The organism is Chitinophaga niastensis, assembly GCF_003014755.1.
In the GTDB taxonomy this organism is placed as follows: domain Bacteria; phylum Bacteroidota; class Bacteroidia; order Chitinophagales; family Chitinophagaceae; genus Chitinophaga; species Chitinophaga niastensis.
Window position 1 is genome coordinate 57,672 of sequence record NZ_PYAW01000008.1, and the last position, 57,671, is coordinate 115,342.

52 protein-coding genes and 1 riboswitch (2 of these 53 cut by a window edge) are annotated in these 57,671 nt (G+C 43.3%); of the genes, 21 read left to right on the forward strand and 31 right to left on the reverse strand.

From position 1 onward, the window contains the following. Together CLV51_RS25680 and CLV51_RS25685 are read left to right on the forward strand one after the other, a co-directional pair. Nucleotides 1-1,077: the 3' portion of an efflux RND transporter periplasmic adaptor subunit gene (locus CLV51_RS25680; protein WP_106530975.1), read on the forward strand. Its footprint begins 102 nt before the window's first position; 1,077 of the gene's 1,179 nt are visible here — the last part of the coding sequence; its start codon lies beyond the left edge, outside the window; the stop codon is at nucleotides 1,075-1,077. A gap of 186 nt (nucleotides 1,078-1,263) precedes the next feature. After that, complete coding sequence (locus CLV51_RS25685; protein ID WP_106530976.1) at nucleotides 1,264-2,892, forward strand: hypothetical protein; 1,629 nt, start codon at nucleotides 1,264-1,266, stop codon at nucleotides 2,890-2,892. 28 nt (nucleotides 2,893-2,920) lie between these two features. Here the strand turns inward: CLV51_RS25685 and nfi are convergent, their stop codons facing one another. The 3 genes from nfi to CLV51_RS25700 are packed head-to-tail and all read right to left on the reverse strand — an operon-like array spanning nucleotide 2,921 to nucleotide 5,502. After that, entirely contained in the window at nucleotides 2,921-3,613 is a 693-nt protein-coding gene (nfi, locus tag CLV51_RS25690; RefSeq protein ID WP_211302125.1) for a deoxyribonuclease V, read from the reverse strand. A gap of 11 nt (nucleotides 3,614-3,624) precedes the next feature. Next, complete coding sequence (locus tag CLV51_RS25695) at nucleotides 3,625-4,833, reverse strand: DUF763 domain-containing protein (protein WP_106530977.1); 1,209 nt, start codon at nucleotides 4,831-4,833, stop codon at nucleotides 3,625-3,627. 3 nt (nucleotides 4,834-4,836) lie between these two features. After that, nucleotides 4,837-5,502 (reverse strand): MgtC/SapB family protein, encoded by a 666-nt coding sequence (locus tag CLV51_RS25700; RefSeq protein ID WP_106530978.1) that lies wholly within the window; start codon nucleotides 5,500-5,502, stop codon nucleotides 4,837-4,839. A gap of 522 nt (nucleotides 5,503-6,024) precedes the next feature. On the opposite strand from CLV51_RS25700, the gene CLV51_RS25705 reads away from it, so the two are divergent. Then, nucleotides 6,025-7,803 (forward strand): ABC transporter ATP-binding protein, encoded by a 1,779-nt coding sequence (locus CLV51_RS25705; RefSeq protein WP_106530979.1) that lies wholly within the window; start codon nucleotides 6,025-6,027, stop codon nucleotides 7,801-7,803. Between the two features lie 330 nt (nucleotides 7,804-8,133). Here CLV51_RS25705 and CLV51_RS25710 read toward each other — a convergent pair whose 3' ends face one another. Together CLV51_RS25710 and CLV51_RS25715 are read right to left on the reverse strand one after the other, a co-directional pair. Continuing rightward, nucleotides 8,134-8,607: an acyl-CoA thioesterase gene (locus CLV51_RS25710; RefSeq protein ID WP_245898954.1), complete on the reverse strand. Its 474-nt coding sequence runs from the start codon at nucleotides 8,605-8,607 to the stop codon at nucleotides 8,134-8,136. 30 nt (nucleotides 8,608-8,637) lie between these two features. After that, complete coding sequence (locus tag CLV51_RS25715; protein ID WP_106530981.1) at nucleotides 8,638-11,133, reverse strand: TonB-dependent receptor; 2,496 nt, start codon at nucleotides 11,131-11,133, stop codon at nucleotides 8,638-8,640. A 350-nt stretch (nucleotides 11,134-11,483) separates the two neighbouring features. Between CLV51_RS25715 and CLV51_RS25720 the strand changes: the two genes are divergently transcribed. Beyond that, nucleotides 11,484-12,242 carry a DUF695 domain-containing protein gene (locus tag CLV51_RS25720; protein WP_106530982.1) on the forward strand — a complete coding sequence of 253 codons (759 nt, stop codon included), beginning with the start codon at nucleotides 11,484-11,486 and terminating at the stop codon, nucleotides 12,240-12,242. Nucleotides 12,243-12,284: 42 nt separating this feature from the next. Here the strand turns inward: CLV51_RS25720 and CLV51_RS25725 are convergent, their stop codons facing one another. Next, entirely contained in the window at nucleotides 12,285-12,449 is a 165-nt protein-coding gene (locus CLV51_RS25725) for a DUF1328 domain-containing protein (RefSeq protein WP_106530983.1), read from the reverse strand. A gap of 308 nt (nucleotides 12,450-12,757) precedes the next feature. Here CLV51_RS25725 and CLV51_RS25730 point away from each other — a divergent pair, with 308 nt between their 5' ends. Both CLV51_RS25730 and CLV51_RS25735 read left to right on the forward strand, forming a co-directional pair. Beyond that, nucleotides 12,758-14,512 carry a BamA/TamA family outer membrane protein gene (locus tag CLV51_RS25730; protein ID WP_106530984.1) on the forward strand — a complete coding sequence of 585 codons (1,755 nt, stop codon included), beginning with the start codon at nucleotides 12,758-12,760 and terminating at the stop codon, nucleotides 14,510-14,512. 45 nt (nucleotides 14,513-14,557) lie between these two features. Beyond that, nucleotides 14,558-15,622, forward strand: coding sequence for an NAD(P)H-dependent flavin oxidoreductase (locus CLV51_RS25735; protein ID WP_106530985.1), 1,065 nt, complete (start codon nucleotides 14,558-14,560; stop codon nucleotides 15,620-15,622). Here CLV51_RS25735 and CLV51_RS25740 read toward each other — a convergent pair. The 4 genes from CLV51_RS25740 to CLV51_RS25755 are packed head-to-tail and all read right to left on the reverse strand — an operon-like array spanning nucleotide 15,619 to nucleotide 20,331. Continuing rightward, entirely contained in the window at nucleotides 15,619-16,170 is a 552-nt protein-coding gene (locus tag CLV51_RS25740) for a putative glycolipid-binding domain-containing protein (protein ID WP_106530986.1), read from the reverse strand. The genes CLV51_RS25735 and CLV51_RS25740 overlap by 4 nt on opposite strands. A 3-nt stretch (nucleotides 16,171-16,173) precedes the next feature. Beyond that, nucleotides 16,174-18,468, reverse strand: coding sequence for an FdhF/YdeP family oxidoreductase (locus CLV51_RS25745; RefSeq protein ID WP_106530987.1), 2,295 nt, complete (start codon nucleotides 18,466-18,468; stop codon nucleotides 16,174-16,176). Next, on the reverse strand, nucleotides 18,461-19,312 hold the full coding sequence (gene fdhD / locus CLV51_RS25750) for a formate dehydrogenase accessory sulfurtransferase FdhD (protein ID WP_106530988.1): 852 nt from the start codon (nucleotides 19,310-19,312) through the stop codon (nucleotides 18,461-18,463). Before fdhD ends, CLV51_RS25745 begins: the two co-directional genes overlap by 8 nt. A gap of 8 nt (nucleotides 19,313-19,320) precedes the next feature. After that, on the reverse strand, nucleotides 19,321-20,331 hold the full coding sequence (locus CLV51_RS25755) for an NADP-dependent oxidoreductase (RefSeq protein ID WP_106530989.1): 1,011 nt from the start codon (nucleotides 20,329-20,331) through the stop codon (nucleotides 19,321-19,323). A gap of 170 nt (nucleotides 20,332-20,501) precedes the next feature. Here CLV51_RS25755 and ypfJ point away from each other — a divergent pair, with 170 nt between their 5' ends. Beyond that, nucleotides 20,502-21,371, forward strand: a complete 870-nt coding sequence (gene ypfJ / locus CLV51_RS25760; protein ID WP_106530990.1) for a KPN_02809 family neutral zinc metallopeptidase — start codon at nucleotides 20,502-20,504, stop codon at nucleotides 21,369-21,371. A gap of 117 nt (nucleotides 21,372-21,488) precedes the next feature. On the opposite strand, the gene pncB is transcribed toward ypfJ, so the two are convergent. Further along, nucleotides 21,489-22,658 (reverse strand): nicotinate phosphoribosyltransferase, encoded by a 1,170-nt coding sequence (gene pncB / locus CLV51_RS25765; RefSeq protein ID WP_106530991.1) that lies wholly within the window; start codon nucleotides 22,656-22,658, stop codon nucleotides 21,489-21,491. 62 nt (nucleotides 22,659-22,720) lie between these two features. On the opposite strand from pncB, the gene CLV51_RS25770 reads away from it, so the two are divergent. The 4 genes from CLV51_RS25770 to CLV51_RS25785 all read left to right on the forward strand — a co-directional run bounded on the left by CLV51_RS25770 (nucleotide 22,721) and on the right by CLV51_RS25785 (nucleotide 25,036). Then, nucleotides 22,721-23,116 (forward strand): hypothetical protein, encoded by a 396-nt coding sequence (locus CLV51_RS25770; RefSeq protein WP_106530992.1) that lies wholly within the window; start codon nucleotides 22,721-22,723, stop codon nucleotides 23,114-23,116. 323 nt (nucleotides 23,117-23,439) lie between these two features. Next, nucleotides 23,440-23,892: a MarR family winged helix-turn-helix transcriptional regulator gene (locus CLV51_RS25775; protein WP_106530993.1), complete on the forward strand. Its 453-nt coding sequence runs from the start codon at nucleotides 23,440-23,442 to the stop codon at nucleotides 23,890-23,892. 42 nt (nucleotides 23,893-23,934) lie between these two features. Beyond that, nucleotides 23,935-24,378, forward strand: coding sequence for a DinB family protein (locus CLV51_RS25780; RefSeq protein ID WP_106530994.1), 444 nt, complete (start codon nucleotides 23,935-23,937; stop codon nucleotides 24,376-24,378). A 7-nt stretch (nucleotides 24,379-24,385) separates the two neighbouring features. Continuing rightward, nucleotides 24,386-25,036 (forward strand): phosphatase PAP2 family protein, encoded by a 651-nt coding sequence (locus CLV51_RS25785; RefSeq protein WP_106530995.1) that lies wholly within the window; start codon nucleotides 24,386-24,388, stop codon nucleotides 25,034-25,036. On the opposite strand, the gene CLV51_RS25790 is transcribed toward CLV51_RS25785, so the two are convergent. From CLV51_RS25790 to CLV51_RS25800, 3 genes are all read right to left on the reverse strand, one after another. After that, a complete protein-coding gene (locus tag CLV51_RS25790; protein WP_158267157.1) occupies nucleotides 25,025-25,513 on the reverse strand; it encodes a hypothetical protein in 489 nt (162 codons plus the stop codon). The two genes, CLV51_RS25785 and CLV51_RS25790, sit on opposite strands and share 12 nt — an antisense overlap. A gap of 506 nt (nucleotides 25,514-26,019) precedes the next feature. After that, nucleotides 26,020-26,883 carry a phosphatase PAP2 family protein gene (locus tag CLV51_RS25795; protein ID WP_245898957.1) on the reverse strand — a complete coding sequence of 288 codons (864 nt, stop codon included), beginning with the start codon at nucleotides 26,881-26,883 and terminating at the stop codon, nucleotides 26,020-26,022. 53 nt (nucleotides 26,884-26,936) lie between these two features. After that, nucleotides 26,937-27,452, reverse strand: coding sequence for an FUSC family protein (locus CLV51_RS25800; protein WP_106530997.1), 516 nt, complete (start codon nucleotides 27,450-27,452; stop codon nucleotides 26,937-26,939). 107 nt (nucleotides 27,453-27,559) lie between these two features. Here CLV51_RS25800 and CLV51_RS25805 point away from each other — a divergent pair, with 107 nt between their 5' ends. Then, nucleotides 27,560-28,633: a PCMD domain-containing protein gene (locus CLV51_RS25805; RefSeq protein WP_106530998.1), complete on the forward strand. Its 1,074-nt coding sequence runs from the start codon at nucleotides 27,560-27,562 to the stop codon at nucleotides 28,631-28,633. A 20-nt stretch (nucleotides 28,634-28,653) separates the two neighbouring features. Beyond that, nucleotides 28,654-29,424, forward strand: a complete 771-nt coding sequence (locus CLV51_RS25810; RefSeq protein ID WP_106530999.1) for an outer membrane beta-barrel protein — start codon at nucleotides 28,654-28,656, stop codon at nucleotides 29,422-29,424. 94 nt (nucleotides 29,425-29,518) lie between these two features. Here CLV51_RS25810 and CLV51_RS25815 read toward each other — a convergent pair whose 3' ends face one another. Next, nucleotides 29,519-31,075 (reverse strand): S10 family peptidase, encoded by a 1,557-nt coding sequence (locus tag CLV51_RS25815; protein WP_245898959.1) that lies wholly within the window; start codon nucleotides 31,073-31,075, stop codon nucleotides 29,519-29,521. Nucleotides 31,076-31,374: 299 nt separating this feature from the next. Next, complete coding sequence (locus tag CLV51_RS25820) at nucleotides 31,375-32,166, reverse strand: helix-turn-helix transcriptional regulator (RefSeq protein ID WP_106531001.1); 792 nt, start codon at nucleotides 32,164-32,166, stop codon at nucleotides 31,375-31,377. An 86-nt stretch (nucleotides 32,167-32,252) separates the two neighbouring features. On the opposite strand from CLV51_RS25820, the gene CLV51_RS25825 reads away from it, so the two are divergent. From CLV51_RS25825 to CLV51_RS25855, 7 genes are all read left to right on the forward strand, one after another. Beyond that, nucleotides 32,253-33,590, forward strand: a complete 1,338-nt coding sequence (locus CLV51_RS25825; protein WP_106531002.1) for a TolC family protein — start codon at nucleotides 32,253-32,255, stop codon at nucleotides 33,588-33,590. A 3-nt stretch (nucleotides 33,591-33,593) separates the two neighbouring features. Then, nucleotides 33,594-34,667, forward strand: coding sequence for an HlyD family secretion protein (locus CLV51_RS25830; RefSeq protein ID WP_106531003.1), 1,074 nt, complete (start codon nucleotides 33,594-33,596; stop codon nucleotides 34,665-34,667). Nucleotides 34,668-34,669: 2 nt separating this feature from the next. Then, entirely contained in the window at nucleotides 34,670-36,265 is a 1,596-nt protein-coding gene (locus CLV51_RS25835) for an MFS transporter (protein ID WP_106531004.1), read from the forward strand. A 174-nt stretch (nucleotides 36,266-36,439) separates the two neighbouring features. Then, nucleotides 36,440-36,967: a hypothetical protein gene (locus CLV51_RS25840; RefSeq protein WP_106531005.1), complete on the forward strand. Its 528-nt coding sequence runs from the start codon at nucleotides 36,440-36,442 to the stop codon at nucleotides 36,965-36,967. A 139-nt stretch (nucleotides 36,968-37,106) separates the two neighbouring features. Then, nucleotides 37,107-39,944, forward strand: coding sequence for a S8 family serine peptidase (locus tag CLV51_RS25845; RefSeq protein WP_106531006.1), 2,838 nt, complete (start codon nucleotides 37,107-37,109; stop codon nucleotides 39,942-39,944). Nucleotides 39,945-39,953: 9 nt separating this feature from the next. Continuing rightward, complete coding sequence (locus tag CLV51_RS25850) at nucleotides 39,954-41,630, forward strand: amidohydrolase family protein (protein WP_106531007.1); 1,677 nt, start codon at nucleotides 39,954-39,956, stop codon at nucleotides 41,628-41,630. 225 nt (nucleotides 41,631-41,855) lie between these two features. Next, on the forward strand, nucleotides 41,856-43,301 hold the full coding sequence (locus tag CLV51_RS25855) for a hypothetical protein (protein ID WP_106531008.1): 1,446 nt from the start codon (nucleotides 41,856-41,858) through the stop codon (nucleotides 43,299-43,301). 656 nt (nucleotides 43,302-43,957) lie between these two features. On the opposite strand, the gene CLV51_RS25860 is transcribed toward CLV51_RS25855, so the two are convergent. The 14 genes from CLV51_RS25860 to glk form a co-directional block, all read right to left on the reverse strand. Continuing rightward, the gene (locus tag CLV51_RS25860) at nucleotides 43,958-44,236 is read right to left on the reverse strand and encodes a hypothetical protein (RefSeq protein WP_106531009.1); all 279 of its coding nucleotides are present in this window, start codon (nucleotides 44,234-44,236) and stop codon (nucleotides 43,958-43,960) included. A 190-nt stretch (nucleotides 44,237-44,426) separates the two neighbouring features. Continuing rightward, nucleotides 44,427-44,891, reverse strand: coding sequence for a hypothetical protein (locus tag CLV51_RS25865; RefSeq protein ID WP_106531010.1), 465 nt, complete (start codon nucleotides 44,889-44,891; stop codon nucleotides 44,427-44,429). A gap of 714 nt (nucleotides 44,892-45,605) precedes the next feature. After that, the gene (locus tag CLV51_RS25875) at nucleotides 45,606-46,337 is read right to left on the reverse strand and encodes a hypothetical protein (RefSeq protein ID WP_106531012.1); all 732 of its coding nucleotides are present in this window, start codon (nucleotides 46,335-46,337) and stop codon (nucleotides 45,606-45,608) included. Beyond that, the gene (locus CLV51_RS25880) at nucleotides 46,337-46,777 is read right to left on the reverse strand and encodes a hypothetical protein (RefSeq protein ID WP_106531013.1); all 441 of its coding nucleotides are present in this window, start codon (nucleotides 46,775-46,777) and stop codon (nucleotides 46,337-46,339) included. Before CLV51_RS25880 ends, CLV51_RS25875 begins: the two co-directional genes overlap by 1 nt. Next, the gene (locus tag CLV51_RS25885; protein WP_146151384.1) at nucleotides 46,774-47,325 is read right to left on the reverse strand and encodes a hypothetical protein; all 552 of its coding nucleotides are present in this window, start codon (nucleotides 47,323-47,325) and stop codon (nucleotides 46,774-46,776) included. The genes CLV51_RS25880 and CLV51_RS25885 overlap by 4 nt, the downstream gene beginning before the upstream one ends. A gap of 13 nt (nucleotides 47,326-47,338) precedes the next feature. Beyond that, nucleotides 47,339-47,482 carry a hypothetical protein gene (locus CLV51_RS29255; RefSeq protein ID WP_158267158.1) on the reverse strand — a complete coding sequence of 48 codons (144 nt, stop codon included), beginning with the start codon at nucleotides 47,480-47,482 and terminating at the stop codon, nucleotides 47,339-47,341. 11 nt (nucleotides 47,483-47,493) lie between these two features. Then, entirely contained in the window at nucleotides 47,494-47,934 is a 441-nt protein-coding gene (locus tag CLV51_RS25890; RefSeq protein ID WP_106531015.1) for a hypothetical protein, read from the reverse strand. 109 nt (nucleotides 47,935-48,043) lie between these two features. After that, nucleotides 48,044-48,484 (reverse strand): hypothetical protein, encoded by a 441-nt coding sequence (locus CLV51_RS25895; RefSeq protein WP_106531016.1) that lies wholly within the window; start codon nucleotides 48,482-48,484, stop codon nucleotides 48,044-48,046. Between the two features lies 1 nt (nucleotide 48,485). Beyond that, entirely contained in the window at nucleotides 48,486-49,196 is a 711-nt protein-coding gene (locus CLV51_RS25900; RefSeq protein WP_106531017.1) for a hypothetical protein, read from the reverse strand. A gap of 65 nt (nucleotides 49,197-49,261) precedes the next feature. Continuing rightward, a complete protein-coding gene (locus CLV51_RS25905; RefSeq protein ID WP_106531018.1) occupies nucleotides 49,262-49,462 on the reverse strand; it encodes a hypothetical protein in 201 nt (66 codons plus the stop codon). Nucleotides 49,463-49,481: 19 nt separating this feature from the next. After that, nucleotides 49,482-50,588 (reverse strand): hypothetical protein, encoded by a 1,107-nt coding sequence (locus tag CLV51_RS25910; protein ID WP_106531019.1) that lies wholly within the window; start codon nucleotides 50,586-50,588, stop codon nucleotides 49,482-49,484. Nucleotides 50,589-51,827: 1,239 nt separating this feature from the next. Then, nucleotides 51,828-52,103: a VOC family protein gene (locus tag CLV51_RS25915; protein WP_106531020.1), complete on the reverse strand. Its 276-nt coding sequence runs from the start codon at nucleotides 52,101-52,103 to the stop codon at nucleotides 51,828-51,830. Between the two features lie 58 nt (nucleotides 52,104-52,161). Beyond that, on the reverse strand, nucleotides 52,162-53,460 hold the full coding sequence (locus CLV51_RS25920) for a voltage-gated chloride channel family protein (protein WP_106531021.1): 1,299 nt from the start codon (nucleotides 53,458-53,460) through the stop codon (nucleotides 52,162-52,164). 41 nt (nucleotides 53,461-53,501) lie between these two features. Then, a riboswitch (Fluoride riboswitch) is annotated at nucleotides 53,502-53,573 on the reverse strand. 12 nt (nucleotides 53,574-53,585) lie between these two features. Continuing rightward, the gene (glk, locus tag CLV51_RS25925) at nucleotides 53,586-54,641 is read right to left on the reverse strand and encodes a glucokinase (protein ID WP_106531022.1); all 1,056 of its coding nucleotides are present in this window, start codon (nucleotides 54,639-54,641) and stop codon (nucleotides 53,586-53,588) included. 170 nt (nucleotides 54,642-54,811) lie between these two features. Between glk and CLV51_RS25930 the strand changes: the two genes are divergently transcribed. Then, entirely contained in the window at nucleotides 54,812-56,593 is a 1,782-nt protein-coding gene (locus CLV51_RS25930) for a glycoside hydrolase family 15 protein (RefSeq protein WP_211302126.1), read from the forward strand. 212 nt (nucleotides 56,594-56,805) lie between these two features. On the opposite strand, the gene CLV51_RS25935 is transcribed toward CLV51_RS25930, so the two are convergent. Beyond that, nucleotides 56,806-57,671 carry the 3' portion of a bifunctional alpha,alpha-trehalose-phosphate synthase (UDP-forming)/trehalose-phosphatase gene (locus CLV51_RS25935; RefSeq protein ID WP_106531024.1) on the reverse strand. 1,312 nt of this gene lie beyond the right edge of the window, so the window shows 866 of its 2,178 coding nt (coding positions 1,313-2,178); the start codon falls outside the window, past its right edge; the stop codon is at nucleotides 56,806-56,808.

Consider the following 57,671-nt stretch of genomic DNA (forward strand, 5'->3'; position numbering starts at 1 on the left):
GATACACATGACCACGGGGAAGCGGCCAGCACAGTAGAACTGACTGCTGCACAATTTAAAACAGCAGGCATTATTTATGGTATGCCGGAAAACAGGCAGATCAGCGGTGCCGTGAAAGTGAATGGTTTCCTGGATGTACCACCGCAACAGGCGGTGAGTGTATCTGTACCGATGGGTGGTTTTGTAAAACAAACCAGCCTGTTGCAGGGTATGCCTGTTAAACAAGGACAGGTGATTGCTGTGTTGGAGAACCTTGATTACATTCAACTGCAGCAGGATTACCTGGAGGTGAAAAGTCAGCTGGAATACGCTACTGTAGAGTATCAACGGCAGCAGGAGCTGGCCAGAGAAAATGTGAATGCACTGAAAACACTGCAACAATCGAAGGCGGCGTTTCAAACATTACAGGCAAAAGAGAATGGCTTAAAACAAAAATTGTCGGTGCTGAACATTAACATGTCCTCGCTGGAAAAAGGTAATATACAACGCAGCGTCAATGTGTATGCACCTATCAGTGGTTATGTAACGCAGGTAAATGTGAACCTGGGACAGTTTGTGAATCCGGCAGACATCCTCTTCCGGATTGTGAATACAGCGCATCTGCATGCAGAGCTCACGGTGTTTGAAAAAGACATTCCTAAATTAAAAATAGGGCAGCAGGTGCGGTTCACACTGGCCAATGAATCAGCACAACGTACTGCTACTGTGCATCTCATAGGACGTGAAATCAGTGCTGAGCGCACCGTGCGGGTGCACTGCCACCTCGAAAAAGAAGATACACAGTTGCTTCCCGGTACTTATTTGCAGGCTATGATTGAAACCGGTACCGCCGGTGTGAAAGCGTTGCCCGAAGCTGCTATCGTAAATTTTGAAAACAAGGCCTATATATTTCTGAAAAAAGCAACCACAGACAGTACCTATCATTTTGCTATGCAGGAAGTACAGAAAGGAAATAGTGAGCAAGGTTATACAGAGGTGTCATTTCCAAAAGATACGCCTGGCAATGAAGTGGTGGTAAAAGGGGCCTACGATTTGCTGGCTAAACTGAAGAACAGCGGGGACGAAGAAGGACATTAGAAGGAGGATTTAGCAGTTAGCTTTTAGCTTTTAGCAAAATGCAGCGAAGATTAAAATATAATAATCCTCGCTGCATTTTGCTAAAAGCTAAAAGCTAACTGCTAGAAGCTAAAAGCACTCGCTTCACCTATTCTTGTTAGAAATTTAATTTATTTCATATATTTGAAATTATTAATTAATAAAGAGATGAATTATTTAAGATTGCCGGCATTACTAGGGATTTTGCTATGGGGTGCAGCTGCTTTTGCCCAGGTACCGATTGTAACATTGGGGCCTGCTTTTGAAGAGCCGGGAGACGGCTGGGATAAGCTAATGCAACTGAAAAACGGTAATACCATCTATCTGCATTTTTCAAAAAAGGATGGGTTGCAGGTGTCTGTATACAATGTACAGCGGGAGCTGGCAGTGGCAGACACGGTACGGGGGCAGCTCTGGAATGCCGGCGATATGGAATCAACGGAAATTGATGGTATCTATGAGATAAACGGGCAGCCGGTCATCTTCTTACAACAACTGGTAAAATATATTCCGGTGCTATACAGGTTAGTACTGGATGGGCAAACAGGTAAACTTATACGGGAAGATAAACTGGGTGAATTGCCTACCATACAGCATCGTAGCGTATTTGTGCAGGATAACCTGGCCTCGCACGATTGTTATGTGGAGAAAGATCCCAACAGCGATTATTATGCAGTAGCACTGTTTGCGGGAGGTGCTATTCAAAAGAATGATAGCATCCACGAGCGTATACAGGTGATACACTTTTCACCGGCACATGAAATAATTAATAAAGGCTGGTTCTATTTACAGGATACTTCGTATAACTATTTCAGTTATATCAATATGACGGTACAAGGGCCGGGGAAAGTATACCTGGGAACCGTGGGATTCAATGCCAGGCGTAAAGACAGCGAGCCATGGTCTAAAGTTATTTTTTCTGTGTTATCGCCGGACTCTGCTACGTTTGCGCATCACGTGCTCGACTATACGGCGGATTTTGGTAATGTGAGCGGCTGTATACAGGTGGCCTCTGCAGCGGAACAGGTACGTATGTTGTTACATGTACCTGCTCAACAAACTGATGGTAGCTCCGGCATATTTATGAATACTTTTAATGCCTCTTCAGGCAAACTGCGCAAGCATTTGCAGCTATCATTCCCGGAGCTGTCGAAAAATGTACAACTTAATCTTGGTTACAAGAATGACTACCAGGGTACACCACAACGGTTACTACTAAACGAAGATGGCAGCAGTACATTGCTGATGGAAAACCTCACACATTTTAAACAAGGCAATACACAAATCAACAAACTACATACCAACCTGGGAGATATAGGTATTTCATTGCTGGATACTGCCGGCCGGGAAAGCATGACCCTGGCGGTTTCCAAATACCAGGTGATAACAGGCATATGTGAACCTTTTCAGCTGCAACGCCGCAATAAAAGTGAGTGGATTTTCCGTAACAAAATTGCTGCACTGAATACCAATACCTATCTCTCGTATGATTATATTTCTGTTCGGGAAGCAACTTTTGTACTCTTCAACGACTATTTGCAATACCTCGATACCGGTGGACAGGATAAGGTGCGCAAACCGCTGAAATACGCTGCAGACGCGAATTTTGTTTGCTATCGTTTTTACAATGGTAAGATGGAAAGATTGTATTTATTTGGAGTGCCGGAAGTAACAAAAGGATACGCCTGTATGATGGGTGCATCAGATTATAATCAGCATAGTCGTGTATACGCTACCATTATGATTGCCAGAAAAGGTACAGAAAAGAAAGCATGTATAGCGTGGGTGAAGTTTTAGTTTGTAGCTAAACGCTAAAAGCTAAGCGCTAAAAGCTTTCCGACCAGCCTTCCGGTAATGTGCCCAGCCGGAACTGGTTCACCGCATTATGAGCCAGCCGCGTAGGTTCCGGTAAACGATAGCGCCCTACGCATTGCATCAGGGTATGAAGGCTCCCCGCTACATCCGTCAAGTGCCCCGGAGAAACAAAAATAGGTTTTACCTTATCTTTACTGCGTAGTACGTTCCCCATTATTTCGCCTTGTTTATCGGTTAGTGGCGTATAGTCGCCACGGTTAGGACCAGGTTCTTCATAGTTGCCAAATAGTTTTTTCTTCGCGCTGCCAATAGTTGGTTGATTAGTCAGTACACCAAAGTGGCTGGCAATACCCATCCGGCGGGGATGTGCAATACCATGGCCATCTACTATCAATACATCCGGCTTTATGGGTAATTGTTCCCAGGCATTTAGCAGGGCGGGTACTTCCCTGAAAGCGAGGAAACCCGGTACATAGGGGAAAAGTACTTCCTTTTTAACCAAACTGTAACCAACGGGTGTAAGCTCAGGAAATCGCAGCAGCACAATACCGGCGTATACAGTCGTACTGAATTTATTGAAAGAGATGTCTGCGCCTGCAATGTAATGTATAGCCCCTTTAAACGGTGTGATCAATACCTGGCTGCGTAGTTCTTTCTGTATCAGTGTTGCTTCAGGTACTGTTAATTCGTTGTAGTTGATCATGATCTCCGTTGTTAGAAAAGTTTCAATTGGTCGCCACCCTTAGGTGTTGCAGGTTTCACGGCTTTGCCGAAAACTGTTCTGCCACCATATTGCCAGGAGTCACGACGTTCCTGTGCTATTACGTTATCAAAGTTGGTGTTGGGCTCAAAGTCTTTTTCTATTTGCTGAGACAGGACAGATAACTTCTTTATCGCATCCTGTTTATCGGACTGTCCTATTTTTGCCTTGTTCAGCGCGTCTTTGAGCGTAGCAATGGTTTCATCATAAATACGGGTAGGTACCGGAAAGGGGTGACCATCCTTACCGCCATGGGCAAACGAAAACCGGGCCGGGTCTTCAAACCGGGAGGCAGTACCATGTATCACTTCACTTACCAGTGTTAATGACTGTAATGTTCTGGGGCCTAATCCTTCCAGCATCAGTAAGGATTCGAAGTTGGCGGGGTTGGTATTATGTGCCAATGCCAGTACGCTTCCCAGCCTTTTCAGGTTCACGTTTTCCGCACGTAGTTCATGGTGTGAAGGCATGACCAGGTTACGTATTTCCGGCAACAGGTGAGCGGGCTTCTCTTTTGTTAGTTGTAAAATGCCTTGCCTGGTGTCGCCGGCCTTTATATCAGTCAGATTCAGGATCATGCCCTGATTTCGGCCATAGATAAAGGTATGCGGTGCTTCTGTAAATGATGTAAAAGCGGAAGAATGCCAGTGATAGCGTCTTGCCATGCTGCTGGCGTCATTCATCCCCTGTTGCACTACCGCCCATTCTCCTTCATCAGATAAAATGAAAGAGTGCAGATACAGCTGAAAGCCGTCCTGGATGGCTGTATTATCGACCTTTGCTGTTAGTTTGCTGCTATATACCAGCTGATCACCGGGAAGCCCGGTTTTGTTGGCAATGGCCATTAGTTCAGCAGGTGTTTCTTTGCTGTGCCGTCCTTTACCGCCACAGATATAGATCCCCAGTTCTTTTGAGCGGGGATTGATGGCTTTTTTTAATGCACCCATAACACTGGTGGTGATACCGGAAGAGTGCCAATCCATGCCCAATACACATCCTAGTGCCTGAAACCAACAGGGGTCACTGAGTTTTCTAACAACTTCACCTTTACCGTAATCGGTAATGATAGCTTCCACGATAGCACCGCCCAATAAGCTCATACGCTTTGCGAGCCAGGGAGGTACCTGGCCGTAATGTAAAGGCAGATCAGCGTATGAAGGCATTTATTATAATGGATTTGTTTGTACCTGGTATTGAAATATGTTGTTGTTCTGTAGCAGGAAATCATCTAATTGTTCCATTTTGCGATGGTGCCCGCGCACAGCATAATTTACTTCTATCATATTCTCTTTTCTCACAATCAGCATCCGCTTGTATTTCAGCCCAAAACGCTGTAGCGTAAGTTCAACATCAAGATGTGGAAATTTCTCTTCATAAAAATAAATGGTATAAAGGCGCTTATCATTTATAAACGCTATTTTTCTTTCAACATATTCCAGGGTAATCAACACAAATAACGAGCTTGCAAGGGCTCCCGCAGCTATCCAATACTGACTCATACCTACAGCCATGCCTACTGCAGCGGCTATCCATATAGCGGCAGCAGTGGTGATGCCATCAATGGTATAGTCCCCTTTAAATATTACGCCTGCACCAATAAACCCCACGCCCGTAAGGATGTTGGAGGCCACACGATCAGGTGAGCCGGGAAATCCCAACTCGGCGGAGAGAATCGTAAATACGGTGCTGCTCATACATATCAATGTCATGGTACGCATACCGGCAGCTTTCCGTTTGTATTCTCTTTCGAGCCCCAGTAAAGCGCCCATCAGCAAAGCTATCAGCACTTTCAGCAACTGGTCTTCTTCTATGATTTGCAATACTTGTTTCATTGGTCTGAAATATATTGTTACAAATGTACGTGTTGGCACAATTCTTTCCTGTAGTAAAAAAGTGAACAATAATTAAACCTTTTACTAAAACCAGTGTTATGAATAAGTTCCCATCTAATTATAATCTTAATTCCCTCATGAAACCCTTCTTGTACAAATTTTGTATGGCACTTTGTGTTGCAGGTATCCTTAGTCTGTTTCTTTTTGCATGAAATAGTTCCAAAGAAACCAGCAGCGAAGCTGATGCTGCAGTGGCGATGCCCAAAGTAAAAAGTAAATAGTACCAGCGTAGTGCCGGTAGATAAAAGCCGGATTCAACGCATATGTAATAAATATATGCGTTTCAGGGTGGCTTGTTAACTACAATAACCTGATTCTGGCAGATTCGTCCTGGTTGAGCGCAGGAGGCCTTCGATGTTCGTCTGTTAAAGACAAACATCGAAGGCCTTTCTCATTATTTATAATGCTTTTTACAATATATTTGGATGTACTTCGTCTCCCTGTAATAAAGACTATATCTTAATGCAAAACGACCCAAACATTACCCCGGCGCCAAAAGGAAAGATTAAAATGGCGTCACTGAAAAAAACATTACGTCTGTTCCGTTATGTAAAACCATATTGGCCGGAATTCTCATTAGGCCTATTTTTTCTGCTTGTTTCCAGTCTGGCTGGCCTGGCGTTTCCTAAATTAATTGGTGACCTCGTAGATCCTAAAAATGCTGTCAACCTCATTAAAGGGATGAACAAAGCAGGATTGTTGCTGGTGGGGGTGCTGATAGGGCAATCGATTTTCTCCTTTTTTCGTATAGTATTATTTGTAAATGTAACAGAGAAGACGCTGGCAGCCCTCCGGCAAACGATTTACAGTCACCTGATCAAACTGCCCATGAAATTTTTTCTGGAAAGAAGGGTAGGAGAATTGAGCAGTCGTATTTCATCAGATATCTCCCTGTTACAGGAAACTTTTACTACTACACTTGCGGAATTTATCAGGCAGATGATCATCATTGTAGGTGGTGTAACCATCCTGCTAATTACTTCCTGGCAGCTGACAGCCTTTATGCTGGCCATTTTGCCCGTTATGATGATAGCAGCTATCATTTTCGGAAAATTTATCCGCCGCTTTTCCAAACAGGTACAGGAACAAGTGGCCGCTTCCAATACAGTGGTAGAAGAAACGCTGCAGGGTATCCTCAATGTAAAAGCATTTGCCAATGAGTTTTTTGAAATAGCGCGCTACCGTCAACGTACCAACGAAGCGGCACGTATTGGCATGAAAGGAGGCAAATTCCGTGGTGCCTTCTCTTCCTTTATTATCATGGGTATTTTTGGTGCACTGGTGGCAGTGATCTGGAGAGGTGTATCTATAGGCCTTTCTACGCCACAGCTGTTATCATTTGTATTATACTCTGTATTCATTGGAGGTTCTATTGCCGGCCTGGCAGAGGTATACACCAATCTGCAAAAGAGCATCGGAGCAACTGAGCATTTGCTGGAAATACTGGATGAGCAAACAGAAGATATTTCACCCGTAGAAGAGATTCCGCTGAAAAATCAACTGGATGGACAAATCAGCTTTCGTAATATATCGTTTCATTACCCTACACGCCCGGATCTGAATATCATGAACGACGTATCGTTTGATGTATATGCAGATCAGAAAGTGGCGCTGGTAGGGCCTAGCGGTGCCGGTAAGAGTACAATTGTATCCTTACTGTTACGGCTATACGATCCGGTAAACGGACAAATTCTTTTTGATGGGAGGGAAAGCCACACGATCCCGCTGTCGCAACTTCGTGCACAGATGGCCGTAGTACCGCAGGATGTATTCCTTTTTGGAGGCACTATTGCTGAAAATATAGCTTATGGCAAGCCCAATGCAACAATAGCAGAAATGGAGGAAGCAGCCAAAAAGGCCAATGCCTGGGAATTCATACAGCGGTTCCCGTTAGGCCTCGATACAATTGTTGGTGAGCGTGGTATTCAGCTCTCCGGTGGACAACGCCAACGTATCGCCATTGCACGCGCAGTACTGAAAAACCCCCGTATACTGATTCTCGATGAAGCTACTTCTGCACTGGATTCTGAATCAGAAAGGCTTGTACAGGACGCGCTGGATAAACTTATGGAAGGTCGTACCTCCATTGTAATTGCGCACCGACTGGCTACCATAAGACAAGCAGATAAAATTATTGTATTAGATAAAGGTCATATTGTGGAAGAAGGTACACACACCGAGTTGATAGGCCTTGATGGTGGGTTGTACAGGACACTGAGTGATATGCAGTTTGCTTCGTAAATTGTCTTTCCCAGGATTAGACTGATTGTGCTGATTACCCTGATTTTTATTTTTAGGATTTTAAAAAGATTAGCGAAGATTTTAGCGGGTGTTGTCTGAACCAGGATTTTTAGGATTGAATGGATTACCATGATGGATGCCGAAGATCGTAGCGAAGATATTCGCTTATATCTTCTGTGTAAGACAACATAACACCCATCATGGTAATCCATTCAATCCTAAAAATCCTGGTTCAGACAACACCCGCTAAAATCTTCGCTAATCTTTTTAAAATCCTAAAAATAAAATCAGGGTAATCAGTACAATCAGTCTAATCCTGGGAAAGACAACCTACATATATGGTTTCATCTCTTCATCAATATCCTTCCGTAAATCCATCAGCTTTTTTGCATAGGCCTCCATGCTGATTTCATTAGCTGTACGCGGTGTCCATTTAGGAACGGTCACTGTTTTCCCATTATCATCTACTGCTGCAAAAACCATTACGCAGTGGGTGGTCTTGGCTTTCTGCTGCTGACGCGGGTTTCCGGCAAATACATCCAGAGAGATGTGCATGCTGGTATTACCGGTATAAATTATTTTGGCATTAATTTCTACGAGATCTCCGATAGCAATGGGCTTAAAAAAGCGGATGCCCCCTACATACACTGTTACGGCGTATTGTCCGCTCCAGTTGGCTGCACAGGTATAGCCTGCCTGGTCAATCCATTTCATAACAGAGCCGCCATGTACCTTGCCACCAAAATTAACATCGGAAGGCTCAGCCAGAAAACGCAGGGTGATGGTATGATAAATCGAATCCATAATTGATATTTTCGAATCACAAATTACGAATTAATAACCATCTCCTCCACCCATATCTCCGCCACCGTTATCTTTCGATTTATTGCTTTTACGTTTGAAGAGATTAGTATCCATCTTCCCGAAACGCCAGGTAGCATTGAGTCGCAGCTCACGGGTAAGACGTTTGCGGTAACTTTCCTGCTCAGAGAAATTGGTAGAAGTATAACTGAGATTACGATCAGTATTGAAAATATCGTTGATACCAAGAGATATAGACAGTGCTTTATTTTTCAGCATATCTTTTTTAATCGCTGCATCAAGAGACCATTTAGGTTCCCTTTCACCTTGTGGCATTATTTGTTTGGATTCATATTCTCCGCTTATCTGTAACGTGAGATTCCATGGCAGTTTGGTGTTGCTGTTCAGTTTACCAAACCAGGTAAAGCCCTGGTTAGATAAGTTGTTGCCATTGCTGCTGGTAGCATTGATCTTTGTTTGTGCAAGGTTAACGTTGGTAGTCAGGTCCCATATTCTGGTCAGCTGGCTTCTCACTGTAAACTCTGCGCCGTAGGAATTACGGGTGTTGGCATTAATAGGGTAGGAAAGCAATACATGCTGTACCTGTCCGTTTAAAGTCAGGGTGGTATCTACATAAAAATCTGTAATCGCATTATTGGTATTGCGGTAGTATAATGACACCAGCAAATTATGCTTATGTGCAATATCCTTCAGATAGGATAACTCAAAAGAGTTAGTGAATTCCGGCTTCAGGTCAGGGTTTCCGGTGCTGGCACTTTGACCGCTGTAATCAATAGTAGGCAGCAGGTCTCTGAACCAGGGACGGCGAATACGACGGCTATAGTTCAGTTGCAGTTCGTGATCTCCTTTAAATTTCTGAGATAAAAATACGCTTGGAAACAGACTGATAGGATAGTCTATTTTATAAGATGATTTTTGGCCCAGTTTTGTTTCACCGCTGTAGTTAGACTGTTCAGCCCTTAAACCTACCTGGTATCCGAAACTGTTTTTTGCGCCTGTATAACTAATGTAGCCTGCATTAATCTGCTCCTGGTAATGATAATTATTGGAGAGGGCGGTGTCCATACTGATAATGCCGGATGGATAATCCTGTCCGAAAGTATTGGTATAGTTATCGAATTTGCGGGTGTTGGTGCGCAAGCCCATTTCAATTTTAGAAGTTTCCGTCAGCGGATTTACATAATCGATCTGGCCGGTGATGTAAGTAGTCTTTCCTGCTCCGCTACCATTACGCATTTCAGGCTTCTTAGGATCGTAGATAGGTTTGCCTGCCAGGTCGTAGTATTGCAAAGAATAGCCGGAGCTGTTATCACCCGTAGCATAGTTGTAGGTGAAATCTGCTGTCAGTTCAGCCCCTTCTTTTGCAAAAGTATGTTTATATCCGAGCTGGGTGGTATAATTACGGAAACCGTTGAGGGTATTGTCAATACCGGTACCATAGCGTACTTTCTCTTGTTTGATATCCAGCTCATTTACTGTTTGATCAAAGTATTTATTGAAGTTGCCACCTGTCAGTGATTCAGAAAGACTAATAGTGTTGCGGTTGTCCAGGAACCAGTCGAAGCCGATGCGACCTGTCTGGAATCTGCGGTAAAAGTTACCGCTCTCCAGTTGTTCTGTGTAGGTAGTCGTATCGCTGCCGATATTTTTTCTATAAAGACGGCTGTTCATAGGCGATACGCGGTTACGGACGTTATAGTTTACGAAGAAATTAAATTTTTCCTGACGCAAATTAAAATCAATGCCAGCGTTGGTACTGCCCTGTGAGCTGCCTCCGGCGCTGAGTACACCGTTGATGCCTGCTTTCTTATTTTTTTTAAGTACAATATTCAGGATGCCACTCATGCCTTCTGCGTCGTATTTTGCAGATGGGTTGGTAATTACTTCAACATTCTGAATAGCATCTGCAGGTATCTGATCCAGTGTAAGGGTAGAAGGACGGCCATCTATAAAGATAGTAGGGGTACCATTACGTACAGTTACATTACCATCTATATCCACGTTTACAGAAGGCACCTGTTTAAGTACGTCTGTAGCCGTACCACCAATGCTGGCCAGGTTCTTCTCTACATTAAATACACGTTTATCAATGGCCATTGTAAAGGCAGGTTTTTCACCTACAACATTTACTGCCGCCAGTGATTTTACATTTGCATGCAGTTTCACATTGCCGATATCAATGCTGTTGGTTTTAGCAGAGAGGGTAGCCGTTTTATAAACGGTAGTATATCCTATAAAATTTATTTTAAGAAGATATTTACTGAGCGTGATATTTTCGAAATTAAAATCTCCGTTTGTTTTAGAGAGCATGCCCGTCATCACAGATGAGTCAGCGCGTAACAATGCAACAGAGGCGTATTCAATAGGTTTACCGGTTTGTGCATCCAATAGTTTACCATAAATAGTACCAGCGCTGGCAGCACCGCCTTTTCCTCCGGGTTGCTGTGCCATGGCTGTAAAGCAAAACAACATCATCCAACCTGTAAATAACAATACAATTTTTCTCATAATAGCGTACAACAATTTTATAGCAGTCGTAAAAGTAGTTTTTATGCAGGAAGAAATACCTGTTTTTTGGATGAAAGGTTCGATGGAACCCTTTGCAGTGGATGGTTTCAACTACAGAATTGAGCAGGATTCTTACTGCTGGCCTGTTGTAGGAATATGCTGAAAAAATGCCACAACTGTTAATTAGTGTTAAGCCTGGGTGGTAACCGGTGCAAAAGTGTGGTGCTCAATGTAAAGCATACGTTAAATTTTGTGGATAAAAAAGCGCTCATAACAAGTTTATCTTTTCAATAGTAACGCAGAGCTACGTATCTTTACAGCCAGCTGTTGCGTTATTTTAATTTTTTTATATGCATAAGGATTACCGACCGGACTGGGATATTTACACGTGTCATATTGAAGAAAGTCCAGCAGTAATAGGCCTTGACCTTGATCTGAGACGATTTGCGCCATTGAAGGAAAAGCCGAATGCCATATATATCACAGTATATCTGAATAATCCACGTGAAGACGGATTCCCGCAAAACGATGAATTTGCTATCATGGGTGACATTGAAGATAGCCTGGTTGAACAGTTGCAAACCAAGCTGGATGCGCATTTCGTGGGTCGTACTTTTTCAAATGGCGTACGTGATTTCTATTTTTATACAGGCACTACATTACTGCATGATAAATTCATTGCGGATGCAATGATAAATTTTCCGGATTATCGTTTTGACTATGGTGTAAAGGAAGATAATAACTGGGAATTATATTTTGATTTCCTTTTTCCTGATGTATACGAGTTTCAACGGATACAAAACAGGAAGGTATTGCGTATGCTTCGTCAGCATGGAGATGTTTCTGAAAGAGAACGCCCGATTGAACATTGGATTCACTTCAGGAGTGAAGAAGATAAAATTGCTTATTGGGAACATATCAAGGAAAACGGCTTCTCGCTTGTACACGATGAGAAAACGGATAACCCGGAATTTCCATATAAATTATGTATTTCCCGGCCTGATAAAGCCAGCGAGTCTATCATCGACAGCGTGGTAATGAGTCTTTGGGAACTTGCCCAGCAAGTAAATGCAGAGTATGATGGATGGGAAACAAGTATTGTAAAATAGTATATATAGCAAGGGCCTTCATCAGAAGGCCCTTGCTGTTTTTCATTTATTTTTTAGCATTCCTGTTATAAAAGAAATCGCAAACAATACCATAAAAATATAGAAGATAATCTTTGCAATAGAGGCAAGACCAGCAGCAAAACCACCGAAGCCCAATATCGCTGCAAGAATGGCCACGATAAAAAATATAGAAGCCCAGCGTAACATAGAGGTAGGTTTTAAGGTGAATAATATAGTCCTATCCAATCTGTTAATGTTCTTACAAAGGTCGTACAATTATCATTCCGGGGAAGTACAATATTTGCAATTGTTGCAATTTGGAATATTTTCAATATAATTGTCAACTACGGCTAACCTTGAGGAGAGATTTGAAAATATTACCTACTATAACTGTTTTTTGCTGGTTGATATGCCTGCAATGCTACGCATTTGGCCAAAGGTACCCGCTTTCAAGGGATACAGTGCCCCATAAAAATAATGGCCTCTTCAGAAAGATCGGTGAATACCGGGATTCTATGCGCCATAAAGACTACCGGCAGGCTTTTATGAAACGTATTACAAGGCAGGATGTGAGGGAGCCTTCTAACGATAACGACAGTACTATTATAAAAAGTGAGGCATATTTTACCCCCTTTGCTGGCAAAGTGATCAGGAATATCTACTATAGAAAAGTGAAGGTATTTGGTCCGAGTAATATTAATGATACGGCCTTTACTACCAGTATGCAACTCGTGCACCTGGCTAACCGGCTGCACTACGATTCCCGGGAGTGGGTTATCCGGCAATCCCTTTTCTTCCGGGAAGACCAACGGCTGGACCCTTTTGAATTTGCAGATAATGAACGTTACCTGCGTAACCGCCCTTTTATACAGGATGCCCGTATTTATGTGATGAATGCCGATGCTACTTCCGACTCCCTGGATATAGAAGTAGTGACCAAAGACCTATATGAATACGGTGCCGAGCTGTCGCAATTCAGTGAAAAGGATGTCAGGGCTAACGTATCCAATAACGATCTGTTTGGAGCAGGGCAGGGGCTCAAAGTGGGTATGCAATGGCGTAGTGACTTTACCCCCACCTGGAATACAGAAGCGCGCTACACTAAATATAACGTGGCCGGCTCCTTTATAGATGTCAGCGCCGGATATACCACCCTGAACAACTACATGCCACTGGACACCAATGTGTATGAGGGAACCTACTTCATTAGCTTAAACCGGCCACTATACCGTAACTCCGCCAAACTGGTGGGAGGATTTACGCTAGCCAACAGCTGGTCCATCAATATCAGGGGGGCACAGCCACAGGAAGAAGATAGCCTGTACCGCGACTACCGCTATACGGTGGTAGACGGCTGGATAGGTTATAATTTTATCAATAACTACAAGCACGATGGCACTATTGGTCACAAGCCTAATTTTGCCATACTGGCCAGACACTATAACCTGTCATTTCAGCGAAAACCTGGACAAACAAGGTTTAAAGACGATCCGGTATATAATAACCACCGCTATTATATGCTGGAACTACAGGCTTATCGCATAGATTATTTTAAAGCCCACTACTTTTTTGGTTTTGGCCGTACAGAGGATATTCCCCTGGGATTCAATATCAGCGCCACTACCGGCTGGGAGAGCTGGAAATACAGACGCCGGCTTTACTCCGGTATGGAGGCACAGAAATTCTGGCTCACCAAACGACAGGGGCTTTTTAATACAACCGTAGGCGTTAGTACCTTCTGGTTGAATAATGCTACAGAGGATGCCGTAATGCACGCCAGGCTCGAGTATTACAGCCGGTTGGTGAGTTTTAAAAAAGCACGTTTCCGGCAGTTTTTAACTATTGACTACCTTAACAGCCCCGATCCGTTTTTTTTCAAGCCGCTTAACATCAATATGGATGCCGGCATATTGGGGTTTCGTAATACGAGGCTGAATGGCTACCAACGGCTGAACATGGGATCGGAAACAGTATATTACAGTCCTTTCAAACTACTGGGCTTTAAGTTCAACTTCTTCACCTCGTTGCAGGCATCTATGATTACAGCTAAAAACGATGATCTGTTGAGGAACCCGGTGTATCTGGGCGTGGGAGGTGGTTTCCGTGTACGTAATGAAAACCTGGCACTGAATACTATTAAAGTTTCCGGATATTATTACCCTAATGCACCGTACCCTGTGAAGAAACTGATGCTGGAAATAACCACTATTGTTGATTTTCGTTTTGATGTATCCGCTTTACGCTCTCCTTCTTTTTTAAGCTTCAAGTGATTATTTATTGCCGATGTGCTAATTTTAAGCTATAAATCACGGACTATGCAATGGCAAAATGAACTAACCCGAAGGCTTGGTATCACTTATCCGTTGATACAGGCGCCCATGTTGGGGATTACTACTCCCGCTATGGTGGCGGCTATCAGTAACAGCGGTGGACTAGGATCGCTGCCTGTAGGAGGCTTACCACCGGAGCGTGTGACAGCACTGATCCGGGAGGTAAAAGGCTTAACCCAACAACCTTTCGCGGTGAACCTTTTTACCTACGAGCTCCCTGATTTTAACAATCACAAAGCTTTTAACGACATGCAGGAGTTCCTGCAATTCCTGTATGGTGCTAATCGTATAGCCGCAGCACCAGTTGCATTTAAGGAAGTAACACTTATTTCTTACCGGGATCAGCTGAATGCTGTAATGGCAGCAGGTATCAAACTGGTGAGCTTTACTTTCGGGATGCCTGATGCAGCAGCCATAGCATTGCTAAAGGAACATCACACCGTATTAATAGGAACAGCCACCAGTGTGGCGGAAGCGGAAGCTATACAGGCTGCCGGTGTAGATATGGTTGTAGCACAAGGTATAGAAGCCGGCGGACACCGGGGCGCCTTTCTCTCAGGTGAGTTGCCGCAGGTAGGCACTATGGCATTAGTACCGCAGATGGTGGATCGTGTACGCATTCCCGTTATAGCGGCAGGGGGTATTATGGACGGAAGAGGTATTGCCGCCGCAAGAATGCTGGGTGCTGCAGGTGCCCAAACAGGAAGCATATACCTGCGATCTCACGAAAGCGCTGCTATGCCTTCACATAAAGCTGCTTTGGCTGATATAACGGATACGGATACACACCTCACCCGCGCATTCTCCGGTCGCTGGGCACGCGGCCTCCATAATATACTGATGGATGAAGTAGATGCTTCCGGGCTTACTATCAGTGATTATCCTTACCAGGCCGCCCTTACCCAGCCCATCAGCAAAGTGGCGAAGGAGCTGGATAACCCGGCATTTACAGCCATGTGGGCCGGACAGGCAGCCGGCATGGCTAAAGCATGGAGTGCGGCTGATATTTTTGCAGAACTGATCCGGGAAACGGAATGCCTCTTGCCTTAATAATGAATACGGGTAAATATTCCCGGATAATCAAGCAGGATATCCTGTTTATCAAAAGGTAATTCTGCACTAAACTGTGTAGTCACATTTTCGTATAGATACAGGCGGTCACCCAGTTTGGTGTAGTGTTGTTGCACCTTCTGTAATTCAAATTCCGGTAATTTGATATACAGCATATCTATCGTTTTTCTTTCTCCGGGTTCGAAATGCAGTCGCTTTACGGGCAAAGTATTCGTGAAAGGAGTGAGGGCAATGTCAATATCGATGCAGCCGTCAAAAGCATCTATATGATTACCATCTTTATCAAACCAATGTCCGTTTAAATCCGTTGTGAGCTTCAGTTCTGTAGATGTTTTGCCTTCCTGCCTGATATGAAAGGAAGATACCCGCCAATCAGCAGTAATTTCAATATCATAGTGAATACAAAAAGGTTGTTGCTCTACGACACCGTTAATACAGCCGGTTGCCAGTTTCATTTGCCCGTTGCCCTGTAACGTGAAATACTCTGTAGCAGGCCATTTCACAGCCTGCCATATAATGGGTTGCATGTGCTATTTTTTTATGATGGACGATTTAATTTTGATGATTACCAGTTTAGAGGTAGGCGTATTACTTTTCTCCGCTACGCTGTCTACCGGTACTAATACATTTGTTTCCGGGAAATAAGTGGCGGTACATTTCTCCGGAATTTGAAATGATACAATAATGAAGCCATGTGCTACGCGTTCGGTTTGGCCATAATAATTATACAGGTCTACCACATCACCAGGATGAAAGCCTGCAGCAGCAATATCGCCGGGATGCATGAATATTACGCGTCTTTCATGATATACGCCTCGGTAGCGGTCGTCCAGTCCATAAATAGTAGTGTTGAACTGGTCATGACTACGGATCGTCATCATCATGTATTCATCTGCAGCCAGTGGCGTGGTTAATACATCAGCTACATGGAAATGTGCTTTACCGCTGTTTGTATTAAACCGGCCCTGACGGGCACCATTAGGCAGATAAAAACCTCCGGGATGTCTTACACGTTTATTGTAATCATCAAATCCGGGAATTACTTTTTCTATATCGTTACGGATGTAATCATAGTGTTGGGCATACTGTTCCCACGGAACGCGGGAATCTTCTCCCAGCAATGCTTTAGCCAGATCGCACACAATCTCCGGTTCACTTTTCAGCTGATCAGATACGGGATGCAGATTGCCTTTAGATAGCTGGACTACGCCCATAGAGTTTTCGCAGGTCACAAATTGTTGTTCCCCGTTTTGTATATCTTTATCGCTGCGGCCCAGGCAGGGCAGGATCAGCGCCTCTTTGCCGTGTACTACATGACTACGGTTTAATTTCGTAGATACGTGTACGGTAAGATCGCAATTGCGGAGTGCCTGCGCGGTAAACAGGGTGTCTGGTGTGGCGGAGAGGAAGTTACCACCCATTGCCATAAATACTTTAGCGTCTCCGCGATGCATGGCGTGGATGGCTTTTACTACATCGTACCCATGGGCCTGCGGTGGGGTAAAGCCATACACTGCATGTAGCTTACTTAACAGGCCGGCGGAGGGTTGTTCATAAATACCCATTGTACGATCGCCCTGTACATTGCTATGTCCGCGTACGGGGCAGGTACCTGCTCCGGGCTTGCCAATGCTGCCTTTGAGCAGCAGCAGGTTCACCACTTCCTTAATAGTAGCTACTGCATTTTTATGCTGCGTAAGTCCCATTGCCCAACAGGCAATGATCTTTTTTTTATGCAGGAGCGCATTGGCTGCCTGTTGTATCATTTCCAGCGGAACGCCGCTGTCAGCAGCCAGTTGCGGCAATTGTTGCAGTTTCAGGTGTTGAATATACGCGGCATAGTCTATCGTATTTTTTTCAATGAAATCCTGGTCAAAAACACTGCCTGGTATTTTTTCTTCTTCCTGTAACAGCAGCAGCGACAAGGCTTTCAGCAGGGCCATGTCGCCATTGATTTTTACCTGCAGGAAAATATCGGTGAGTTGGGTTTTGATATTTAATATACCTTTCACCGTTTGCGGATTCAGGAAATTGAGCAAACCTGTTTCCGGCAGGGGATTCACGGCAATGATCGTAGCGCCGTTGGCTTTTGCTTTTTGCAGGGCCGTAAGCATACGAGGGTGATTGGTACCGGGATTTTGTCCCAATATAATAATCACTTCTGCCTCGTAAATATCCTCCAGCGTAACAGAGCCTTTACCAATCCCTAATGATTCGCCGAGTGCTACACCACTGGATTCGTGGCACATATTGGAACAATCAGGCAGGTTGTTGGTACCATATTCCCGGACCATCAGCTGATAGAGGAAAGCCGCTTCATTACTGGTTCTGCCGGAAGTGTAAAAAATGGCTTCGTTGGGAGAGGATAATTTATGCAGATGACCGGCAATAGTTTGATAAGCGGCTGTCCAGGATATAGGTGTGTAATGGGTAGCGCCCGCTGCCAGATACATAGGCTGGGCAATGCGGCCTTTTTTGCCTATTTCATAATCGGTTAATAATCCCAGCTCGGCAACGCTGTTCTGCGCAAAGAATTCCGGTGTCAGTTTCCTGGTAGTGGCTTCTTCTGCAATGGCTTTGGCGCCATTTTCACAATATTCAGCAATGCCGGACCTTTCATCATCCGGGTCTGGCCATGCGCAACCCGGACAATCAAAGCCATCTTTCTGGTTTAGTTTCATCAAGGCTTTCATGCCGCGGAAAACATTCATCTCTTCCAGGATATGCCGCATACTATACACTACTGCGGGAATACCTGCTGCCACTGTTTTTGGTGGACCCAGTTTAAGGCCGGTAAACCGCACGGGGTTTTCTGCACTATCCATGATAACTGCTTTTATGCGTGATCGTAATTCTTTCTGCTGCGGTGTAAATATTAAATCGTTGTTCCCGCAAAAATCCCACCAGCGTGATATTCCATTCACCAGCCGTTTTTACAGCCATACTGGAAGGTGCGCCTACAGCGGCTATAACAGGAATGTTTGCCATAGCTGCTTTTTGTATCAGCTCAAATCCGGCCCTGCCGCTTAGTAACAGGAGATGTGAATGCAAAGGCATTAACTGTTGTGCCATGGCTGCGCCTATGAGTTTATCCACTGCATTATGCCGGCCAATATCTTCCCGTAATATTAACAGGTTACCACTGGTATCAAAAAGGGCGGCAGCATGTAATCCGCCGGTGGCTTCAAATACCGCCTGCTCTCGACGCAGCTTGTCGGGCAATTGGTACAATAACGCGGCGGAAAAAGTGGATGCGCTTTCATTACTAACGTGAACGCCTGTATGAATGGAACTCATCTCCGTTTTACCACAAACACCACAGGCAGCAGTAGATTTAAAGTTACGTTGTGTATTGTCTAGTTTTGGGGTCACCATCGTTTTCAGCTGTACGGTAGCAATACTGCCATCCTCATTTTCGGATAAAATGATATCCAGAATATCTTCCTGTGCTGTAATAATGCCTTCTGTAAATAAAAAGCCGGCGGCCAGTTCCTTATCCTGACCAGGTGTACGCATGGTCACTGATATGTTCTGCTGCCGACGGTTATGAGAAAGCCCATGCACCAGCCTTATTTCCAAAGGTTCTTCTGATGCCAGTATATCGTTGGTATCAATTATACCTCCTGCTTCTACTTTTTTTATATGGGTATGAACAACTGTATTTGTCATGCCCAAAATTACACTTTCACAATCATCTTACCGCTGTTCTTTCCGGAAAATAATCCCAGTAAAGCATCTGGCAGTAGCTCAAAACCCTCTTCCACCGTTTCTGTATATTTCAATTTACCAGCTTTAATTAATTCAGACAGATATTTAACCCCTTCGCCAAATCGTGTAGCATAATTGCCAATGGTGAAGCCCTGCATCAATATGCTGCGGGTAATCATAATAGGTTGAATGCGGGGACCTATAGGTACTTCCGTGCTGTTATATAAAGCAATCTGCCCGCATAAAGGAATGCGCGCAAAGAAGTTCAGGTGCGTGATAACAGCATCGGATATTTCACCACCTACATTATCGAAATAAATGTCTACCCCGTTAGGACAAGCAGTGGCTACCGCTGCGCTCATATCAGGATTGCCTTTATAATCAATGGCTGCATCAAAATCGAAGTTATCTGTCAGCATTTTTACTTTTTCGGCACCACCGGCAATGCCTACTACGCGGCAGCCCTGGATCCTGGCTAGTTGCCCTACAAGAAGGCCTACCGCGCCGGCTGCTCCTGAAATCACCACCGTTTCACCAGCCTTTGGTTTACCAATATCCAGTAATCCAAAGTAAGCAGTGAGCCCGGGAACGCCTAATATGCCCAGGTACGTGGTGGGAGGAATACTGCTATCTATTTTGCGCAAATCACCACCGGGGAAAATAGCTGCGGTAGCCCAGGGCAGAAAGGGTCGGACGCCGGTAGACATTACCAGGTCGCCGGCCTTGAACTGGGCGTCCTTACTTTCGGTTACTTCTGCTACACCGCCGCCCTCTAAGGGCTGGCCTACCTGGAAGGGAGGGATGTAGGATTTGGCATCGTTCATACGGCCACGCATATACGGATCTACAGAAAGATATCGGGGTTTCACCAATACCTCACCTGGCTTGAGTTCCGGAAGAGTTATCTCTACTGTTTTAAAATTATCTTTGTCTGGCATTCCCTTAGGACGGGAGGCCAGAATTATTTGTTTAATCTTCATGATTTCTGATCATTTATTGATGAACAATGTAGTATTATAATAAACCGGTAAAAGAACCTTTTGTTTAATAATGAATACAATCAGCTCAGATGTGCTGAAATATCAGTGAAAAATGTACTTTCGGGGTAATTTCGGGGTAATAAATTTAACTCTTAAATCCTATCTCAATTATGCGTTTGGATGACGAAGAAATGAGCGAAAACGTCGAGAAACGATCTGGTGGCGGTATGCGCAATATCGGTATCGGCGGCGGAATAGGCGGCATTATTATCGTAGTGCTGGCCTTGCTCTTCAAACAAGATCCCCAACAAGTAATGCAAGCCGTTCAACAGGTACAGGGGCCTGGTAGTAGTAGCGGTAGCGGAACATCGCAGCAATTAACAAAAGCCAATGCATCACCCCTGGAGTTATTTTCCGGCAAGGTGTTACGTAGTACGGAACGGATATGGCAGCAGGAGTTCCAGCAGATGAATAAAACCTACGTAAAGCCGCATCTGGCCATATTTGAAGGAAGTACTACCTCTGGATGTGGTGCTGCGGAATCTGCCATGGGACCGTTTTACTGCCCTGCAGATCAGGAGGTATACCTGGATGTATCATTCTTTAATGAGCTTGAACAGCGTTTCGGCGTAAAAGGTGATTTTTCCAAAGCTTACGTGATAGCGCATGAAGTAGGGCATCATGTACAAAATCTGCTGGGTATCAGTCAAAAAGTACAATCCATGCGTTCCCGGTTGAGTGAGAAGGACTATAATAAATTATCTGTGATGCTGGAACTGCAGGCCGATTTTCTCGCCGGCGTATGGGCTAACCAACAGAATAAATTAAATAAATTTTTAGATCCGGGAGATATTGAATCAGGCTTAAACGCCGCCAGTGCTGTAGGAGATGATAAACTACAGGAGGCTGGTACAGGGCATGTGGTGCCGGATGCATTTACCCATGGTACCTCTGCGCAACGAATGTTTTGGTTTAAAAAAGGGTTCGATACAGGTGATATCTCGCAGGGAGATACCGGTATCGGATTAGGTAACCGATAAACAGCTATTAGCTTTTAGCAGTTAGCTTTTAGTAAAAATGCAGCGAAGGAAGTTTTTACATTTTTATATTCGCTGCATTTTTACTAAAAGCTAACTGCTAAAAACTGATAGCTAAAATCAGACAATATCCAACATTTCTTTCGCCAGCGTAATCATCTTTGCATCGCCGGTATACTTTCCGCTGATATCTGACAACTTCACTACCGGCGTCCATCTGGGCGCATCTTCGGGTAACGCTTCATACATTTTGATTACAATATTCAACGCTGTTAAACCCACATCATTGGTGAAGTTGGTGCCAATACCAAACGACATCCCTATTTTACCCCTGCAATAGTCCGCAATAGCAGTTACTTTATCATAATCCAATCCATCAGAGAAGATAATGGTTTTAGTCAAAGGGTCTACACCTTTCCCTTTATAGTGCATAATAGTCCGGTCAGCAAACAATATCGGATCTCCGCTATCATGGCGTACACCATCAAACAGCTTCGCGAATTTTTTGTCAAACTGTTCAAAAAATACCGGGGTGGTATAGGTATCAGACAATGCAATGCCGAGGTCGCCGCGATACACCTGTACCCAGTTTTCCAGTCCCAGCATATTAGCCATTTTAAAGCCGTATTTGGCTGCATGAAACATAAACCACTCGTGCGCATGCGTGCCTACTGGTTTTACGGCATTACGCATAGCCAGGTGTACATTGCTGCTACCAATGAAACAACCTTCTCCGTATTGCCGTAAGGTTTTAACTACGAGCTTATGCACTTCCAGAGAATGGCGGCGCCTGGTGCCGAAATCTGCAATGGTGATGCCCATCTGTTTGTATTTCTCTATCTTTTCCCGGGTAATACGGATCACTTCCTCGTCCGACAAGCGTACCTGTTCTGTAAGCTGGTAATATAATTCACAGATCAGCGACATCAGCGGCACTTCCCATAGGATAGTACGGTACCAATATCCATCGGCATGTATTTCCAGCTCATCGCCATGTTGTGAAATGTGTACTTCGGCCGGATTGTAACGATAACCCTGTAAAAAATCAAGATAGGTAGGATCCAGGTAAGGACAGGTAACTGCGAGGTATTCTTTTTCCTCCTGTGTTAGTTGCAGATGCTGCATATCGTTCACTGCTTCCCTTAACGCCGTTGCAAATCCTGGTGGAAAAGCATGTTTGCCGCGATTAATGAAAGTATAACGGGCACGGGCCTTCGGAAATAGTTTTATCACCCCATGTTGCATGGTGAATTTATAAAAATCGTTATCGAGAATAGATGTTAAAATCATATTTCGTTATTTGAATTCACAATAATATTATATTTTCGCGGTCTTAATCATTGTTAGAAACCATGAAAAACATCAAAGTTAAGTGGCCCCTTAACCCACAAGAAACTGTATTGTTCAAAGTAAACGCTGTTCATTTACAAAGTACCTGGAAAGCTAAACAAGGCGCTATTTACATCACCAGTGAAAGAATTGTTTTTGAAATCAAACCCATGATGATGTTCTTTTTGTTTGGTATTATCGGTTGGTTGCTCACCAAAAACAAGAAGTCCTATGAAATTCCGTTAACAGACATTACTGATTTCAAAAGAGGTAAACAGGGCTTCAATAAAAAAGTAGCCGAGTTTGATCTGTTGGATGGTAGCAAAAGCCGTTTCGGAATTACCGGTAAATGGGAAGCCTTTGATATGGCTTACCAGAAAGCCATGTTGGATGTAAAACCACTTTTTAGCATTAAATAAGTTTATAGTTTATTCCCACAAAATTTGCATTTGTCCGCATTGGTATCGTGACCTTCACGCATACAATGCGGACAAATTTGTTGATCTACATTTTCACGGTTACGGATTCCAGCACCTGATACGATGGTGAGGAATCCTATAAAGAAAAAGAAGACCACACTGCCATTGTTATTCATCCTGCTACATTATGTTCTTTAAACAAAACCGCGATTATTTATGTTTAAAGACAAATTATCGCTAAAATAATTAGTTGCGGGTCCAACTGTTTTGTATTTTTGTCCACTCCCTCTGCGAATCATTGTTTAATCCTTCTTAACCATATTATGAAGAAACCGGAAATTGCGGCCCGATTGCGTACAAATATTGCGCGGGCAGTTACGAAAACCCATACAGCTTACCGGCTGCGATTATTGAGCGTTTTTATGCAGGCAGGCGTAGATATTACGCCCGACATGTATTTTATTCTCCGCTACCTGTGGGGAGAGAAGGATGGCTGCCGGCAACAGGAACTGGCCGATAAAACGGATAAAGATAAGGCCAGTCTTACCAAATTATTGGACAACCTGGAGAAACGTAGTCTGGTGACGCGTACCATGGATGAAAAAGACCGGCGAAGTAAAAGGGTATGGCTCACTGCCGCGGGAAAGAAACTGAAGCGTATCGTGTACCCGTTAGCGTTATCAGTAGTGGAAATGGCAGAAAAAGGTATCTCCAAACATGATCTGCAGTATGCGCAGACTGTCCTGGAACTGATTTATAAGAATATTAAAAGATGATCACCATATATTTTCCTGATTACGTTTTCCTATCTTTAGATTATGCTTACCAATATATTGATCAATTTATTTGAGCGCGACATGGGCAAACTGGAAGATGAGATCTCCGCCTATGAAACAGCAGAAGGAATATGGCGGGTCCCTGCCGGTATTAAAAATTCAGCCGGGAATCTGTGCCTGCACCTGTGCGGTAACCTGCAGCACTTTGTAGGGGCAGTATTAGGCCATAACGGGTATGTGCGTAACCGGGAGCTGGAGTTCAGCGCCAAAGATGTACCCAGAGAAGAATTGTTACAGCAGATTGGTATTACCCGGCGGGTATTACTCACTGTTATAGTAGGGTTGACTCCGGAGGACCTGGAAAAAATGTATCCGGAAAAGGTTTTATCAGGGGAGATGTCTACCGGTCATTTCCTGGTGCATTTGAGTACACACCTGAATTATCATCTGGGGCAAATCAATTATCATCGCCGCTTAACGCAGTAGTTGTTACATGTACAAGGAACCTTTTCAACAGAGATTTATACAGGTATATCAACAGCTGAAGTTATTCATATACCCATTGGGGTTAGCGCTTTTGGGTGTGCTGATTGTGCGCTGTATATATAGCCGCACTGATGTATACTTTTTTATCAATCACCTGCATACGCCAACAGGAGACTTTGTGTTTCCTTACATTACTGAGCTGGGAAGCACCGCGGCAACAGTAGTGTTTTCGTTGTTGCTTTTTTTCATCAATAAGCGGATGGGGATTGTAATGGCGCTTGCTTACATTATTACGGCTATCATTAGTTTTACGTTGAAATTTTTGGTGGGGTTCCCTCGTCCGCACCGGTATTTCGCAGCACGGCTACAGGATATTTATTTTGTACCGGGTGTGGAGATACTGGATAACTTCAGGAGTTTTCCTTCCGGCCATAGTGTATGCGCTTTCACAGCAGCCACCGTTTTATCTTATTACGCAAAAAATAAATACTGGTCTTTTTTATATCTCTCTTTAGCCTTGCTGGTAGCCTGGTCCCGTATGTATATGAGCCAGCATTTCCTGGAAGATGTAACTGCCGGTGCTATATTGGGGGTATTTGTCAGCATGATCTGGCTCAGCTTCGCAGCTGTCAGCACTAATGGTATATCAAGACCATAGGTCTTTTTTCTCTTCTATTTCCTGGATTAAAGAATCATGATGCTGCTTCATGATATCGCTGTATAACTGTCCCGGAGATGGATGTGCGGATGTTTTTTCTGTATACCATTGTGGCGTAGGTGTATACCTGGCCCATAAAATTTCATAGCCAATGTAAATCTGGTATTTGCCTTCTCTTACATTATCTGAATGTCCCAATCTGCGTTCTTCTCCCGGAGCCAGGTTTTCAATGAGCCGTGCCTGCCGTGTTGTACCCATAGTGGTAGTAATTACCTGGTCAATAGCCACCGTCATAAACTTTTTATCAGACATATTTTTAACACTACGCAAATATTTGGATACGCTGAAAACACTGTTGGAAACGCCTACAATCCTGGCGGCATGTATAGCGTCTTCTCCCGCCATGGGTTTAAATTTCTTTTCTTTAAGAGCAGTAGCGCGGATACTTTGTATTCTGAAATTGATATACCAGGTCATAAAAACAAGGAAAATAATTACCGGAACATACATAGTTAATCACTTTGAGGATGGGATTCTTTTTTATAAACTCAGCCACAGAAAATAGATAATGCTAATATCATTTTGATAAAACTAAAATAAAAAGTATCAACTGAACAATTGTAAACCGGATGTTAAAGATTTTGGGATAAAGGTGCTGACAGTACATTTTAGGCAAGAAATCTTATAAAATGCAATTTTTTTTGGCCCGTTAACAAAAAGTATCAATAGAAACCCGCATTTTTGCCTCACTGAAAAAACGGGTGTTTGTAGCCTACGCCAATTTTAGTGTTCCGTCTTTGCCATATACGAATGACCATTCTCTAATATACATGTAATATATTACATGTGGAGCGAAATCAAAATAATCATTATTTTCTTTACTGCAGATGTTCCTGCGCAGCGCAACTTACCCGGATTACCGGATAAGCAGTGAAGGCTGTCAGTTGCATAGTTATTGGCTATTAGCCAATAACCAAAATGATTTATTTAGGGAAGAAGACAAGACTTAATCCTGCGCTACGAAACTGGGAGTTATAGTAAGGCATGATCATGGAAGTACCGCTGTTGCTTTTTTCTTTAAAGATTTTATTCACCACCTTACGCTGAACCCATGGATACATCCAGTAAGCCGCTTTGGTGCTTAATATTCCAAAACCAGCACCGGCTACTACATCGCTCAACCAATGTTTGTTGTTGTACATCCGTAGCGCACCGGTAGCAACTGCCGCAGCATAACCACCCACACCATACCAGATAGACACATCCTTGTATTCCTGCCTCATAAATTCAGCTGAAGCAAAAGCGGTAGCTGTATGCCCTGAAGGGAAGGAGAGATAATCAGAACCATCGGGCCGCTGTTCGTGGCTCCAGTTCTTTACCGCCTCTACACTACCTGCTGTTAATACGGCAGAGATGCCGAGGATAATGGTACGGTCAACCAGGTTATGTTTGCCATGTACACCGGCAGCATTCAATATGTAAACAGCCGCTACTGGGCTGTATTGTAAATAATTATCTATGTGGGCACTGAATCCAGGGTGATCTTCTTTTATCTCCGCACTGGTGCTATGATTCAGATCTCTGAGAGATGGGTTGTTCAATGCTATAAAGCCGTAACCAATCATAGCCGCAGGAATAGCGATACCCGCTATAGAAGGATGATAAGGTGCTGCTTTTGCAGTTGTAAGATGAATGCCAGTAGTTCTTTTTGAAACAGGAGCCTCTATAGTGGCCATGTGAACGGAATCTTTACCAGCAGGCAGGGAATCAATTTTCTGGGCTGTTACTTTGTTAGAGCAGGTGAAAGCGCCCAACGCCAATCCTGCTGAAAATATCATTTTCTTCATGCATCACTCCTTGAAATATCAAAAATATTGGTCAATTCTGTAGTAATTCTGAGTTATTCTCCTCCACGGTCTGATTTGGGTAGCAAGCTTTCCACTGTATGTTTTGTATACTTATTATGATAAACAAATGTGATCAGCAAACCCAGCAAACATCCCGTTAAAACAGAGATAACCCTTGCCACTGCGGTATCCCAAAGATGCTGCCCTGCTTCATGCGTCATCACTATAATAGTTGCCGCCAGCGAGGTGCGCGTAGCAGCTTCCAGGTTGAGCACATTACAGAGGATCACCGTAATGAATACGGCCACACACATCATCAGTACCATATTGGGATGTAAAGATAACAAGAGAAAACCAGACGTAGCTCCTACAATATTTGCCTTGATACGTGTCATGGCTAATGTTAGTGCATCTGAGCCATCCGGAGACAATACCAGCATTACGGAAATCAATACCCATATTACGTCCTTATAGTCCAATGCCCATGACAGTCCAAGTACCACCAGCACACCTGTAACACATTTAGTGGCGTAAAGTAATAGTCGTTTTACTCTCTGTTTATCAACCATATTACAATGTTAGCATTTTTATGAAATATACAATCCTATGAATATGAAGATTTAACAGTAATAGATCTTCCTTACCTTTGCACGGTTTTAACAAATAGACAGGAAAAATGAATTTACGGAAACTATGTTGTTTAGCGGCCATCCTTGGCTCGCTACAATCTTGCATTAAAGATGCCCCTCAAAACCCCGAAGCAGATATTGTAAGCTTTACAGTAAATAAGGATGATCTGACCGGAGATGTATATATCGATCAGACAAATGCCAAGATCCGCTTATACCTGAAAGAAGAAGCATTTCAGAAAGGAATTGTACCCACTATTACGGTAAGTGCAGGAGGGCAGGTATCACCAGCCTCTGGAGATTCTTTGAAATTTGACAATAATGGCATTAAAAAATATGTAGTTACTTCTAATAACGGTGCTAACAAGAAAACCTATACAGTTGAAGTAATAAATATCGGAACGTGGAAATTTGATTTTGAAAAATGGGATACACTTTCCTATGAAGGAGCAGACTTTCATTATCTGAATCCGGCAGGTGAAGATGGGCATAGCGTTTGGGCTTCCGGCAATATTGGTATCGCTATTACTGGCGTAACTGAAATTGCAGATTTCCCTTTGCATGCTACAGCAAACGCATACGAAGGAAAGTACGCAGCCGAAATTGAGACGCGCCCGGGTAACGCACTATCAGGATGGATGAATATTCACATATTTCCCGGATCAATGTTCCTGGGCAACTTTACAACAGATTCCATGATGCAAAACCCACTGAAATGCCCGCAATTTGGACAACCCTACAGGGGAATGCCTAAAAGCTTCACGGGTTATTATAAATATCAACCGGGCGCTAAATTTCAGGACAGAAATGAAAATATAATTGCAGGAAAGACAGACGCCTGCGCTATCTACGCGGTATTGTATAATGGAACAGAACGACTGGATGCTACTAATATTCTTACATCAGAAAGAATAATTGCTACAGCAATACTGCCGGATGGATCAGCCAAAGCAGATTGGACACATTTTGATATCCCTTTCAAAGTTACGGGTACACCAGTAGCGCCTAATGCGCAGGTAATGATGGCTATCATAGCCTCTTCCAGCAGCGAAGGCGATTTTTACAGAGGAGCCATTGGCAGCAAACTGGTATTGGATAATATTGAAATTGTACACGAATAAAAGACGATCATCATAGACTTATGAATATAAAAATTACAGGACTGATGTTGGGTATGCTTACTGCTGCCACTCAGTTGTTTGCGCAGAATAACGGAAACGAACAAACGAAAAATAACGACTTTAAGCCACTATTGGAACACCGCATCCTGGCAGGATTTAACTTTGGCGCTACTGCACCGGTTAATTTCCCCAATACGATCCGTAAAATAAATGGCTACTGGCCTCAATTCTGTCCTTCACTGGGATATGAGTTGTCTTACCGCGCTACAAAGAAATGGGGGGCATCAGTAGCGGTTAAAATGGATTACAAAGGAATGGGTACCAAAGATGAAGTACAATATTTCCCTACTATTATCACTACCAGTGATGGCGGCCGTTTTGCAGGAACGTTTAGTGGTCAGAATCAAACGACAGTTCGTAATGCCTACGTATCTTTTCCGGTAAGTGCAGTATTTACACCTAATGATAACTGGCGTTTTAGCCTGGGTGGTTATGTGGCCTGGTTGTTCAGTTCCAATTTCTATGGTACTGTTTCTGATGGTTATATCCGTAATGGTGGCCCACTCGGCGCTAAGATAATTATCACGGAAGCGACCTTTGATTTCGGAAAAGAAATGCGCACTTTCGATTGCGGTTTGCAGGCGGGTGCTTCGCGCCGGGTTGGCAAGAAGCTCAGTGTAATGGGCAATCTCTCCTGGGGACTGCGCCCTGTATTTCCAGGTGATTTCAAAGGAATGGATTTCCCGATGTATAATATTTACCTGACACTGGGAGTAGCGTATAAGATCTAAATACTTAAAAAAAAATTACGAATTGCGAATTACGCTTATAGCGGATGATCTTTCCTTAAAGTCGTAATTCGCAATTCGTAATTCGTAATTTTTTTTAATACTTCGCTGACTGTCCTGCTTTAGGAGTAGCTGCACGGATAAATTCCCGTATGTCATCATTGCCTGTAGCCAGGTCATCTTTACGCAGGTACATCATATGACCACTGCGGTAGCCATGCCAGGAAAGCCGGTCTTTTAATTTGCCACCAGGATCCAACTGCCACATGCTGTATTTGGCATTAAAGTAATCGCAGGCACCATCATAATAACCAGACTGTATCATTACGTGGAGATAAGGATTTGCAGCCATCGCTTCCCGCAGATTTTCGCCGGTATTATCTCCGTTGCGGTCCCATGGATGCACGGGGCCAAACATCATGTATTTGAGGTCTGTACCGAACTTCAGTTCTTCCCGCAGGTAGATGTTGATAGCAGGTGTAAACGCGTGGAGCCAGGAAGTGAGTTCTGCATTATAGTCCGGACCATCACCTGCATCTTCTCTATCCATGCCACGGTAGCGGGAATCAAGGCGACCTACCGTAAATCCTTTATCACGCAGCAGTTCTTTCCAGAAAAAGCCGGGTGGCACATTGAGGTTGTGCTGCAGGATTACTTTTTCAGATAAGCCGGAGTAACGGGCCATTTTAGCCGCAATGTCTTTTCGTTTCTGTTCATCCAGAAATCCACCCTGACTCATGGCGGGTATCAATTCATGAATAGTAAAGTCTTCTACTTCCGGCAACACCGCATTTAAATCTTTCTGTTGCAGATCAGCCGGCAATGCTTTGTGATACCAGGCAGTAGCCGCAAAATAAGGCAGGCGTAATGCAGCATCTACCGGACCGCTGCGGGCAATGCCCAAATCGGTAGGAGAAACGAGTATTACGCCGTTCAGGTACATCCATTGTGCATTTTGCAGTTCCAGCGCGAGGCCGGATACACGGGTTGTACCATAGCTTTCGCCAACCAGGTATTTGGGAGATGCCCATCTGCTACGACGGGATACAAAAGTATTGATCCATTCCGCCAGGTATTTGATATCAGCATTTACCCCAAAAAATTTCTCCCGGGGAACGTCTTTACCTACAATGCGGGAAAAGCCGGTATTGGCCGGATCTATATAAACGATATCAGCGATATCGAGAATAGATTGAGGATTTTCGTGTATGCCATAAGGTTGTACCGGGTATCCTTCATCATCAATATTCAGGAGGCGTGGTCCGGTGTAAGCAATCTGCATCCATACAGAAGGTGTACCAGGGCCGCCATTAAAGGATATCACCAAAGGACGTGCAGCACGGTCCTTTACATCCGTTCTTTCATAATACGTGTAAAAGAGCCCGGCTAATACTTTTCCGTCCTGATCCCATACCGGTTGTGTACCAGCAATCACTTTATAAGGGATCTTCTGGCCCTTGACCGTTACCTCATGAAAGGTAGTTACCGTTGTATCCGGATTCAGGTTGATAGACAATTTTTGCAGTGCATCCTCTTTTTCAGCATTTACCGGAGCAGCAGCCTTTTTATTTTGCTGTTGAGCCTGTACCTGTTGCAGTCCGATCGTGCTTGCGAGCAGCAAAGGGAACATCACCTGCATTCTCATTTTGTTCATGTAATAAGAGCTTGATTGATTTTAAAGATTGTGCAAAAGCCCGATAAATTCAAACGTTTTAGGATAAACGGTGGGAGGGAAGGCCTTCGGCCTTTGTCTTTTCTTTACCATGATTAGACTGATTCAGATGATTACCCTGATTAGATTTCTTTCTTATAGATATGCTAACTGATTTTCCCAAAGCATATTATAAAACGATAAAGGTATTTTTAAAAAGAAAATGAAATCAGAAAAATCATCTGAATCAGTCTAATCATGGTAAAGAAAAGACAAAGGCCGAAGGCCTTCCCCCTATACACTCAGGGCTGAAAATCACTCGGTCTTTTGCCTACCAGCTTATAAAACGTATTACTGAATGCTGAAACACTGTTGTATCCTGTATCCCAGGCTATTTCGCTGATACTCTTTTGCGTTTCCAGCAAATAGCCCATGGCTTTGATCATACGTGCCAGTTTCAGGTATTGAAAAAAAGAGATGTCCATTGTAGCACGAAACAAACGCGTAAGTGTGCGCTCACTGTAGTTAAAAGCATGTCCCACAATTTCCAGTGTGAGCGGTTCCGCGAGATTTTCCTGTATATATTTCAGCACTGGCTGCAGCCGCGGATTTTCTGTAGTAGGCAGTGTAATGGGCAGTGGAACGGTACTGATGTCCGGCAACATATTTTTAATAGCCTTGATGAAAGGAAAACGCCGGTCATCAGGATACACATCACCATCCCAGGTGGCAGTATGCAGGATCATTTCCAGCAGGAGGTTACCAACAGGATAGATCCCTGTTTGAGTATAAAACGGCACCTCCTTGTCTTCCTGCTCGCTGAAGAAGTAGATGGTGCGTATATAATTGGCCGGGTAGCGGTGCTGAAAATAATGCTCAACACCAGCTGGCACCCACATGTAGTGCCGGGCTGGCAGGAAGTATGTTTTATCTTTTGTGTATAAAAATGCAGCTCCACCTTCAACATAGGTGAGCTGTCCTTTGTTATGCTTATGATATGAGAAGTGACGCTCTGTTTTCCAATGCCATATATAAGCGGAATCCGGAACAGCATCCACCTCTTCCAGTACCAGTTCTGGTTTAATATTTTTCATTTGGCCGGATCTAACAAATTTATGGCAATTTATAGAAAATAATTTAACTGATAGGATTGGAACTTTGCATCTTCATTACAATAAATATGTTTAGAATCACTAATAAGTGGCTGGCTGGTGGAATGTTATTCACCATTTTATTCAGCACCGAAACATCCATTGGTCAGGACCCAGAGAAGAATACCCTAACGTTAACGGATGTATGGAGAAAAGCAGAAACCTACAACAAACAATTGCAGATGCAATATCTCCGCATTCAGCGCATGGACGAGAAAACAAAAACCGCGAAAGATGAGCGACTACCGGAAATAAAGGCAGATGGCCTATATGCCCGCGTTTCCAATCTGGCTATGTATGAAGATGGACTGTTTCATGCACCCACGCAGTATCCTGTAGTACATGATTACTATAAAGTAGGAGCAGATGCGTATCTCAATGTATACAACGGTGGAAAAACTTCCCGTGAAATAGTAATAAGACAAACCGAAAGTGAACTCGCAAGAGAGCAGAAAAATCTCTCCGTAACTGAAATACGATATAAAGCGGCTTCTTTTTATCTCGATATCTATCGTGGACGGATGTACGAAAAAGTACTGCTGCAGGATATTGCTGAAAGAGAAAAGGAATTGGAAGAAATCAGACAATTGAACAAGAATGGTGTAGTACTTAAAAGCGACCTGCTAAGGGCAGCGCTGAAACTATCCAAACAAAAAATGACCCTGCTGGAGATACGGAACGGTATCCTTATCGCTAACCAACGTCTCAACATCATGATAGGGCAACCCGATAGCACCGATAACCCGGTGGCAATGGATACACTGGTGTTGCAGCACATACCTTCACGCACCTACGAAGATTATCTTGCAGATGCCTACGAACACTCGTTTGCATTTAAAATTTCAGAAAAAGAAACACAGCTGAGCGAATTGAAACTCAGAGATATAAAAAGCAATGTACTGCCTAAAGTAGGACTGTACGCTGAGTATGCCTATACCTATCCGCAGATCCTCTTTTATCCATATGCCATCAGTGCATATGGTCTGGGTCAGGTAGGTGTGAAGGCTGGCTTGCCTATTTCAGCCTTCTATCAGAATAAACATAAAAAACAAGCAGCTACTATTGACCTGGAACGACAAGAGATAGAACATGCAGACACAAAGGATCAGGTACGACAAGATGTAAAAGCAGCCTATGTACGTTATACCGAAGCGCTTACCCGCATACAGGTGGCCAATGATAATATTGTACAGGCCAAAGAGAATTTCAGGATCGTTAATAATACTTACTTCAATCAGCTCTCCCTGTTAACAGACCTGCTGGATGCAGAAACGCAGCTTTTACAATCGCGCTTCGATCTCACTTCAGCACAGGTAACAGCTCAATTACAATACTATCAATTACTGAAAGCAACAGGCAACCTTTAATATATGAATAAGACGAATACCAATACGACAACCAACAGAACCGACAGACTTATTTCACGGATCACTACCATCGTTGCATCCATTGTTGTGGTATGCCTTGCCGTTTGGGGAATTAAAACACTGCTCCACCAATGGAAGTATGAAGAAACGAACGATGCACAGATAGATGAATATATTAATCCCGTAGTAGCAAAGGTGACCGGCTATGTTGAAGAGATCCGCTATGAAGAAAACCAGGAAGTTAAAAAAGGAGATACACTGGTGATAATTGATAACAGCGAATACGCAGCACAGCAACAGGAAGCAGCAGCCTCCCTGTTAAATGCCAAAGCGCAGATTGCTGTGCTGGAAAGCAACGTGAGTACTACTGCACAAACATCTAAAGTATATCAGTCGCAGATTGCAGCAGCTAAGGCAAAGCTTACCAATCAGGAACAGGAATATGATCGCTATAAAAAGCTGTATGATGTAGAATCTGCTACTAAACAGCAATTGGAGCGGGTAGAAGCTGCACTCGCTGTAGCACGCTCTGATTATAATACTGCTATAGGCGCATATGAGGCATCCCTTGCTAAAATAAACGATGCTAAGGTGCAACAAAGTGCACTGGAAGCAGAGATCAAAAGGAGAGCAGCAGTCGTTACAAAAAATGATCTAAATGTTTCCTATACCATCATCACCGCACCATACAATGGAAAAATGGGTCGCCGTACCATTCAGCCTAAACAGCTGGTGCAAGCGGGACAGGTGCTGGCTTATATTGTAGACTGGGAAGCCGGTAAATGGGTTATCGCCAACTTTAAGGAAACACAGATCCGGCACATGTTTACAGGAGAAACCGCTATGATTGTCGTAGATGCTTTTCCCGGTAAAAAGATCACCGGAAAAATAGAATCGCTGTCAGGGGCCACCGGCAGCCGGTTTTCGCTGCTGCCTCCGGATAATGCCACCGGTAACTTTGTGAAAATTGCACAAAGAATTCCCGTACGCATACGGCTCGACGGAACATCTGAAGAATTGAAATTACTCTCTGCCGGTATGAGTGTGAATGTATCTATAGCTAAAGCACATAAATAATCATGAGTCAAGCCACACCCATATTCCGATCGTGGATACCTGAATGGCTGATCCGCTTTACTATTTTCCTGGTGCTGTTGCCAACAGTAATGCTGTTTGCTTTATCTACCGCTAATGTAAGTGCAGCAACGGGTTTCTATGGCGCCGAACCGCAGGACATACAGTTTTCCATGCTCATCTATTACGCCTCCCTGGCCAGTTTTACGCCATTGGAAAAACGTTTTTTTAGTCGCATTGCTACAAAGGAATACTTTCTCATATGCATGGTGTTACAGGTATTGGTAACATTTTGGTGCTACCATACCCGCGAATTGCCTGTTCTTTTTATCTGCCGTTTTTTACAGGGGATATTGAATTGTGGCGTTACCAGTATTTGTTTAACCTTACTCTTCAGCAGACTAACATCTGAACATGCCCGCGAAACCGGCTACGCTATTTTCTATGGTATGATCCTTTGTTCCGGTTCTCTCACCTCACTCGTAACCGCACCACTGGTAGATGATTATGAGTACAACGTACTGTACAAAATGATCATTTATACTTTTGTACCTGGCGCTGTATTGTTATTGCTGCTCATGAATAAGGTACACCTGGCCCGCAGAACACCTTTGTATCAACTGGATTGGTCCAGCTTTCTGCTGTATGCACCCATGCTCATTTTACTTGGATATATTATGATATATGGGCAACAGTACTACTGGTTGCAGGATGCACGGATTGTATGGAGCATTGCAGGAATTGTATTTCTAACGATTTTTTTTGTAATAAGACAATTCAGCCGGAAGCGACCTTTCATTCATATGGAAGTATTCAAATCCAGACCTTTCTTATTTGGTTTGTTGTTGCTGGGTTGCCTGTACCTCATCAGAGGTTCGTTTAATATTACCACCAGTTATTTCTCTACTGTGCTGGGCATGGACCCGTTGAATACCTATGAATTGTTAACTTATAACATCGTGGGTATTTTGATAGGGGCTACGATATCGGCCAGACTGGTCATTAAAAAAAGACCACTGCAATTCATTTGGCTGGTAGGTTTTTTCCTGTTGCTGGTATTTCACAGCTCCATGTATTTTTTATTTGCATCAGAGGCAGATAAGATCACTTTTATTTTGCCATTGATCATACAAGGGCTGGGAGCCGGTATGCTGATGACGCCTATCATTCTGTTCATCATTTCATCTGTGCCGGAAAGTATGAGTCCTTCAGCATCTGCGGTGGGGGTATTTATCCGTTACGCTTTTTTTGGATTGAGTACAGCGCTTATTAATTATTTCTCGCTGTTTTTCTCGAAAATCCATGCCATGCGCATGAGCGATGGCATTTCCAGGGTAGACAACGGATTAGCAGAACGATTAAATACTTATCAGTTGGCATTACAATCCAGGGGACTGATACCTGATCAGGCTGCAAAGCTGGCGCCCGGACTTTTAGAAAAAGCTATTCAAAAACAGGCCTTCTTAAAATATGCAATGGATTATTATGAGCTGGTGGGCATCCTTATTTTGGTAGTGATGTTATTGATTGTGATGACGCCATATATTAATCGCACGATCATTAACGTGAAGTACAAACAGCCTGCTGCAGCTACGTTCTAAGCTTTTTCCTGCATAGATAATTGGCCGTAACTGATTATCTGTGCAGGAATTAATATAACAGGTTGAACTATTTACGTTTGTATCTTGTTAACTACAATACTTCCTGCGCATAAAACATATCAGCATCATCTTACCGGACAGCATTTCCTATCTAAAACAATTAATACTTAATGTATGAAGAAGATCCTGGTAACTTGTGCACTGATGGGTGCCACTTTAACTATGTTTAGCCAGAATGTAGCTAACCTCAATTTCAGAAGAGTAGACAAAGAAACGGTACCTGTAGAGGTGACCGGTACCGCTGAAAGGGATTTTCCCAATGGTAGCATAACATCTTATTTCGCAGTTCCCGCGGAATACACAAAAGAAGATTGGCTCGTAACGTCCAGTGGTAAAACAAAATCTACGGATCATCCGGATTATTATTCTGTAAGTGCAGAAAAGAACGGAGATACCTATTATGCCCTGTATTCCAAAACAGGAAAGAAGATAGCAACACAGGTAAAGATAAAAGATGTGCCTTTGCCCGATAATATTGTGAAGCGTATCGAAAAGGACTATAAGGGCTATACCATTGAATCAGATAAGTATACCCGTTTGGTTAGTGAAACATCTAAAAAAACATATTTCAGGGTAACTATTGCAAAAGGCAACACTATAAAAAAGTTGTTTTTTACACCAGATGGAAATCCTGTTAAATAAGTAGTTGATAAGAGATAGATAGCGTCGGTGGCTGATAGCTGCCGGCGCTTTTATTTTAAAATAACCTAAAATTCCAGTATATTCATAGTAGATAATCCCGTTAAAGAACATATCTCTTATTCCCAATAGCATATACCCCATGATATCTCATTGGCAAGTAGTACAGGAAGTTGCCAGTCGTTTTGGCGGCCGTCAGGATCAGTTTGAGGCCGCCAATCGCAAGCTGTGTGCATTCCGGGACGCTAATATTCCCATCGTTAAGCTGGAAGATGATCAGACACGTATTGGTTATCGTATAGCAAGAGAGAATACACCTGTATTGGCAGAAGCCATGGAACGCATTAATGGCACCGCTGATTTCCAGGACAATTATATTTTAGACAGACTTTCAGATTTCAGTCATGCAGTCTGCCGTCTCCTGAAGGGTGGTTCTCCCATAGGCACCGGCTTTCTGGTAACACCTGATATTTTGCTCACCAACCATCATGTCATAGAATCTGTGCAGGATGCAAATGATATGGTGGCAGAGTTCAATTACGAGCTGGATGGGATTTCCAAAACATTAAAAAAATCAGCTTCGTTCCGGCTGGATGCCAGTAAGTTTTTTCTTACTTCAAGCCTGGAGGTGAGTAAGCTGACACCTGATACAGGACTGGATTTCACGCTTATTGGTGTGGATGTTACCGGCACTTTTGGCGAACCTTTATTGCAATTCCGGCCTATAAAACTGGATGGTAATGTTGGTAAAATTATTAAAGGAGAATCCTGTATTATCATTCAGCATCCCAGCGGCTTACCGAAGAAGGTAGCCTTAAAGGATACTAAATTCTTTTCGGAAACCGGTACCAGGCTGGTGTATGAAACAGATACGCTGCCCGGATCTTCCGGCTCGCCGGTATTTGCATTGGGCACCTGCGAAGTAATTGCATTACACCACAGTGGCCTTTCCCGCACAGATGATCAAAACCGGGTACTTACCAAAGATGGTCAGCTGGCTACAGCATCCACACCCGACGATGAGATAGACTGGATAGGTAATGAAGGTATTAAAGTAAGTGTAATTGTAAATGCTGTAAGAGATGCGTTGTTGCCTGCATCCATGGAAAAAGGCCGTCAGGCTTTACTCAGCGCAACGCAGGAAGCGGCTCCCCAATTACAACAGGCCATGCCTGATAAATCTGCACTAAAAGCGGAGATGGATGATATCTCCAATGTTCCGTCATCTCCCGGCCAGCTTCCTGACCATTCATCCCCACATCCTCCTGTTCAATCACTTCCCGTAAAAGAAACATCTATGGATCTGTCCACAGGCACTGCTGCAAGCAGTCAAAGCAGTTTTATTATTGCCGTTATCAATAAGCCTGCGAGCATTACGGCTATTGAAGCCATCCTGTCCGCAAAGTATCCGCCACAAGTCCAGATTGAGCTGATAACGCCAGCTACGGCAGTTCCGGGCAAAGAAGAATTATTTACGTTTACCGTTACATCCCGTAATAATCCATTTGAAGAAGCAAAGCAGCTGGCGCAGATACCGGGTATTCATTATGCAGAAGCAGATGTGCCCCTGTATCTCAATGCAGATACGGCTCTTGTGAGGAGAGGTCCGGCGATGACAGCGACAGAATCCGTTTCTCTTGCTGACGATGGATACGGTATACCAAATGAACCGCGATTTCTCGACGACTATACGAATAAAGCAAAGAGTCCTTATGTAAATGAAGGGCAGTCTGCTGCAAACCGCCAGTGGAACTGGTATGCTACCGGTTTCGATAAAGTACTGATAAATGCTACGCCGGTATCGCCCAATGAAATGGGAATACGTGTAGTTCAGTTTGATACCGGGTTTACAGATCATTCCAAAGTGGTGGGAGGTTTTGATAGCGCACACGATTATAATTTTTTAAATAATACTGATGATGCCACAGACGTGCGCACAGTGGGGATTGGCAAGTTCCCGGGACATGGTACGCGCACCGGAAGCCTTCTCATAGGCAATGCTTTTTCTCCGGCAGCTGATAATGGCAATTGTGGCTTACTCACACCCGTTAACTATAAGCTTGTTCCTTTTCGTATAGCCGAAACCGTAATACTCATCAACAGACAGCAACAACTGGCAGCAGCGTTGGATAGGGCTGTTGCAGCAGGCTTTGACATTATTACCATGAGTATGGGATTACCCCCAACGATTACTACCTCCAACCTGGCCAGGAAGGCTTATGAGAGCGGTGTGATCTGGTGTTGTGCAGCCGGTAACGAAGTACAGGCAGTAGTAGCGCCAGCGGTATATCCCGGTACCATTGCGGTAGCCGCATCTAATCCGCTGGACAGAGACTGGTCAGGATCTTCCCGTGGAGATACTGTAGATATTACGGCGCCCGGAGAAGACGTATACGTGCCCATCTGGCAGGAGGGAGGACAACACCCGGAAGGTTTTGCTTATGGAGACGGTACCAGTTATTCCACACCACATGTGGCTGCCGCTGCTGCTTATTGGCTGGCAAAATATAAAGAAGTATTAAAAGGTCCTGAATATGCAGGCTGGAAAAGGGTAGAGGCCTTCCGTACTGCGTTGGCATCATCAGCCAGAAGAAATAATCAACTGCCAACAAAAGGATTTGGTCATGGTATGCTGGATGCAGCAGCATTGCTGGCAACACCACCTGTACCTGCCAATGAATTAAAAAATGCCTACGATAACTGGTCGGAAAGTGCATTCCTCGACACGGTGCAGGGGTACGATGAAATAGTAAAAACGTACTGGAATAAATTGCATAACTGGATTGCAGGTACGCCACGTGGAGGACAAGAGTCATTGGCACCGGAAGTATTATCATTATCTCCAGCTGCGCAGCTGCTGGAAAAAGTTATCTTTCATACAGTTAGCAGCAGCTATGAAAGCGTTGCGCCGGTTGGCTATAACACATTGCTGGCGCGCTTTAACACCATTCAGTCTATTGTAGAAAATTCAGCTAAATAACTCATTCTCATGGCTAATAAGATATTTGATTTTCATTTTCATTTGTTGTTCAAGCATTATATCAGCAACAATCCGGATGTAACAGTAGCGGTGAGAACGAACGGAGTAGCAAAGATATTAAACGATATTATGGGCGGCCCATTTGATAGTCAGGCTTCACCGTCACTGGTAAAAGATAGCCAGTTATTTTTAGGGGTTACCGCTATTATCAGCCTGGAGCATGCCTTTGCCAATAGGGTACTGAATATACTGGGTAAGGATTTCTCCGGCATTCTGCCATTGGACCAGGTGTTGTTTCAGCAAACGAGAGATGGATTGATAGATTATTTTTCAGCGTTTAATAAGCACCTGAAATTTTATCTGGATCAGCAGGTGATATTGTCTGCTGCACCTTATCATATTAATTATACGGGCAGACAGGATTGGCAGGGGAAAACCGCTGCCACCATTGCAGCAGCGCTGCTGGCGGAACAGGAAAAAAGATACCTGGTTTTCTCCATAGAAGGAGGTCATAACCTGTCTGATGTGCCTATTCATGGTACAGCCATGTCCAGGACACCGGAATTAAATCTGCAGCAGTTGCAGGATAGAAAAGATGTTGATTTTCTAAGCATCAATCTTTGTCACCTGAGTTATATTCCCGAGCAGCCGTTAGGTGGTTTTGCACAAGGACTTAATAAGGTAGCACAGGTTGCCTTCAGTAGCGAGGACTTCATGCCCAAAACAGGTCTGGGCATCACAGCATTAGGTAAGAAGGTAGTAAAACAGGCATTAACGCATCCCGACAAACCTATACTCATTGATGTAAAACATATGAGTGCTTATACCCGTGCCGATTTTTATAATTACAGAGAGCAACTAATCAATGATACCCCAACTATAGCAAGACTACCCATTATTTCATCGCATACGGGTTTTACTTTTAATACACTGGGTGAGTATCTTAATAAAAAAGAATTCCGCGCTACAACAAGCGTGGAGAATGGAATAGCCGTATGCCTGGTAGAACCGGAGAATAAAGAGATCGGACGCACTAATGATAGAATAAACCGCGGACTGTATAGCAATCCCTGGAGTATTAATTTGTTTGATGAAGATATTGTAGAGATAATGACCTCCAAAGGCATGATTGGTATAAGTCTTGATCAACGGATACTTGGCGCAGATAAGATAATTGACAGTAGCAGGACACAATATTTTGAAGGAGAATATATAGCAAAGGAAGAATGGGAAACAATGTTTCGCGATGGCTTGCTGCCAGGAAAAGAAGGATTGTTTGATTTCCTGAAAAACATAGCGCCATCAAGGGCAGAGCGACATATTATGCTGTTGTGCATGCACATCGTTTATGCGGTACGCGTTGGTTATCAAAATCTTGCCTGGGAAGCCGGAACTTCTCCGTGGAATCATATATGTATAGGCTCTGATTTTGACGGATTGATAAATCCTATTAACCGGTTGGATAACATCGCACTGCTTTCAAATCTGCGTGATGGATTAAAACAATATATACCCATTGCAGATAAATATCTCAGCAGTGATAATGCAGCAATAGATAGTGTGAGGGCGCTGCATTATAATGCGGATGGCACATTTGATGGACAATATTTAGATAGAATGATAGACCGTTTTGTTTACCTTAATGGAGTAGACTTTACAGCGCGGTTTTTGAGCAACTGGCATTAACCATAAACTGATTGAGAAACTTATAAAATTCCCTATTCAAATATTATTTGTAAAACAATGAGTTATCAATAGATTTCCTCAATGAATTTTGCCAGATGCGTAGCCAGGGGATCTCTGCCATTGAAAACTAGCCTTGATTTGTGTATATTCATACTAGAGATAACCATTCAGATTTAAATACGTTAGCCCGGAGATATTTATTGTTAACTTAAAAATGTTAATCCCATGTCTGTAATTGAGCGTTCCGGATTTTATCAGGACATTAATGGAGATTTTTTTCTTGTAACACAAGGAGGTTCCGGGTGTACATTTGTGGCCGGTAAGCAGTGTCTTTTCCGTGTGTATATGCAACCCTCGCAGTTGGATGACGTTGATACTGTAGTGATTGTTATCTCCGGAAATACGATGAAAAAAACTACTGCTATCGTTGTTCCTAAAGCGAATATTATTATATTCCGTACAACGCCTGATGGCCCTGCTGTTGGAGTGATTGTGAAGGGATGTATCTTCCCTAAAGCCGGTCAATATAATGTAACAGTTTCTGCGAGATCAGCACTGGGTGTAGTGTTGGCGCAACCAGTTATAGCACCTCTGGTATTCTATCCTACAAAAGATCTTAGGTTATTGGTTGTGCCTATGTCTCACCAAGGCGTATTTGACCCAACGCAGGAATGGTATAAGGACATAGCAAGTAGCATGTTGCGTTTGGGTGCTATGTTTCCTGTAAGGGATTGTGTACAATCGCTGAATGCCAGCAAAATGGCTGGTTTGCGATATAACGTCGGTGATAAGTGTGATGGATGGACCTCAGGTTACGAAGACTGTGTATATAACCAGACGATACAAATCAATAATTCTCCCGGAGACCATATTGATGTGACAATTGAATTTCGCTGGGGATTCTATCTACCACAATACAATCCTCCTGGAGACCCTAGTCCCGGAGGGAATTCAGGACGACCTCAACACCACCCCAATCTGAAACGTGCATCCTGTGTAGCAGGGCCTTATAACGGCTTTCAAATGACAGCACCTTGTTTTGCACAGGAAATAGGCCACAATTTCGGATTGGAGCCCGTAGGGTCTCCACATTATCAAGACCCTTATGATCCAGGGCATTCAAAAGATTCAGTTGTCGTAGATCCTTTTGCATTTGACTTTATCAGGCAAACTTCATATTTACCTGCTCAGCCACCAGCCAGCGTCCTGGGGGATGTGATGAATAACTGGACAACAGGTGCCTGGCAGGGAGCGGATAGTGTATCGTATAATGCTTATGACTGGGAATATTTACGTCAGCAATTTATACAGCTCGATTCGACTGGGACAGAAAAAAATCCGGCTTTAAATAATCCTTGTGATCCATTGTATGCAAAATGGCCGCATTCTATGCCCCCAGAGCCCCCGTCAACTTATCAGCATCTGATCGGCAGCCCTGCCGATGGCCGTCATTGGGTGTGGACAAACCATGGCTTGCAGCCGATAGACCCGGATAATCCGGTATTCCGGAAGCCAGCACAATACAGTGCGGCAGCTACAGGATTGAAAATTATACTGGAAGAATTAGCAGATCATAAGGTAAGTGAGGTGTATTTACCGATGAATAATAAACCATTGGAAGTAGTAGCGGCTATCAGCGGAAATATTTTTAGAAGCCCACAATTATTATAGGAGGATTATTCTCTCAATTACCTCGCAAAAGAGGGGCCCAATTAGGCTTTAAATTTTAAAGCTATGGCATAGCCCAGTCCCGCAGCTTCAATCAAAGTAACTCACATGCTTCTATATGAGTTCGCTAAGACGGTCCTTAAGTAAAGAGGAGCTTAGTAGTTAATTATGTAATACCGTACGGATGTTTTTATATTTAACATAATATAAATTATAGGAATAGTCAGATACAAAAAAAGGAACAACCCGTTCCATGTTAAAATCTACGCCTTCCAGCCTTGAGCCTACATCTTAGACGTTTTTTCCAGCAAATCAAAGAACTAACGAAATAATAATAACGCTCCGAAGATATAATAAAAAAGCATCCAACCCAATAATTTGCGCTGGATGCCGAAAAGGTGAAAATTCTATCATAAAAGCAAAACCGGAAAAGTCCAAATATAAAACCCCCTACTGCGGCGGGTCTTCAGGGACGAGCACCTGGTCAAAACTCATAAAGCCCGCGACTATGGCGGGCCTCCGTCCGTGTCCAGGAGAATAGAAATTTATACCCACACCGGTAAAGGTTTTCAGAGCCTCGCACCAGGTGCTACCGGTAACAAAAAGGGCAGCGTATAAACGCCGCCCGTGCTTTCCTCAAAGTGAAATCAATAAAAATGTTAGGGGGAATCCTTATATGGAACCCCATATTTATCAAAGGTTTGATAGATACCATCTTTCAATAGTACCACTCTATGCCTATGTATTAAGTCCTCAAAAAACATATCTACAAGATTGTCTGTTACTTGACGGTCTATTTCTGGTTCACTAAACCTTCTTTTAAACTCATTTATATCGACTACACTAAAACGCTTTCTACAAATAAACCAAAATCTCTCGTTCATAGATTGAAGCGTCCTAGCTTCAAAATCCGTAAATCCCGCTCCTGCTATTCGCATATTACCAAATTAAAGTTGTCAATAATAGCTAAATTATCATTCAAATAGTATTATTAAATAACAAAATAATATCAGGTTAAGTATAAACAAAACCCGGTTTCCACTCTGTTGTTTAATAAACCCCGTAATAAATTCCCAGTAATCCTGGCAGAATTGGTAAGCCAGGAAACCAGCTTTTGCACCTCATTGTTTAGTTGTATTTATATGTATCAGTAGTAGCGGGGCTTTCGCCCTCTTTGGATATTGAAAACGTGTATTTAACTCCATAAAAAAAGGAGGTTAGGTAGATACCCAACCCCCGCCAGAACATAACTATCCTGGCTACCTTCGACGCGAAGATTATGGTTTTCCACTTGAGAATGTCGTCAGGCTTACTAAATTGTACTTGTAGATTTTCAAATCTGCGCTCCCAGTAAAGGCGACATAAAACAACTTCCCATTTAAAGGGGTCAGCAACGTAATACACGCTGGTAATTTCCTTGTTACTATAATCACTTAACCCGGTTATTTGTAGCCTGAAAAAATCCTCTTTCTCCGAAAATTGATTATCGGTCATCATGTAAGACGCATACTCGCACGCGATTTCAAGCGTTTCAAATAGAACAGTAATTGCAAAATCTTTATCTGAGCTGGTTAGCAGAAGTGAAGCAGACATACAGAAATTATTTTGAGGTTCCGAAATTTGTCAAACAGACCGGGGGGGCGCTGCGGCCGCGCCACCCCCCTTCCCCCTCCGGCCTGGGGTCCCAAACAATGTGGGGGGCGATTGTTCCGTTACGGCTAAAATGTAATAGACGTGCAAGAAGCCTTGCACAGCAGAAAAAAACATTTCATCATTTTCGATTTCTATAATGGGAAGGCTACGATATTCAGGGAGAGATCGAACCCACGTATACATTCTTTTCAATACCATATCAGCTTGGGACAATTTGAAAACCTGTGATAACTCAATTACAGAGGGTTCGCACGTACAAAACACAATATCAGTATGAGCTGAGTAATGTGATTGCAAAAGCGGTGTCAAAAGTGTGGTAAAGGTTAAGAAACATTGTCGAACCGGAAGCGGAAGCGAAGAAAAAGCTTTGCTATTACCTGGACCGATTGTAATACGCCATAACCGTGTTATGGCATCTGGATAGTTAAACCATTCGTACAATTCTATATACGCCGAATTGTGGCTGCTTTGGTCATTTTGGTGTTGCATAACAAAAGGGGCTTGGTCACTGTCAAACAACATCGATGCCGTGGCGCCGAAGGTTTCGGATACTTGCAACCCGATGCCAAGCCCCAGAAGTTAAATATCTCCGGGGCGGCAACCAGGCTGTTATTTTATTCGATAGTTGTTTGACACGGCGAATATATGTTTTTTCTACAAAACACGAAATAAAATATGCTCCCCTTTTTTTTCGCAAATATAGCTTCCTGAATCTCTATGCAATATTGAAACGTCCAGATACGTGGGCCAACACTGTGTTTTCAGCGTTTCAACAATTGATCCAGATAGAGGGGAAACATAAATATGTTTGTAGTCAACTGTATATTGGTACGTGTCTTTTTCGTATATCCCTTCAGGTAGTTTTTCTGTCACCTCCTTAAAAACAAAGCCGAACCTTATAAGCCCTGACGGGTGACTTTCACCATCTACGTGTGAAGTAGCTGAACTATGAACACACTGCACAAAGTCCATACCTCCCCGGTATGGCCACCATGCTTCTATAGTGTGAATATTTCCCTCCATTCCCATCACATCCCAGGCGCTAACCTTGTCGTCCGAGGCATAACCATTCGGAAGTACTAACCCCCTAACACGGAGAACGTGGGGTAAGCTATCAGGTAAACTTAAACGCATTAAAGCAGTCCAGTGATCACCAGCACCCATAAAACCTTTTTCTAAAACTATATCATAAACAGAAGCACCAACGCTGGCAGCAGTTACCCACTGATCAGGTTTATTTAAAAACGAAATCCAAATTTCATCTAACGGCGGAAAAATCCCCAATCCTAATCTTTCCGCTGTAGTCTTTTGTAACTGGTACTTAGGCGCTCTTATATGGGCAAAAAATTGATCATTAAACGTGTAATTATCGCTATGTCCGTGCATTATTCCAGTGAATTAATTATAGTGATTTTTATCTGCGATTGATCGCCGCTACTCAGATACTTTTTAACGTCAGCCATCAGGCTTTTTCCGTGGGCTACCTGCGCGTAAAATTGGCTAGTCAGCTTCGCTTCTTCTACAGTGTTCAACCTGTTTAGATTCTGTATTACTGCTGGTTCGTCTTCGGTAAATTTCCAGTCCGTCACCGGGATAAACCCAAACATGTTGTGGAAATCCCAAATTGCTTTTTCGCACTTCGCCGCCACATCTTTACAAACCGCGATCCGCTCTGTGCTAACGTTACTAGCTTTCGCCAGGGCGTCCAGCTCTGCGATGCTACTAACAACCGCGCCCGCCGACTTTACACCTTTATACAGGTGATAAGCTACGAATATCAAACCACCATACAACAGGTACTTTTTCCAATCTTGTTTTTTAATCATCTTGGCATATTTAGAACATAGTACATAGCCGCCAGGAACACAGCTATTGAAATAAAGATGAATCCATTTGCCGTTATAGTAGTAATGGGAACCCTACCGGTCATTAGCTTTTCTGTCGCAGATAACCACTTCTTTTTAACCTCACCTTTTGTTATGGTGCCGCTGTGATCCAGGTCAAAGGCTTTGTTTTGATCGAATCTCTTTGTTCCCTGGATGGCGAAAACAGTATCATCCGGTTTATTAAAAAGGACAGGGTGTAACATTAATGCATATACGTCAAACGGCTCGTTTGGTGGCTGAGGAAATGTCTTTTTCCATTGCTTGAAATATTTCTCTACATACACCAACTGTTCAGCAAACGTCATTCCTGGTAAACGCAGGTACAAACCCTTTTCAAGACCTTCCGCGGTGGACTCCAAAAACTGTATTAAGCCAGTAGCCCCGCTCTGCTTATTTTTTATAGCAGGATCAAAAGTACCACCCGTTTCAAAGGCGATACTTTTGACCAGTGACAATGCAGGAAAAGACAAACGTTGTTCTACCTGCAAAAGCAGGTTTAAGTTATAGCTGCTTAACATCTTGCTTCTCTTTTGTTTCCAGTAATTCCGGGTAATTCTCTGAAACCTTTGTCATAACGGTTTTCACCGCCTCCAGGACAATTATAATAACGCCTGCATATTTCAGGACTTTAAAAATACCTTTCATTTTAAGCAGTTTTATTTTCTTTTACTGAACGTACCAAAATAGCCACCATTGGGCGCGTGCGGATTAGCTACCATCTGCAAATCAGGGACAATTAACACCCTGCGGCTAATACTGTAGAACCCCGTGAATGTCTTACGACCAGTGGCAAACTGCACACTTACAACCCAATGTTCAAAATTCGCGTTACTAGTTTCCCGCTCTTTCCGTGGTACAGCAATGAAGGTGATAAAGCCACGGGAACGGCTTTTGTTCCATCCCGTTAGTAAATTATCGTCAACCCTTTCACCTGTTTTACGTGATACCCAACCGTTTTTTAATTTACAGCCGCTTTTTTTTCTTGCTTGTCTTTGTGGCCGACCTGCATAACTATAATTAGTTCTTTTAGCATAGCCACTGCCACCGCCTGAATAGGCGCTCCGGGAATAGTTCCTATTGAAATTATTGTATGCCATTTATCTACGTTTATTACGTTTCATAAAATAAACTACCACAAGAACCGCAGCCAGTGCGGCGGACAGCTTGCCCGGTGTTGTTGCTAAAAACTCTTTTATCTTTTGCATTTTATCTGCGTTTGTGTTTTTTGTTAGTGTATACTTTGTAAATCAGAAGCGCCAAACCTACGACAGGTAACCATTTTAAGTAGGTCCATATACCTGCATCTTTAGCAGCATTCGCAGCCTCTAAAGACGTAACCGCAGCAGAGGCACCAGAAACAGCACCTAAACCCGCAGTAGTTAGTAATGTTTGTCCGGCGGTGTTGAACACAGGAATTGCCCTGCCATCCTTTTGTACCCCGTATTTTGCCTGATAATCTGAATCCGACATGTCTCTTTTGTCGGCGTCCTCCTGGCTGATCATCATGGCCCCCTGGCCAACAATTTTACTAGCCACGCCACCGACAAAAGGAATAATTCCAGCGACCGTGCTGCCCGTTTTTCGCAAGATGTTACCAAGGAGAGTCCCTCCAGGCTTGCGTTTGAAAAGATTGCCTAAAAATGACATACTAGAAAGTTTTATGTTTTTCCGTGAAGATCACGAAAGGGTTATAGTCTTTGGGGGTAATAGCAACCTTGTAAGCATCATAGCAACTAATGCTTATATAGTTCTCAAATCCAGCCACCACAGCAGTTCCAGCAACGTTAACGCTCACTAAATCGTTGATCGCGCGGCCTAAATACTCCAACTCCAACCCACTATATTTCACGGTTTTAGATGGATACACGATGTCAATTTCATCGATTTTACTGGATGGCAGATGTAGCATTGTGCTGTCTTGAACATTCAAATCTTTGGTCTGACCGGTAATGGTGACGGCGCTGATAGCCTTGTAGGTCGCGGAAAGTATAGGCGCATCAATGCTACTAATGTTCATCACATTTGTTTCTTTTGCTCCCTCAAAACTTATTTTTATATACTCTCCCTCCTCCAGATGCAGGCTGCCATCGGGAGAAAGTTTAATCATGCCCTTTGCTATATTGGCATCTCTGAGGTAAAACCCTTCTTCAAAAGTGTTCATTTCCAGAGCTACGGAAAGCGGAAGGCGCGGGTAAATCTCTTTAGAACCGCGATTCTTAGAGAAAAAATCAATTTTAACATTAATACTATGTAAGTCAAGCCCGGTCGGATCTGCCAGCCAAAACCCAACGGCATGAGCGCTGGATTGAAGGTAAATATCATCCTTGCTAGAACCTGTAAAATTAGAAAGTAGTTTCATTGTGATTTAATATTTTAACAAAGAACTACCTTCTAACCTACATGAATACACGAAACACACCCGTTTTAACCCTTTTTAACCCCATTATTACCCTCCTGCGGGTCAATGGTTACACCATACAAGTATTTAAGATGGTGGTCCGTAATGCGCTTACTACCCACTTTACGGCGATCCTCCGCGATCCACGTTTTTGCTGTTTTTTCCGAAACGCCGAAAATTACCCTGTAATCCTTATGTGTCAGCACTTTAATGCAAATGTTTGTCATGGCCTACCGAATTTTATAACTACTCAAATAATTTCTCCTGGATATATTCATCGTCAATCAGTCCGGCCTTTCGGCCCAAAACGGATAGTTCAGCCGATCCACCGGGGAAATGTTGTAGGTACCATTCGATCAGATTGCGTTGTATAAGAAACTCCATCAAACTTTTTGCACCATACAGGAAGTAGTTTTTATCAATCGTTTTTAAGTACTGATTATGGGCTTCAAATCTTTTTATGACAACCTTGTCCATTCGGCTGCTTTCTATCTTCTCCGTGAGCCTTAAAATGACAGTATTGGGCTTATCCAGGTGAAGCAGTACTACGTCTTTCATTCGATCTTTACGTGTCCCCTGGTTATTTTCTACGAAGGAGAAATATTTGAAGAACAAAGTTTTAAACAAAGTAAAACTAGTTTCATTGTCCACTATTGCAAGAGCCTTGCAGGCGACTGTTTCGCCAAAATCAAAATCTAAAAGTTCTTTGCACGAACTTTTCATGCTAAATTCAATCCTCCATACTTGTGCATCCTTATGGAATCCAGCATCCAACCACATTTGGCGTATCCATGGCTTATCTTTGTTGTCTAAAAGCTCTTTGGATTTATTGTATAGGTAATAATTAATTTCGCTCGTTTTTGAACCGAAGCGCAGGTAATCATAACTGTTTTTCTCCAGGTGGTTACCGGTAATAGTAAACTTGGCTTTATTCTTTTTCAGGTACTTTTCTTGTAGGAAATTTTTTATTAAATCTTCAGGCGGCATTCCGCCTGAAAAATGGGTGAAGTCCAAAGCTACGTCCATACGGCTGATGGCGTGAAAGCGAAAACTATATTGATCTAACAGGTTAACTACAAACTCTTTCAGAGAGGATTGATACAGAAATTTATTTTCGATTTTTAATAGCCCCATATCATTTCCCAGGAACGCGGCGTGCGGCTTGCAAGCAAGCACCGCACACCGTTCGTATGTTCCGTTGGGCATTAAGACACTTATTTCATAGACTTCACGAAATTGCCTCGTTTGATAATCTGTCTTTTCGGTGTGATAGGTGAAATTGTCTTTTGCACCTATTTCGATAGGGCATTTTACATGGACTTGTAACCAATCGATGACGTGACAATAATTCATAGATAAACGCGCTTAAAGTGAGCGTTAATCTTCGTTTGCTTGGAATTACTGATCTATGTAGATTGGCAGAGTTACTCCCGTTGTACTTCACGGGAGTCTGTTAAAGACGTTCTGTCACCTCTAAACGTGGTAGCTGTGTGTAACGGGCTAATTTTCTATAAAACACACGTGATTCCACGAATAAAAGATTGACGGAATAACGCACCCCTACAGGCATAATAGAGGCGTAACCATCGTCTGAAAATGAAATACTCGTAGGTGCTAATAACCTTGTTTCACTATTCGGATCGCGTATTGACCTTCCATCATGTAAATAAATGCGATTAGTGCCATAGGCCGCAATCACTGGTACATGGTGATACCTCATGAACCTAGTGAACGTGCGTTTGTTTAAATCTCCTTTTCCTGGCCGTGTAACTAACAGATCACAAATTTGCCGTAGCTCATCCTCCTCTAAACGGTCAATATCAAGCCACGGATATAATTTTGGTACTTGATAGAATCGCATCGGCATTTCACGGAAAGGACGATAAACGTAATCATTGGCAGCGGGGGCTTTCGCTGTTCGGTATGGATTGCTTCCGCAGTTAATACATACCCTTTTAGAATGGGTCGTTTGTGGAATTAAATGATTCCAAATTGGGCTAATGGTCATTTGCTAACAGTGTGTGTATAGGAATCTTTAAATCTTATCTATGATTAAAAGATAACCTGATTTACATAAATAAATCACAAACTGCGCAGGTTTTAACAGTTACTAAATATGTATAATTTTTAATATCTTCATTATCTCTTATCGTAAATAGCTGTCAAACTGTGATAATCGAGAGTAATTAAATACATATCTTTATATTTTCTATATCTAATTACTATAAGGTAAATTATAGGATAATTAAAGCCCATTTATTAATAGCGAATTTCTTTCCCTATCGTCCGGCGGGCGAACTTTGACTTTTGCCTGGCCTTCTGCCGTTTTCGGGCACTAATTCACTGAAAATGAATGCGCTGTGGTTGGCTTAGAAATACATACCTGTACATCTACCCGGAATATTCAATGCTCAGCGCCTTGTTTTAAGCACAAAAATCCGTTTAAAATAGAACCGAATAGCTCGCTCCCATTTTAAACGGATTCAATAGAGGGTGCTGAAATAATCGCCCCTGGTTATTATTTTTTTAACGCAGTCTCATTAACCTCAATTAACATCTCTCAAAAATCAGGATGCGTTTCCACAAATTCAATCACTTCACCATCCAGTCCATATTCACGGTAAATGCAAAATGCAGCAATGCACCAGTAACCGGAGATTCTCCGGCTGCTACATTGGCGCCCTGATCAAATATTTCGACGTAGGAATTGGTTCCGGGAATTTTTAATATCGCAGCATATGTTATATTAAACTGCGGTAAAGCCCAGGAATGATGCACCTTCAGACCAAGTGCCTCGTAAAATTTTATCGTTGCTTTATAATCCTTCGCCTGTAAAGCGATGTGATGGATACCTGTTATGTTTATCATGCTGCAAATTTACCTGCAGACAAGCATAAAAAAAGGTACTAACAAAATTGTAAGCGCGTCAATCCGCACCATTGTTATATTTAGGAACTACTATCCGTTGAGAACCATAAATACCTGAATGCCCGCTGAAGTAATAAGCCGTAAAACAGGCTACGGCAAAGTATAAGACATGATCGGTTCCGAATAATTCCACGCCCATCAATGTGCAGGCAATAGGTGTATTGGTAGCTCCGGCAAAAACAGCGATGAATCCTAAGCCTGCAAAGAGGTCTACAGGTGCACCCAGCAACAATGCCAGTGTATGACCCAGCGCGGCGCCTATAAAAAATAGGGGGGTCACCTCCCCTCCTTTAAATCCCATTCCTAAGGTGATAGCCGTGAAAACCAGCTTCCAGAGCCAACTCCAGTCGTTCACCCCACTATTTGCATCAAACGCGGCCAGTATACTGATACCACCTGCTGATTTACTGCTCACCCCCAAACCCAGGTAGTCAAAGGTGCCAGCCACATAACACAGCACAATGATCACAATACCACCAATAAAAGGAATGAGCCACGGTATTTTAATATAAGCGTTAGCGTTATGCTTAATACTATGTATTAGTTTAGAGAACAGGAAACTACTCAACCCAAAAGCAACACCACATACAATCACCTTACATAACAACCACAGGTCCAGATGCAGGAATGGTAAACTTTCGATAAACGGCTGACTGATATAAGCAATGCTATAATGCGTATGATGAATGCCCCAGGCACTGCACACCACATCGGCAAAAACAGCGGCTATCAAACAAGGTACCAGTGCATCATAACTCATCACCCCAATGGCCAGTACTTCCAAAGCAAATACAGCACCGGTGAGCGGTGTGCCAAACACGGCCCCGAAACCCGCCGATATACCTGTCATTAATAATATACGTGTATCCGCTGGCGTTAGCCGGAGTTTCTTGCCTATCAAACCAGCCATGCTGCCGCCAATCTGCACTGCTGTTCCTTCACGGCCCGCAGACCCCCCAAAAAGATGTGTGATGATAGTGGTCAATAATACCAGTGGCGCCATACGCGCGGGAACACCGCCGCCTGGCTCATGTATTTCTTCCATGATCAGGTTATTACCTTTATCTGCATTCTTACCACCTAACCGGTACAACCAGTAAATAAGTACGCCCGCAAAAGGAAGTCCGTATAATAACCATTCATGTTCCCAACGGAAATGTGTAACGAAATCTAATAGCCACAGAAATAAGGCCACCAATGAACCTACTATCAGGGCTACCGGTAATACCAATATAGTCCAGCGAAGCAGCTCATAAGCCACTGTAAATTGTTCCAGCGAAGTTTTAAATTGTTTCATATCCTACAAATAGCAGCGTTAAATGGCATATCATACCATTGATATTTGTAGGCGCCATCAGTCAACTAATAGTTGACGGTTTGGGTCAGGAAGACACCATTTCCTGTTATCGGACAAAAATAACTTTAATCTGCTAATAATTCAGCATAAAATGCGGCGCCCCACAAGGCTGACTTATCATTATTAACAATATGAATGGGCACACTTGCCAACAATTCGGCCATACGGTCGCCTTGCATGTAATGATGATAAAATTCTCCTGTTTCCAGCAGCGGCGCTATTTTTGGCGGAATACCGCCACCCAGGAACAAGCCACCCGTTGCTTTCATCTTCAATACCAGGTTGCAGGATTCCCGTGCCAGGTAACGAACAAACAGCTCCATTGTTTTTATACATACAGGGATCTTTCCTTCCATAGCCGCTTTGCTGATTTCTGCAGATGGATCACCTGCATTCATCGCTGCACGTAGGTCTACCGGTTCTTCCATACCTTTTACATCCCGTAAAAACTGGTAAATATCATATAACCCCGGGCCGCTGATCAGGCGCTCCCAGCTTACGACATCATATTTTTCCTGTAAATATCTGAGTAATAAAATATCAAGATCTGTTCTGGGCGCAAAATCGGTATGTCCGCCTTCTGTGGGAAACGGATGATGATTTTTGCCATCCCAATATAGTCCAGCCATTCCCAAACCGGTTCCTGGCGCTATGATAGTCATATTACCTGTATTATCGGCGGCACCACGATGTAAAGTAGTCAGCTGTTGCGGCGATAAAGTGGCCAGTCCGTATGCAGTGGCTTCCAGGTCGTTGATCAGCGCCACAGCACTGATACCGGTACTCTGGCGGATTTCGTCTTCACTCAGTTCCCTCGACAAATTAGTGAGTTCCACTTTCCCCTTTACCACTGGTCCGGCTACGCCAATGCATATACGTTTTGGCGGTGTTTCCCCGCATTCGCCAATAAAATGCTGGATGATCTCTGAAAAATTTGCATAATCCCGCGATGCATACTTCTGCTCACGGATCATATCAAGCACCCCATTAGTTGAACTGTATAGTGCCAGATTTGTTTTGGTACCGCCCAGATCCCCGGCCAGTAAATATGTTTTGCTTTCACCGTTATGCGCTGGCGCAATAAACCGTGGAAGATAATGCTGCTTTTTTAGTGTTTGCATCGAGTGGAGCTTATCCTTAAAAATAAGTGATTACTTCAATACTTTATAATGATTATGATTTGTTAATAAACTTAGGAAGACGTAATGGCCGCCATTATTGGAACAGCTTTTGTTCCGGTTGAACAATTTTACATAAGAAATGTAGTTCAAACAAACACCGACAGATCATTATGGAAAGACATACTTATCAGACCGGGCTTATTGGCAACTGCGCTTTCCTGGCGCATATTAACAAGGATACGAATATAGATTGGCTGTGCTGGCCCCGCATGGATAGTTCCTTTATCTTTGGCGGACTGCTCGACAAAAAGAAAGGTGGTGAGTTTTCCATATTACCCGAAGCGGATTATTCTTCCCATCAATATTACCTGGAGAATACAAATGTCCTCTGCACAGAAATTACTACTTCAGAAGGTAGTTATCGTATAACAGATTTCACCCCCCGCTTTCTACAGTATGAACGCTTCTTTAAGCCACTGATGCTGATTCGCAAGGTAGAACCCCTTGACGGCTCTCCCCGCATCCGTGTAAAATGTGCCCCGGTATGTGATTATGGTGCGGTACAACTGCATCCCATGCGCGGTAGCAGCCATATTGAATTTACCGGCTGTGAAGAAAATATCCGCCTTACTACTAATATTGCCGTCAGTTATCTTTTTGAAGAAGAATATTTTGTGTTGAATGATACCCGTTATCTCATTCTCACCTACGGCCATCCGCTGGAAGCGCCCCTGGCAAGTACAGCAGAACGTTTTTTACGGGAAACCATTACCTATTGGAGAACCTGGATCAAACACTCCTCAATCGCCAATTACTTTCAGCCTTACGTAATCCGCTCTGCCCTGGCGCTCAAAATACATCAGTACGAAGATACCGGCGCCATCATTGCCGCCAGTACTACCAGTTTACCCGAGTTTCCGGATAGTGGCCGTAACTGGGACTACCGCTACTGCTGGATGCGTGACACATATTATGTAATCATGGCCTTAAACCATATTGGTCATTTTGAAGAGATGGAGCGCTACTTCGGGTATATTACAGACATCTCTTTCTCAGGTGATTTCCGGTACCAGCCACTATACGGTATTACCGGGCAGAAAACATTGTCTGAAACGATCCTCCCTCACCTCGACGGCTACCTGGGAAATAAACCGGTACGTTTGGGGAACCAGGCATACGAGCATATCCAGAACGATATCTACGGGCAGGTACTGATCTCCATGCTCCCACTATATACAGATCACCGTTTTATTTTTTCGGAGCGGAAAGATTCAGACAGATGGATAGAACGTTTGTTGAAGAAGATAGAAAAAACGATAGATGAAAAAGATGCAGGTATCTGGGAGTTCCGTAATATGGCCGATATCCATTGCTACACAAACCTCTTCCAGTGGGCTGGCTGCGCCGCTGCTGAAAAGATGGCCCGCACCATTGGCAACGAAGCCCTCCTGCAAAAGGCGGTTGAGCTGAAAAGCCGCGCTGCTGCACATATTGAAAGCTGCTACGACCCTGTAAGAAAAGTATATACCAATGCAGCTGGTAGTCAATATCTGGATGCCAGCACTTTACAGCTGATCATGATGAATTATCTTGATCCTGCTTCAGAACGTGCCCGCGACCACCTGACCGCACTGGAAAAAGAACTTAAAACACCGGAAGGTTTATTCTATCGTTACCGGCATTCCGATGATTTCGGTAAGCCTAAAACCACTTTCCTGGTATGTGCATTCTGGTATGTAGAAGCCCTGGCCTGTGTAGGACGCCTGGAAGATGCCCAACGCGAATTCGGTAAGCTGCTGCAATATTCCAATCACCTGCTGTTATTCAGTGAAGATGTGGAAGCCACTACCGGCAGCCAATGGGGAAACTTCCCGCAAGCGTATAGCCACGTAGGTTTAATGAACGCAGCGTATAGGATTTCCATGAAACTCGATACGCCTATCTTTTTATAAAGGCCTTCGGCCTTTGTCTTTTCTTTAGCAGGATTAGGCTGATTATTATGATTCCCCTGATTTTATTTTCTTCTTAAAAATATTTGCATCTCCATACAATAATCTTTTAGAAATTAGTATGGATTAATGATTAGAAAGAAATGAAATCAGCATAATCATAATAATCAGCCTAATCCTGCTAAAGAAAAGACAAAGGCCGAAGGCCTTCCCTACTACTTATTTTTCAGCGTCCGCAACAAATGCCGCACCTCATGATAACTCCTTAAATAATACTGCGCTGCCGATACCTGGCTGCCCACCTTGATGGTAATAGCTTTGGGCGGCAGTGCCTTAAAAATATCTTCATCAGTTATATCATCCCCCATGGCCATGATGAAATCATATTTCTTGTGATTTAACCAGCTGAGTGCAGCTTTGCCTTTATTGATTTCAACATTCTTTACTTCTATTACCTTATCACCGGGCAGTACCTGCAGTCCTTTTTCTACAGTGTAGTAGCGTAAAGTGTTCATCAGTTCATTAGCGCGCAATTCACCCAAACCGGATTCTACTTTGCGATAATGCCAAACGAGGGAATAACTTTTTTCCTCTATAAAAGAGCCAGGGGTACGGTCTGTAGCCAGTTCCATCATAGGCATAATTTCCTTTTTCCATTTATCAGTCAGGCCTGGCAGCTCGTACCACTCCCCTTCTTTTGTTTTTTGCCAGGCACCATGTTCTGCAATAAGATCCAGGCGTAAATGACCAAACCACTCTCCCAGTGTTTCATGTTTTCTACCACTGATCATTACCAGGTCGTTACCGGGTATGTTGGCCAGTTCACGTAACAATTGGTACAAATCAGGATCCGGAGACGCCATGTCTATATTAGGCTGAAAGCCTACCAACGTACCATCGTAGTCCAGAAAAACGATGCGTTTTGTTGCCTCCCGGTATTGTTGTCTGATAAACACGGCTGTTTCCTGGTTCACGCGGCGAGCCAGCATGTTCTGCTGCATTTCATTTACTTCCTGTAAACGGGTCATGAACAATTTCACCCAGTGATGGATGTTGAATTTGGAAACCAGCTGCCGCATTT

Coding starts and splice junctions, on each gene's coding strand:
- CLV51_RS25685 (WP_106530976.1), top strand. CDS start 1,264: ATGAATTATTTAAGATTGCCGGCATTACTAGGGATTTTGCTATGGGGT.
- nfi (WP_211302125.1), bottom strand. CDS start 3,613: ATGATCAACTACAACGAATTAACAGTACCTGAAGCAACACTGATACAG.
- CLV51_RS25695 (WP_106530977.1), bottom strand. CDS start 4,833: ATGCCTTCATACGCTGATCTGCCTTTACATTACGGCCAGGTACCTCCC.
- CLV51_RS25700 (WP_106530978.1), bottom strand. CDS start 5,502: ATGAAACAAGTATTGCAAATCATAGAAGAAGACCAGTTGCTGAAAGTG.
- CLV51_RS25705 (WP_106530979.1), top strand. CDS start 6,025: ATGCAAAACGACCCAAACATTACCCCGGCGCCAAAAGGAAAGATTAAA.
- CLV51_RS25710 (WP_245898954.1), bottom strand. CDS start 8,607: ATGGATTCGATTTATCATACCATCACCCTGCGTTTTCTGGCTGAGCCT.
- CLV51_RS25715 (WP_106530981.1), bottom strand. CDS start 11,133: ATGAGAAAAATTGTATTGTTATTTACAGGTTGGATGATGTTGTTTTGC.
- CLV51_RS25720 (WP_106530982.1), top strand. CDS start 11,484: ATGCATAAGGATTACCGACCGGACTGGGATATTTACACGTGTCATATT.
- CLV51_RS25725 (WP_106530983.1), bottom strand. CDS start 12,449: ATGTTACGCTGGGCTTCTATATTTTTTATCGTGGCCATTCTTGCAGCG.
- CLV51_RS25730 (WP_106530984.1), top strand. CDS start 12,758: ATGCGCCATAAAGACTACCGGCAGGCTTTTATGAAACGTATTACAAGG.
- CLV51_RS25735 (WP_106530985.1), top strand. CDS start 14,558: ATGCAATGGCAAAATGAACTAACCCGAAGGCTTGGTATCACTTATCCG.
- CLV51_RS25740 (WP_106530986.1), bottom strand. CDS start 16,170: ATGCAACCCATTATATGGCAGGCTGTGAAATGGCCTGCTACAGAGTAT.
- CLV51_RS25745 (WP_106530987.1), bottom strand. CDS start 18,468: ATGGATAGTGCAGAAAACCCCGTGCGGTTTACCGGCCTTAAACTGGGT.
- fdhD (WP_106530988.1), bottom strand. CDS start 19,312: ATGACAAATACAGTTGTTCATACCCATATAAAAAAAGTAGAAGCAGGA.
- CLV51_RS25755 (WP_106530989.1), bottom strand. CDS start 20,331: ATGAAGATTAAACAAATAATTCTGGCCTCCCGTCCTAAGGGAATGCCA.
- ypfJ (WP_106530990.1), top strand. CDS start 20,502: ATGCGTTTGGATGACGAAGAAATGAGCGAAAACGTCGAGAAACGATCT.
- pncB (WP_106530991.1), bottom strand. CDS start 22,658: ATGATTTTAACATCTATTCTCGATAACGATTTTTATAAATTCACCATG.
- CLV51_RS25770 (WP_106530992.1), top strand. CDS start 22,721: ATGAAAAACATCAAAGTTAAGTGGCCCCTTAACCCACAAGAAACTGTA.
- CLV51_RS25775 (WP_106530993.1), top strand. CDS start 23,440: ATGAAGAAACCGGAAATTGCGGCCCGATTGCGTACAAATATTGCGCGG.
- CLV51_RS25780 (WP_106530994.1), top strand. CDS start 23,935: ATGCTTACCAATATATTGATCAATTTATTTGAGCGCGACATGGGCAAA.
- CLV51_RS25785 (WP_106530995.1), top strand. CDS start 24,386: ATGTACAAGGAACCTTTTCAACAGAGATTTATACAGGTATATCAACAG.
- CLV51_RS25790 (WP_158267157.1), bottom strand. CDS start 25,513: ATGACCTGGTATATCAATTTCAGAATACAAAGTATCCGCGCTACTGCT.
- CLV51_RS25795 (WP_245898957.1), bottom strand. CDS start 26,883: ATGAAGAAAATGATATTTTCAGCAGGATTGGCGTTGGGCGCTTTCACC.
- CLV51_RS25800 (WP_106530997.1), bottom strand. CDS start 27,452: ATGGTTGATAAACAGAGAGTAAAACGACTATTACTTTACGCCACTAAA.
- CLV51_RS25805 (WP_106530998.1), top strand. CDS start 27,560: ATGAATTTACGGAAACTATGTTGTTTAGCGGCCATCCTTGGCTCGCTA.
- CLV51_RS25810 (WP_106530999.1), top strand. CDS start 28,654: ATGAATATAAAAATTACAGGACTGATGTTGGGTATGCTTACTGCTGCC.
- CLV51_RS25815 (WP_245898959.1), bottom strand. CDS start 31,075: ATGAACAAAATGAGAATGCAGGTGATGTTCCCTTTGCTGCTCGCAAGC.
- CLV51_RS25820 (WP_106531001.1), bottom strand. CDS start 32,166: ATGAAAAATATTAAACCAGAACTGGTACTGGAAGAGGTGGATGCTGTT.
- CLV51_RS25825 (WP_106531002.1), top strand. CDS start 32,253: ATGTTTAGAATCACTAATAAGTGGCTGGCTGGTGGAATGTTATTCACC.
- CLV51_RS25830 (WP_106531003.1), top strand. CDS start 33,594: ATGAATAAGACGAATACCAATACGACAACCAACAGAACCGACAGACTT.
- CLV51_RS25835 (WP_106531004.1), top strand. CDS start 34,670: ATGAGTCAAGCCACACCCATATTCCGATCGTGGATACCTGAATGGCTG.
- CLV51_RS25840 (WP_106531005.1), top strand. CDS start 36,440: ATGAAGAAGATCCTGGTAACTTGTGCACTGATGGGTGCCACTTTAACT.
- CLV51_RS25845 (WP_106531006.1), top strand. CDS start 37,107: ATGATATCTCATTGGCAAGTAGTACAGGAAGTTGCCAGTCGTTTTGGC.
- CLV51_RS25850 (WP_106531007.1), top strand. CDS start 39,954: ATGGCTAATAAGATATTTGATTTTCATTTTCATTTGTTGTTCAAGCAT.
- CLV51_RS25855 (WP_106531008.1), top strand. CDS start 41,856: ATGTCTGTAATTGAGCGTTCCGGATTTTATCAGGACATTAATGGAGAT.
- CLV51_RS25860 (WP_106531009.1), bottom strand. CDS start 44,236: ATGCGAATAGCAGGAGCGGGATTTACGGATTTTGAAGCTAGGACGCTT.
- CLV51_RS25865 (WP_106531010.1), bottom strand. CDS start 44,891: ATGTCTGCTTCACTTCTGCTAACCAGCTCAGATAAAGATTTTGCAATT.
- CLV51_RS25875 (WP_106531012.1), bottom strand. CDS start 46,337: ATGCACGGACATAGCGATAATTACACGTTTAATGATCAATTTTTTGCC.
- CLV51_RS25880 (WP_106531013.1), bottom strand. CDS start 46,777: ATGATTAAAAAACAAGATTGGAAAAAGTACCTGTTGTATGGTGGTTTG.
- CLV51_RS29255 (WP_158267158.1), bottom strand. CDS start 47,482: ATGAAAGGTATTTTTAAAGTCCTGAAATATGCAGGCGTTATTATAATT.
- CLV51_RS25890 (WP_106531015.1), bottom strand. CDS start 47,934: ATGGCATACAATAATTTCAATAGGAACTATTCCCGGAGCGCCTATTCA.
- CLV51_RS25895 (WP_106531016.1), bottom strand. CDS start 48,484: ATGTCATTTTTAGGCAATCTTTTCAAACGCAAGCCTGGAGGGACTCTC.
- CLV51_RS25900 (WP_106531017.1), bottom strand. CDS start 49,196: ATGAAACTACTTTCTAATTTTACAGGTTCTAGCAAGGATGATATTTAC.
- CLV51_RS25905 (WP_106531018.1), bottom strand. CDS start 49,462: ATGACAAACATTTGCATTAAAGTGCTGACACATAAGGATTACAGGGTA.
- CLV51_RS25910 (WP_106531019.1), bottom strand. CDS start 50,588: ATGAATTATTGTCACGTCATCGATTGGTTACAAGTCCATGTAAAATGC.
- CLV51_RS25915 (WP_106531020.1), bottom strand. CDS start 52,103: ATGATAAACATAACAGGTATCCATCACATCGCTTTACAGGCGAAGGAT.
- CLV51_RS25920 (WP_106531021.1), bottom strand. CDS start 53,460: ATGAAACAATTTAAAACTTCGCTGGAACAATTTACAGTGGCTTATGAG.
- glk (WP_106531022.1), bottom strand. CDS start 54,641: ATGCAAACACTAAAAAAGCAGCATTATCTTCCACGGTTTATTGCGCCA.
- CLV51_RS25930 (WP_211302126.1), top strand. CDS start 54,812: ATGGAAAGACATACTTATCAGACCGGGCTTATTGGCAACTGCGCTTTC.